This is a genomic window from Xenorhabdus sp. KJ12.1 (genome assembly GCF_963876495.1).
Taxonomy (GTDB): domain Bacteria; phylum Pseudomonadota; class Gammaproteobacteria; order Enterobacterales; family Enterobacteriaceae; genus Xenorhabdus; species Xenorhabdus stockiae.
Map to the genome: position 1 here is coordinate 1 of NZ_CAWNQH010000067.1, position 57671 is coordinate 57671.

A 57671-nucleotide genomic window follows, 5' to 3' on the forward strand; every position below is an offset into this window, starting at 1 on the left:
CGGCAATAGCGCGGTGGTCCCACCTGACCCCATGCCGAACTCAGCAGTGAAACGCCGTAGCGCCGATGGTAGTGTGGGGTCTCCCCATGTGAGAGTAGGGAACTGCCAGACAACAATTTATCAGTGTTGCCAGCCCAAAAGGCAGCATGAAACAGTATTCGGTGGTGCGGTAGTTCAGTTGGTTAGAATACCGGCCTGTCACGCCGGGGGTCGCGGGTTCGAGTCCCGTCCGCACCGCCACCGATTTAGAGAAACCCCTGAGAGAAATCTCAGGGGTTTTTTCTATTTCAGCCATTTTTATCAGTATCTTGATTCGATTCTCAATCAGCCCTTCTATATACTCGAGTATTGGAATACCGCCTCATCAATAACTTGCTACCAGATGCGTTACTTTTTTAATAAATGGAAAAGATTTCCTGTATAAAATCTATTCTGGCATTTACTCTTACAATTCATACTTTGTTTTTAGTACGTTTTTAGTACTAAGGATTGCAATCAATTATAGAGGTGTCATATTAATGAAGGCCGATGCATTAAGGTAGGTTGGGGTGCAATTTGATAAGAAATAGGTATGTAAGAAGAGCCCGTGAGAGAAAAAATCTGGCTCATAAAAATTATGCAGTAAGGTATATCGCAGGGCAGCCTGTAGAGAGGGTTTTTCCTACTTCCACGCGATTACTTGAAGAAGCACTCTTGCCATGTGGAGAGCCATTTTTTGCGGATAATAATGTGTTTTCTGTTGCTATTTGGAATATCCATAAACAGCAACGCCCACAGTGGCAAAGTGTTTTATCTTCCTTAATTGAAAAAAGTGATCTTATTTTACTGCAAGAAGCGCAAACAACACCTGACTTACTGAAATTCATCACAGCCAGTGGTTTGGTTGCAGATCAAGTACCTGCATTTGCTATTCCTCAGCATCCATCGGGTGTGATGACATTAGCCTCTTCTTCTCCTATCTATTGTTGTCCGTTAAGGGAAAAAGAACCTATATTAAGGCTTTCTAAATCATCTCTTATTACTATGTACCCTTTAGTCGATGAACAGCAGCTGATGGTGGTTAATGTACACGCTATTAATTTCAGCCTTGGCGTTGACGTTTATAGTCGGCAGTTGGATAACATTGGTATCTATATTAAGTTACATGATGGGCCAGTGATATTTGCCGGTGATTTTAATGCTTGGAGTCGTCGGCGATTCAGAGTGCTGGAGCGTTTTGCTCAACGTATGGGGTTAAAAGAAGTTTACTTTAACGACGATCATAGAACAATTGTATTTGGTAAACCCCTAGACTTTGTTTTTTATCGTGAACTAACTGTCCAGAGTGCAACCGTTTTAACAACGATTGCTTCTGATCACAATCCACTTCTTGTCCGATTTTCGCTATAAGTTACGAAGATCTTCAATTAAGTCAGCGTGGTGAAAGGTAAAAAAGAGCAAAACGCCGGAAATTGCTCCGGCGTTTTCAGAGACCAATTTTATTGGCTAGCACGGTGAGATGTGGCAAGCTTTTTCTTTATGCTGAAAAAATAGGCAATGGTCAGGATAATCACCCAGCCAGCGCCAATGTATAAAGCATCTCTCGTTTGCTCAAAATACCCGAGTAGCAGGATAATTACACTCATAAAAATAATCGTAATTATGGGAGCAATGGGCCACATTGGAACCGGAAATTTCAAGGTTCTGACCTCTTCTGCACTCATTTTGCGACGCATAGCCACATGAGAAAGCAGAATCATCAACCACACCCAGACAGTGGCAAATGTAGCGACGGATGCAATAAGAATAAAAATATTGCCGGGAAGCAGCCAATTTAGCATGACTCCGAGCAGCAGAACCACAATCATGACCAAAACAGTCATCCATGGAACCCCATTTCGGGTCAGCTTTTTAAATGCCTCAGGTGCTTGTCCTTCCTGAGCCATGCCATACATCATTCGTCCGGCACCAAAAATATCGCTATTGATGGCTGAAATGGCAGCAGTAATAACAACAACATTCAGAACATGCGCAGCCGCACTGATTTTCAGATCAGAAAAAATCTGTACAAATGGGCTTCCATTCTGACCAATCTGATCCCACGGATAGATACACATCAGGATACATAAAGTCAGGACATAGAAGATTAAGATACGGAAGGGAACAGCATTAATCGCTTTAGGAATTGTTTTTGCCGGATCTTTTGCTTCACTGGCAGTGATACCAATGACTTCTATTCCACCGAAAGCAAACATCACAATAGCCAATGAAGCAACCACTCCACTGATGCCATTCGGCATAAAACCGCCATGTTCCCATAAATTAGCGATCCCGGTGGCATGCTCTGTTGTCTGGCCAAAACCAAAGATCATAATTGCAAGGCCACCAATGATCATGGCAATAATGGCAGTGACCTTAACGATAGAAAGCCAGAACTCCATTTCACCGAAAATCTTCACATGACATAGATTCAGCGCACCAATAAAACAGATGATACTCAGAACCCAAATCCATTGATCAACATCGGGGAACCAAAATTTCATGTACAAGCCGAATGCAGTGATATCAGCGAGGCAAACAAACAGCATTTCAAGAACATAGAGCCAACCCGTCAGGAAACCGGCTAATGGGCCCAGATAATGGCTGGCATACTGCGAAAAAGAACCGGAAACAGGATGGTGAACGGCCATTTCGCCGAGTGCTCTCATCACCATAAATACGGCAGCACCGCCAATCAAATATGCCAGCAATACAGCCGGTCCTGCTTGTTGTATTGCCGCTGCTGAGCCATAAAACAGCCCTGTGCCTATTGCAGAGCCTAAAGCCATGAAGCGGATATGCCTCACACTCAGACCCTGTTTAAGCTGATTTTCATTGTCTTGCATTCATTAATCCCATCTATCTTTCATGCCAGAGAGTATTTTCAGGCATACAATGCTATTTCAGGCATATGCTATTTCAGGTATACAATGCCCTGTCTGGTGTCAGATACCAGCAAAAGCAACCTCGTACGATACCATAAAGATGGATGTCCGCGGGATAGATATCTGTAATAATAACGGGCAGTTTATTAAAACCAGAGTTTTTTTATGATTTACCCAATAAATGAGATGTTTCAGACTTTGCAGGGAGAAGGTGTGTTTACCGGTGTTCCTGCTGTTTTCATACGATTACAGGGATGTCCGGTAGGGTGTAGCTGGTGTGATACCAAGCATACTTGGGAAAAAGAAGCTGATAAGCAGCAGTCGATGGAGAACATACTGGTAAAATCGCAGGATAGCGATACTTGGGGCGCTGCCACACCAGAGCAAATCATTAATTTGTTCACTCGCCAGGGATATACCGCTCGTCATATCGTAATTACGGGTGGAGAGCCGTGTTTGTATGATTTACGTCCCCTGACGGAATCACTGGAAAATGCAGGCTATCAGTGTCAGATAGAAACGAGTGGTACACACGCGATCCACTGCACTGACAAAACTTGGGTAACCGTTTCACCGAAAGTGAAAATGCGTGGCGGATACAAAGTATTGCCTGAAGCGATGAATCGCGCAAATGAGATTAAGCACCCTGTCGGGCGTGAGCGCGATATTGAATCATTGGATGATCTATTGACTATGCTTGATGAAAATAACAGACCGGTTATTGCCTTACAGCCTATCAGTCAGAAAGAAGAAGCAACCCGCTTGTGTATTGAAACCTGCATTGCCCGTAACTGGCGTTTCTCGATGCAGACGCACAAATACTTAAATATCGCTTGATGTGCGTTTGGCGCTTATTTATTGTGCATTCAGCACCAAAATTTGGTGCTGAATGTCTTACTTTCCACGATAGATACAACCGGCACTACAGGTTTCTTTAACCATAACGGCGCTGAGCTGTGGCAAAGCAGGTTGTAACTCTCTCCAAATCCATTGAGCCAGCACTTCGCTGGTTGGGTTTTCCAGACCGGGGATCTCATTGAGATAATGGTGGTCCAGCCGCTCCCAAATTGGCTTGAAGATGGCTTTCACATCGGCAAAGTCCATGAGCCATCCGCTATGAGGATCAATCTCACCGGTGATTTCCAGACGAACCATAAATGAATGCCCATGCAAGCGACCACATTTATGTCCTTCAGGAACATGTGGCAGGCGATGCGCCGCTTCAAATTGAAAATCTTTAAAGATGGTAGTGCTCATAATACTTTTTCCTGAATTCAAAAGGCCGGCTATTCTACCTGAACTTTCGCGCCTAACGTGATTTTTCTGTAGAAATAAAATCCAGCGTTTAACAACTTTATCGATATATTAAATCTGTAAATAAAGTTAGGTAATTTAGTTATTAGATATTGCTAACCTTTCTTTAAGCCCGACGCCTGTTCTGGGATAACCTTATGATTACTCCATGTTTGTGACTGTTAATCATGGGTATTGGCTATAGCAAAGGGCACTGGATAATGACTGCAAAACCACCTTCAACTGCATTACTACCTGTATCTCAGGAACAATTGTCACGCCTGCAATCAGAGGTTAGTGATTTTTCTCCACATCAACTGGCTTGGTTATCAGGCTATTTTTGGGGAATGTTGAATTCTCAACCGCAAACCAACACGGTAGCGTCAGTGTCAGGAGTACCTGAACCTGAACAGGAAACCGTGACACTGATTTCGGCTTCTCAGACGGGTAATGCAAGGCGTCTGGCAGAACAGCTCAGAGACGCTTTATTGGCGCAGAATTTGAGTGTGAATTTAGTTAATGCTGGTGATTATAAATTCAAACAGATCGCAAAAGAGCGCGTATTGATCATTATTGCTTCAACGCAGGGTGAAGGTGAACCTGCTGAAGAAGCTGTAGCACTACATAAATATCTGCATTCCAAAAAAGCAGCTTCGATGAAAGAGACGGCTTACGCTGTATTTGGCTTAGGAGATACTTCCTATGAACATTTTTGCCAGTCCGGTAAAGATTTTGACCGCCGCCTGAGTGAATTAGGTGCTCAGCGATTACTGGATCGCGTTGATGCAGATGTGGAATATCAGGATATTTCTACACAATGGTGTCAACAACTAACCGATATTCTGAAGCAACGCTTACCATCTCCGGCAAATACAGCAATAGCCACAACAAAGACAGCAGTGGCCGCTGGTACTGTTCTTTCCAGCCCTTATACCAGCCCTTATAGCAAAGAAGCGCCATTGACTGCTTCTCTGCTGGTTAACCAGAAAATTACCGGACGCACATCGGATAAAGATGTCCGCCATATTGAAATTGATCTGGGGGATTCTGGTTTGCGTTATCAGCCCGGTGATTCATTGGGGGTTTGGTTTGAAAACGATCCGGGATTGGTTGATGAATTGATTGGCTTGCTTCATCTGGAAGGAACTGAAACTGTCACAGTACATGGAAAGTCACTTGCTTTGCGTGAGGCTTTGACCAGCCATCTTGAACTGACACAAAACACGGGTGTTATTGTCGAAAAATATGCTGCCCTGACGAAAGATGAAAATTTGCTTGCTTTGCTCTCCGAAAAATCAACGTTGCAACAATATGCGCAAAAAACGCCTATCGTGGATATGGTCAGGCAGGCAGCTCAGCAACCTGAAGCTCAGCAATTTATCGATATATTACGTCCATTAACTCCACGCCTATACTCCATTTCCTCTTCTCAGGATGAAGTCGAAAATGAAGTGCATATTACCGTTGGTGTTGTTCGTTATGACATAGACGGTCGCGCCCGTACCGGAGGAGCATCAGGTTATCTGGCTGATCGGTTACAGGAAGATGACAACATCCGTGTCTTTATTGAGCATAACGATAACTTCCGCTTACCCGCTGACCCACAAACCCCGGTGATCATGATTGGCCCCGGCACCGGAGTGGCTCCATTCCGGGCATTCCTGCAACAACGGGATAATCAGGGCGCTGAAGGTAAAAACTGGCTGTTCTTTGGTAACCCTCATTTTGTAGAAGATTTTCTGTATCAGGTGGAATTTCAGCGTTATGTCAAAGAGGGGTTACTTACCCGTATTGATTTGGCATGGTCGCGGGATCAACAGCATAAAGTGTATGTGCAGGATAAGCTGCGTGAGCAGGGCGAGGAAATCTGGCGCTGGATTAGTGAGGGAGCACATTTATACATCTGTGGAGATGCCAATCGTATGGCAAAAGATGTCGAGCAGGCATTGCTGGATATCATTTCACAACAGGGTGGTATGGATGTAGAGCAGGCGGATGAATTCCTAAGTGAACTGCGCCTTGAACGTCGTTATCAGAGAGATGTTTACTAGCAAAAATAACGAAAAACTATAAGCAATAAAAACCAACGGGCAATGAAAACGATCATGAAAACAATGAGCAATGAAAAACAAGGTCCTTTGATTGTTGAAGGTAAACTCGCTGACAGTGAACGTATGAAGTCAGAAAGCAACTACTTACGTGGGACGATCAGCGAAGATTTAAAAAATGGGCTGACAGGCGGGTTTGAGGGGGATAATTTTCTCCTCATCCGTTTTCACGGTATGTATCAACAGGATGATCGTGACATTAGAGCTGAGCGTGCGGAACAAAAACTGGAACCCCGCCATGCTATGATGCTGCGCTGTCGTCTGCCGGGAGGAATTATTACTCCGCGCCAATGGCTGGGCATTGATCAGTTTGCGACAGAGAGCACGCTGTATGGCAGCATCCGGCTGACTAACCGCCAGACATTCCAGTTTCACGGCATCCTGAAAAACAACGTCAAACCGGCGCATCAATTACTGGCTCAAATGGGATTGGATTCATTGGCAACTGCCAACGATGTTAACCGCAATGTACTGTGTACTTCTAATCCGGTACAGTCGGCTTTACATCAGCAGGCTTATGAGTGGGCGAAGAAAATATCCGAGCACCTCCTGCCTCGTACCAACGCTTATGCTGAGATTTGGCTGGATAAAGAAAAGATCGCTACAACTGACGAAGAACCGATCCTCGGTAAAACGTATTTACCGCGTAAATTCAAAACATCAGTTGTGATCCCTCCACAAAATGATGTTGATCTGCATGCCAATGATATGAACTTTGTTGCTATTGCAGAGAATGATCAGTTGATCGGCTTTAACGTGCTGGTGGGTGGCGGATTAGCCATGACTCATGGTGATAAAAACACCTTCCCACGTCTGGCGAGTGAATTTGGCTATATCCCACTGGAGCATACACTGGCAATTGCTGAGTCCATCGTGACAACACAGCGTGACTGGGGTAACCGAACTGAACGCAAAAACGCTAAAACCAAATATACCCTTGAGCGTGTTGGCGTTGAAACTTTCAGGCAGGAAGTTGAAAAACGTGCAGGTGTGAAATTTGAGCCAGTCCGTCCTTATGAATTTACCGGACGAGGCGATCAGATTGGCTGGTTGAAAGGTATTGATGATCAATGGCATTTGACCCTGTTTATTGAAAACGGCCGCTTGTTGGATTATCCAGATAAACCACTAAAAACCGGCGTGGCAGAAATTGCTCGAATTCACAAAGGTGATTTTCGTCTTACCGCCAATCAGAACCTGATAGTAGCGGGAGTGGCGGAAAGTGAAAAAGCGCGTATTGAATCTATTGCCCGTGCGCATGGTCTTATTGATGACGGCGTGACCTCACTGCGTCACCATTCTATGGCGTGTGTTTCGTTTCCGACTTGCCCTTTAGCGATGGCAGAAGCGGAACGTTTCCTGCCAACTTTTGTGGATCATGTCGATGCGTTAATGGAAAAACATGGCGTTAGCCATGAACATATTGTGTTGCGTGTTACAGGTTGCCCCAATGGATGTGGTCGGGCGATGTTGGCCGAAATCGGGCTGGTGGGCAAAGCGCCTGATCGCTATAACCTGCATCTTGGTGGAAATCGCAATGGTAGCCGAATTCCGCGTATGTATCAGGAAAATATCACCTCCGCTGAAATCCTGACTATTTTGGATGAACTTATCGGTCGTTGGGCTACAGAGCGTAATGAAAATGAAGATTTCGGAGATTTCCTGATCCGAACTGACATTATTAAACCTGTATTGAACTCAGCCATCGATTTTTACGACTGGCAGGAAGCAGTATGAGCCAGCCACATTTAGCTGAGTTACTGGTTTTGTCTCCTGAGCAGCGCACAGAAGCGCTCGCTGAGACAAACCAACAACTAGAGTTACTGGATGCCCGTCAACGCGTCCTATGGGCACTGGAACATCTGCCCGGTGAGTTCATCCTTTCATCCAGTTTTGGTATTCAGGCGGCAGTCTGCCTGCATCTGGTCACGCAGGAATACCCTGATATTCCGGTTATCCTGACGGATACTGGCTACTTGTTCCCAGAAACTTATCAGTTTATCGACAAACTGGCTGATAAACTAAACCTGAACCTGAAAATATTTCGTGCAGAACAAAGCCCGACTTGGCAGGAAGCGCGTTATGGCAAACTGTGGGAACAGGGCGTTGATGGGATTGAACGTTATAACCAGATTAATAAAGTTGAGCCGATGAACCGTGCGTTGAAAACATTGGATGCGCAGACATGGTTCGCAGGATTACGTCGCCAGCAATCGGAAAGCCGAGCTAGTTTACCAGTGTTGGCAGTGCAACGCGGTGTTTACAAGATACTGCCGATTATCGACTGGGACAATCGCAAGGTACATCAATACCTGACAGAGCATGGACTTGAATATCATCCTCTATGGGAGCAAGGCTACCTTTCTGTAGGGGATACCCATACGACGCAAAAATGGGAACCGGGTATGAGTGAAGAACAAACCCGCTTTTTTGGCCTGAAGCGGGAATGTGGCTTGCATGAAGGCTGAGTTCCTTTTGAACTTTTGGAATGGCCGTATTATTCGGCCATTCTCAAATTCAAATATTCAGTTATAGCTAAAATCAGTTATCACAATGCCCTTCTTTAGCCAGGCGCATACTCGTCTTGGATATCACTCTTTTACCTTCATCCTCTGTTGACACACTTAAACCAGCACCGCCAACAAAAACACCCATTTTTATGTACTGTCTTACGAAGTAATTTTTTCCGGATTCAGTAAAAAGATTTAAGTCGTTAGGGGAGGATTCTGATTCTGTTGAAATTTTATGGTTTTGATTACCAGCTACCTGTGTGTAGAAAAACGTCTTATCAACGGTTTCACCCAGACATTTATCATCAATATAAATGTCTTTTTTTAACGCTTTACCGGCAAAGCTATCACGATAGATATATAAACCAGCTTTATCTTTTTCTGGAACAGAGAAGCTCTTAGCTGTTGATGATTCTTGTTCAGTGGCAAGAGGTATGCTGGCACAACCACTGAGAACTAAAGTACCTAATAGAGAGATCGATAAAAGTAATTTTTTGGTATTCATAATAAAAATAAAACCTTTTGTGTAAAAGTAAAAATGTTTAACTACCTCAAGCTGAGGCATTATTATTTTATATTAGCTTTAATGCAGACAAGGTTACCAATATTCATGAATAAGAATAGCTGCTTATCTTCTATATTGCTAATTTTTATAATGATTTTGTGATGCGAAAAAATGCCCCATCTTTTACTATGATATAAATATTGAGACAAATTTAATATTAATATAATTTCCGTCTAAATAATATGCGGTAGAAATATTTCAGTCTATATGTAAATAGCAGCATATTTAATACGTGAGTTTTTATTATGGAGAAGTGGTAAATTTTTTAAAATAGCTACAATAATGTATTTTTTAATTATTATTTGTTTAAAATAAGATGTTCGGGAATAATTCAGATAAAGTATCTTTGTGAATTTTTTCTTTCCGTCGGTTTTTAATTTTAGGAATTGATTTGTAAAAGTAAAAGCTTAGCCAATAAGCACTGATGTAAGAAAAATATTCATGTTTGTTCTTTATTGAAAAGTGAATAATCGAATCAAGGGTTTTTATTATTTCTCCATTGTTTTGTGATTTATTGTGATTTTCTTTGATTAATCTCTTAAGATGTATATAAATTTTTTCAAACCGTTGAGATTTTAATTTATTTTCAGGTTCTTCATAATTAATAAAAAGAGCAGACTCAATATCAAAGATAAGAGTATCATCAATAATAGATGGTTTTTTATTTTTAATGGATTTTATATAATCCACTAATTTAGTGCTTTGTGTAGACTCTATTATAGGGAGAATAACAAAATTTTCAGTTAATATATTCAGATGATTATCTGAAACAGTGCTATAAACTTCAACGAGAAAGTCTTCATTATCAATATCCATAAGATGGATTACTGGCCAAAAAATACTATTAGGATAATTATACCACATATGAAACTCAAGAATTTTATCGCACTCATCTGCGATTTTTGAAATTATATTTTTTCTACTCATTGAGAGGTTTTTTCTAAAAAGTTATTTTTGTTATTATAATAGCAGTATATATAGTTATTTTATACATCATTTTTAAATATGATAAATTAGGGTTAATCATCTGAATAAACAGATATGGAGTGTGATAATAAACTGATTTTCGATTATTTTATTTTTAAAGTTAAAAGCTTCTTTCAAAGATCTTAAAACCTCAAAAAAGCTAAAAAATGTGATTTTTATCACAAAAATAACTTTGCCATAAACAAGTGGGTGAACAATAAAAGAGCAGCTATTTTTCCTGAGTACTTTGCATGTTGTGGTTTTATAACCCATTAAAAAACCGACCTTATACGATTCAGGAACTAATAATTACTTTTTGACATTTCATAACATTATCACAGCCACATATATTCATCCCTTATACACTTCGTCTTTCAAGTTGCCTCTTTGTTGGCTGCGCTCGCTCACCCCGGTCACCGCTCACCCCGGTCACATAGTTAGCTATGCTCACGGGGATTCACTCTCTTGCCGCCGCGACGCATCTTGAAATCCATTGTGTATCGATAATTATTAATAAATTAAATTCTGGATGGCCTGTCATTGTGGATTACTTACCCTTATTTGTTGAGCTGAAGTCGAGAGCTGTTTTGCTGGTGGGAGGTGGCGAAGTGGCTTCCCGCAAGGCCAGCCTGTTATTGCGGGCCGGTGCGGCATTAACAGTCGTTGCTCCTGAATTACACCCTGAATTGCAACAACGCCATCAAAAAGGGGAGATTGAGTGGCGACAGGGTACATTCCGTACGGATTATCTTGATGGTGTATTTCTGGTGCTTGCAGCGACTGACGATCATGATTTAAACCAGGCTATTTTTAGCGAAGCTAATCGCCGCGCCATTTTGGTTAATGTGGTAGATGATCAGTCACTATGCTCAGCTATTTTCCCCTCAATTATTGATCGTTCTCCGGTTATGGTGGCGATCTCATCTGCCGGAAAATCCCCGGTATTAACACGGTTACTGCGGGAAAAGCTGGAATCGTTGTTGCCTTTTCATCTTGGTGCGATGGCAGAAATTGCCGGTCGTTGGCGTGGGAAGGTAAAACAGAGCCTGAATTCTCTGCGCCAGCGTCGCTATTTCTGGGAAAAAGCCTTTAGCGGGCGCTTTACCACGCTAGTTGCTAATGGGCAGTTACAACAGGCTGAGGAGCAACTGGCTCAACAGATTGCCGATGAACAACAAAATCAAACCAGTAAACAAGGTGAGTTGGTATTAGTCGGAGCAGGTCCCGGTGATCCGGGTTTGTTGACGTTAAAAGGGTTACAGGTGATCCAGCAGGCTGATGTGGTGCTTTATGATCATCTGGTCAGCGATGAAATACTCGAATTAGTGCGCCGTGATGCTGACAAAATCTGTGTAGGCAAGAGAGCAGGCAGCCATTCTGTTGCGCAGGAAGAAACAAACGCTCTGATAGTCAAACTGGCACATCAGGGGAAAAAAGTGGTTCGCCTGAAAGGTGGTGATCCCTTTATTTTTGGTCGCGGCGGAGAGGAATTACAGGTTGCCGAATCCGCGGGTATTCCTTTTCAGGTTGTGCCCGGTATAACTGCCGCCGTTGGTGCTTCGGCTTATGCGGGTATTCCTCTGACACACAGGGAACACTCCCAAAGTGTCACGTTTATTACCGGGCATTGTCGCGAAAATGGCAATGAACTGGACTGGCCCGCACTGGCACGAGGTAACCAGACACTGGCAATTTATATGGGGATCATCAAGTCAGCCCTGATTAGCCAGAAACTCATTTCACATGGGCGGGATGCCAGTACACCGGTTGCTGTTATTGGCTGTGGAACCCGCGCTGAGCAACAGGTATTGACCGGAACCCTGTCCGAACTGGAGCAGTTGGCACAGGAAGCGCCATCACCAGCGTTGCTGGTAGTGGGAGAAGTTGCTCAGCTTCACCATCAATTAGCTTGGTTTGGGTTGAAATCGGTTGATCATCAAAATCCGGCAGAACATACAGAATCTACTGAGCCGGCAAATCGCCCTGCTGTTGTTGATTTAGCCTAATGAACTATTTATGGAAGAACTATTAATGGGGGAGCATTAATGGACAACAAAAGACTGACTCATTTGCAACAACTTGAAGCAGAAAGTATTCATATTATTCGTGAAGTTGCTGCCGAATTTACTAATCCGGTAATGCTTTATTCCATTGGTAAAGATTCTTCTGTGATGCTGCATCTTGCACGTAAAGCATTTTATCCGGGAAAGTTGCCTTTCCCGCTGCTGCATGTCGATACCGGTTGGAAATTCCGGGAAATGTATGAATTTCGCGATAAAACCGCAGAGAAATATGGTTTTGAATTGCTGGTCTATCGTAATCCGCAGGGTGAAGAATTGGGCATTAACCCCTTTATTCACGGTAGTACCAAACATACCGATGTCATGAAAACGGAAGGCCTGAAGCAGGCACTGGATAAATACGGATTCGATGCCGCATTTGGCGGTGCCCGGCGTGACGAGGAAAAATCCCGCGCTAAAGAGCGTATTTATTCTTTCCGTGATCGCTCTCATCGCTGGGATCCGAAAAATCAGCGTCCGGAACTCTGGCGTAACTATAACGGCCAGATTAATAAGGGGGAAAGTATCCGAGTATTCCCGTTATCTAACTGGACTGAGCTGGATATCTGGCAGTACATCTATTTAGAGCAGATAGATATTGTTCCCCTCTACTTTGCGAAACCCCGCCCGATCGTTCAGCGCGATAGCACGTTGATTATGGTTGATGACAATCGTATCGATTTGAAAGCGGGAGAAGTTATCAGCCAGCGTAAAGTTCGTTTCCGGACGCTCGGTTGTTGGCCTTTGACTGGTGCCGTGGAATCGGAAGCGGAAACCCTGCCGGAAATTATCGAAGAAATGCTGATATCGACAACCAGCGAGCGGCAGGGGAGGCTGATTGATAGTGATCAGTCCGGCTCAATGGAGCTGAAAAAACGTCAGGGTTATTTTTGAGGCACAGCGTTATTTTTTTGAGGGGAGCATAAAAATGCCGGCACTCGCACATAATGAAGTCATCGCCAATCAAATCAGAGAGCAGGGCGGTGTTGAATCCTATCTGAGAGCACAACAGGAAAAGGGGTTACTGCGTTTTCTGACCTGTGGCAGCGTTGACGATGGCAAAAGCACGTTGATCGGTCGCTTGTTACACGATACCCGTCAGATCTACGAAGATCAGCTGGCGACTTTGCAAAATGACAGTAAACGGTTGGGAACTCAGGGAGAAAAGCTGGATCTTGCGCTTTTGGTTGATGGCCTTGCGGCTGAGCGGGAGCAGGGTATCACTATAGATGTTGCCTATCGTTACTTCTCCACGGAAAAACGCAAATTTATCATCGCGGATACGCCGGGGCATGAGCAATATACCCGTAATATGGCAACAGGTGCATCAACCAGTGATCTCTCTATTCTTCTGATCGATGCACGTAAAGGTGTACAGGAACAAACTCGCCGCCATAGTTTTATCAGTACGTTATTGGGGATCCGCTATTTGGTGGTGGCGGTAAATAAAATGGATCTGGTGGAGTACCGGCAGGGTATTTTCGATCAGATCAAACAGGATTATCTGGATTTTGCCAGCCAGTTGCCCACTGATCTGCAAATTTATTTTGTTCCTATCTCGGCGCTGGAAGGGGACAATATCGTCAGTCACAGTGAGAAAATGCCGTGGCACAGTGGAGCAACTTTGCTGGATCTCCTTGAAACAGTAGATGTACAGAAAAATGTTTCAGAGCAGCCTCTGCGCTTTCCGGTGCAATACGTCAATCGCCCTGATCTTGATTTTCGTGGTTATAGCGGCACATTATCATCGGGAATTTTACGTCAGGGGCAAAAAATTAAAGTGATGCCATCAGGCCGGGTTTCTACGGTAGAGCGGATCGTAACTTTTGATGGTGATTTGCCTTTTGCTGTACCGGGGCAGGCGATCACTATCGTTTTGAAAGATGAAATTGATATCAGCCGTGGTGATCTGTTGGTTGCAGTTGAAAACCAAATGACTGTAGCGCGCCATGCTCTGGTAGACGTTGTCTGGATGTCAGAAAAACCGCTGATTCAGGGGCAAAGTCTGGATATCAAGGTAGCAGGTAAAAAGAGCCGGGCAAAAATTGATAATGTCCGGTATCAGGTTGATATCAACAATCTGACCCAGAAAGTCGCGGTTGAACTGCCGTTAAATGCTATTGGGCTGGTGGAGTTTTCATTTGATGAGCCGCTGTTGATTGATAGTTATCAGCAAAGTGCGGATACCGGTGGCATCATTTTGATCGACCGCCTGACTAACGTTACCGTTGGTGCGGGGCTGGTGCGGGAAATTCAGACTGATGTCTATCAGGAGCCGCATGAATACAGTGAGTTTGAACTGGAGTTCAACCGGTTGGTGCGCCGCCATTTCCCACACTGGGGAGCACGTGATTTATTGGGAGGGAAGTAATTGGTTCAGGTCAGGGATAATTCTCCCAATACTAATACTATTTCCCGCAATACGGTTTCCCACAACACGCTTTCACCTAATGTAGTCTGGCACTCACACTCTGTGGGCAGACAACAGCGGGAAGCAGTGAACGGGCATCCGGCTTTGGTTATCTGGTTTACCGGGTTATCCGGTTCAGGCAAATCAACACTTGCTGGGGTATTAGAACAGGCGCTGTTTTCGCAGGGGATCAAAACTTACTTATTGGATGGGGATAATCTGCGTCATGGGTTGTGCAGTGATTTAGGTTTTTCTGAAGCAGATAGGCAGGAGAATATCCGCCGTGTGGGAGAAGTTGCAAAACTGATGCTTGATGCAGGGCTGGTGGTATTAACGGCTTTTATTTCTCCTAATCGTGCTGAGCGACAAAAAATACGGCAATCCATGGAGCCAGAGCAATTCATTGAGGTATTTGTTGATACACCTCTGGAAATTTGCGAATCCCGTGATCCGAAAGGCCTATATAAGAAAGCACGAGCCGGAGAAATCCTGAATTTTACCGGCATTGATTCAGATTATGAGGCACCAGAACACCCCGATATTCATTTAGATGGTTCACAACCCATTGAGTTATTGATGGAAGAATTACTTATTTCGCTCAACGAAAGAAATATTCTGACTACCTGATATCCCATTTTTGTTTTCCATTCTCTGAACACATTTCCCGGACAAAGTAAAAACACATTATTGCGAGTCAGGTAATGTGTTCCTACACTCATGTCACTGCGTATTCTTTTGTGATCCATTTGTGATTCGTTTGTGATAGTGGCGTCATCCCCTGAGTTATGGGATGATTAGCGGGTTTTTCAGGGGGCGGAAATGGGTAAACTAACGCTACTATTACTGGTTTTACTTGGCTGGTTACAGTATTCGCTGTGGATCGGCAAAAATGGTATTCACGATTATATGCGGGTTAAGGATGAGGTTGCAAAACAAGAGAAAGACAACCTTTTTCTTAAGTCGCGTAATGACCAGCTATTTGCGGAAATTAAGGATTTGAAAGGCGGTCAGCAAGCAATTGAAGAACGTGCCCGTAATGAATTAGGTATGATTAAACCCGGTGAATCTTTTTATCGCATGGTACCGGATACAACGAAACAAAATGCACAACAGGCTTCAGGACAAAATAACGAGAAATAAAACAGTGAACAATAATTCAAATGAACTGCTCAACTCTTCACTCTCCTGCTGATATTTTTATAACTGAATTTTATGACTGAAATAGTTGCTTTAATCCCTGCTGCGGGTATCGGTAGCCGGATGAAATCGGAGTGTCCGAAACAATATCTCAGCATTGCCGAAAAAACGATTATTGAACATACACTCTCCGCACTGCTTGAACATCCCCGCATACAGCAGGCCATCGTTGTGTTACACCCTGCTGACAGACAATTTCACCAATTGCCTATCGCTTCTGATCCGCGTATTACAACAGTTATCGGTGGTGATGAACGCGCTGATTCAGTATTAGCCGGGCTGAATTATCTGGCCGGGTTGTCGCCGGAATGCCCGGATTGGGTTTTGGTTCATGATGCAGCTCGTCCCTGCTTGCATCGGAAGGACCTTAATAACTTACTGCAATTGCTGGATGAGAAATCGTTCTCTTCTGTGCTGAGTGGTGGGCCGTTTCATGACGAACGGTTTTGTGGGGGATTACTGGCCGCACCGGTCAGGGATACAATGAAACGCATGATGGTAGTTCCTTCGGGAAGAGTAGCTGAAACAGTACCACAGGCGGTCGATCACACCGTTGATCGCAGTGGTCTTTGGCATGCGTTGACTCCACAGCTATTTCCGTTGCAGTTATTACGCGATTGTCTGATGAAAGCCCTTGCCGAACAGGCCTGCATTACAGATGAATCTTCTGCGCTGGAATATTGTGGCTATCATCCAGCACTGGTCAGCGGTCGGGCGGACAATATAAAAGTAACTCAGCCGGAAGATCTGGCACTGGCTGAGTTTTACCTATCCCGAAAATCAAAGGAACGTATCTTATGAGAATTGGTCACGGTTTTGATGTACATAAATTTGGCGGAGAAGGGCCACTGATCATTGGTGGTGTCCGCATTCCTTATGAACAGGGGCTGATTGCACACTCAGATGGTGATGTTGCCTTACATGCTGCAACAGATGCTTTGTTAGGAGCGGCAGCATTGGGTGATATCGGCAAACTATTCCCGGATACTGACCCGGCTTTTAAGGGCGCAGATAGTCGTGAGCTGCTGAAAGAGGCTTATCGCCGCATTCGTGAAAAAGGTTATCGGATAGGTAATCTTGATATCACCATTATTGCTCAGGCACCTAAAATGTTACCTCATATTCCCCAGATGCGCGTCAATCTGGCAGAAGATCTTGAGTGCCATATGGATGATATTAACGTTAAAGCGACAACGACTGAAAAATTGGGATTTGTAGGCCGTAAAGAAGGTATTGCCTGTGAAGCGGTAGCTTTACTGGTGAAGGAATAAGCATGATATTGAGTGAATTACACTGGCTTTATGGGCGTCCGGAAGCCACTGGCGTTGTTAAATCGATCCCGGAAGATTTTATTGTACGGGAAGACTTAGGTTTTTCTCCTGATGGAGAAGGTGAGCACTTAATGGTGCATATCCGCAAGACAGGATGTAACACGCAGTTTGTTGCTGATAACCTTGCCCGTTTTGCCAAAATACCGGCACGTTCTGTCAGTTATGCGGGCTTAAAAGATCGTAATGCGGTGACAGAGCAGTGGTTCTGTTTACATCTGCCGGGAAAACAGGACCCTGATCTGTCTGCATTTCAGCTTGAAGGATGTGAAATACTGGCTACTGCTCGCCAGAAACGCAAACTGCGCATTGGTACGCTGAAAGGCAATGATTTTACACTGGTGTTGAGAGAAATTTCTGATCGTCAGGTAGTCGAAAAACGTTTAGAGCAGATAGCTCAGACAGGCGTCCCTAATTATTTTGGTGAACAGCGTTTTGGGCGTGATGGGCAGAATCTGGTTCAGGCGCAACGCTGGGCAACAAATGAAATACAGGTTAAGGAGCGTAATCGCCGTAGCTTTTACCTTTCTGCCAGCCGTAGCGCTATGTTTAACGCAATTACCAGTATACGTATCGGACGAGGCGAACATCGGCAAGTACAAAATGGCGACGCATTGCAGTTAACGGGGCGTGGCAGCTGGTTTGTGGCGGATGAATCTGAACTGGCTGTGTTACAGCAGCGGATTATGGACGGTGAATTACAGATTACGGCGTCATTACCGGGTGATAAGGCATTGGGAACGCTACATCAGGCTTTGGATTTCGAACAGCAATGTTTACAGGATTACGAATCTCTTTGGGGATTGGTGAAACGTGAACGTGTCGACAGTGCTCGCAGAGCGATGTTAGTAAAACCACTTAATCTGCACTGGGAATGGCTGGATGACCAAACGGTTACCCTTCATTTTTCTTTGCCATCGGGCAGCTTTGCCACCAGTGTTATCAGAGAGCTGATTAATCAGAAGCAAAACAATACGGCTGATATTTCTGAGTAATGGTTTTCGCCTGAGCATTACTCTAAATATTTCAAGTTGCAGCTTACTGACAAAGCTGCAACTTGAAAGTCGATGGAAGAGTACTACTGTGCGGTATATCCACCATCGACAAGTAATGTCGTGCCGGTAATAAATGAGGCATCATCACTTGCTAAGAATAATACGGCTTTCGCCACCTCTTCTGGTTTTCCTAAACGTCCCAGTGGATGAAGAGAAATAAGCTGCTCTTTTAGTTCTTCGGGGATCTTACTTAATAGCGGAGTGTTGATATAGCCGGGGCAAACTGTATTTACCCTGATATGGTTTTTGGCATAGTCAATCGCTAAAGTCTGGCTTAATAACTTTACGCCGCCTTTAGAGGCTGTATAAGCTGTAATGGCTTCGCGGCTGACAAAGCTGTGGATTGAACCACAGTTGACGATCACCCCGCCTGATTCTTGTTTAAGCATTTCATGGATAACAAACTTATCGCACAGAAAAACCCCGGTCAGATTTACATCGATAGTTTTCTGCCAGTTAGCAACCGTTAGTTTATCTGCACTGTTATCGGCGGCTATCCCTGCATTGGCAAATAAAACATCGATACGTTTAAATTTTTCAACTGTTTTCGAGACCATATACTTAATGCTCTCTTCGCTTGTGACGTCAGTTTTAATAAAGATACTTTCATTGCCTTTTGTATTAAGTTCCTCGGCAACTTTTTTCCCATGATCTGAGAAATCGGCAATCACAACATGAGCACCTTCGGCAGAAAATGCTTTTGCTGTTGCTTCACCAATTCCACTTGCTCCGCCCGTAATAATCACCACGCTATTTTGGAATCTCATATAAGCCTCTGTTATTACTATTGAATGCAGATAATAACTCTAAAGTGGTATTAACTATTCTAGGACAATATAATTACGTTAGTGAAAATTATTTTCGGAGATAATATAGATATTATTTTTACGAGAGGATTGTTTAAATTATCTGAAAAACTGATCTGGTTATTGCAGTTGAAGTTTTCTATATTAATTTTTGGAGTGTATTTTACATAATTAATTGGAATTTATGGGCTGTATTATTATTTCACACTCAACGGAATAAAGAAGATTGTGTCTAATTTAGTTAGTGTTGGCCTCAAATGAAAATGCTCTTGTGAGTTAATAACCTTTACACAATGGAAGGTAATTTAATGTATTCATCAAAAATATCCTCATCGGAAAATACTCTTTGCCAAGATAAATCTATTTCTCAGGAAAAAACGACGCAGCAGCAAAAAGCGGTTTTTCACATATTATGTGGAAAAATTGCTTCGGGAAAATCGACCCTCTCTGCAAAGTTATCTCAGCAACCAATGACAATTGTGATGAATGAAGATTATTGGCTATCAACACTTTATGGTAGTGAAATAAAAACAGTGGCCGATTATGTGTGTTATTCAGAAAAACTCAGAAATGCGATGGAGCCTCATTTAATCTCTTTATTGAATGCCGGGATTTCTGTCATTCTTGATTTTCCTGCTAACACGATTGAAAACCGGAAATGGATGAAAAAAATCATTGAGGCAACAGAGGTCGAGAGCTACCTTCATTTTCTTGATGTGCCTGATAGTGTTTGTCTGGCTCGCCTACATCTGCGAAATCAGTCTGGTGAGCACCAATTTTCGGTCACAGAAGAGCAATTTGCGGCCATCACCCGCGCTTTTGTCGCTCCTCAGGAAGAAGAAGGGTTTAATATTGTTCTACATGGTAATAAAGAGATAAATCTCTGAACAAAAGTGAGTGCAACCAACAAAGGTACAACTTAAAAGATGCAGAGTATAAGTATGCTCTTATTTAAGTAAACGGGATGCAAAGCGCTCTACAAAACTGCTTGCGTCATGCTAAGATCAAACGATTTTCTGGCAAACCCTGATGTTGTTTAAGCAGAGATCTTTAAGACGCGAGCAGATATAGCACATAGGGAAAGTTACTGTATTAATCTATGTTTTAACAAATACCATGTTTCAACATTTGCCATTTTTTAAGTAAATTTAATGAGATATTTTAATGCTTCGGATATTGCTGAGTAATGATGATGGTGTTACCGCCCCGGGTATTCAAACGTTAGCGGCCAAATTGCGGGAACAGTATCACGTGCAGGTTGTAGCACCTGATCGTAATCGTAGTGGTGCATCGAATGCTTTAACTCTGGATCGTCCTTTGCGTATCAGCAGGCTGAATAATGGTGATGTTGCAGTTCAGGAAGGTACTCCGACAGATTGTGTTTATCTGGGCGTCAATAAATTAGTCCGTCCACGGCCTGATATCGTCGTTTCAGGCATCAATTGTGGCCCTAATCTGGGGGATGATGTGATTTACTCCGGAACCGTGGCTGCTGCGATGGAAGGGCGTCATCTGGGGTTACCCGCTCTGGCTGTGTCACTGGATGGTGACAAACATTATGAAACAGCGGCGGAAGTCACTGTTCGCTTATTGAATATGTTACAGAAATCGCCATTGAGAGCCGGTAATATTCTGAATATTAATGTCCCTGATGTGCCTATCGAACAAATCAAAGGATTCAAGGTGACACGGTGTGGCTGTCGAAGTGCAGCGGAAGAAGTTTATTCTCTGGAAGACCCTAAAGGCAATATGCTCTACTGGATAGGGCCACCGGGAGAAAAACACGATGCTGGCCCGGAAACCGATTTTGCTGCGGTAGAAGAAGGGTTTGTTTCCATTACTCCTTTGCAGGTAGATTTGACAGCCTATAAAGCACAGGAACTGGTAACTGATTGGCTGTTGAAAGCCGGGGATGTCGGAGAATGTTAAGTCGGTTAATGAAAAACTTGCTGACACAGCTACACCAACAGGGGATTCATAATGAACACCTGCTGGACGTGATATCCAAAGTACCCAGAGAATGCTTTGTCGATGAAGCTCTGGCACATAAGGCATATGAGAATACAGCATTGCCCATCGGACACGGGCAGACTATATCTCAGCCATATATTGTTGCCCGCATGACTGAATTACTGGATTTAACGCCTGAATCTAATGTACTGGAGATTGGGACGGGGTCTGGTTATCAGACTGCGATACTTGCTCATTTAGCCGGACATGTTTTTTCTGTAGAACGGATTAAGGGATTACAGTGGCAGGCTAAACGCAGGTTAAAGCAACTCGATTTACATAATATCTCAACCCGCCATGGAGATGGCTGGAATGGGTGGCCGTCAAAGGGGCCATTTCATGCCATCATCGTCACAGCAGCACCTCCAGAAATACCACAGGCATTGTTACATCAGCTGGCAGATGGCGGCGTGATGGTATTGCCTGTTGGTGAAAGCTCTCAGTCGCTGAAAGTGGTACATCGCTATGGGAACGATTTTCATAGTGAAGTGATCGAATCTGTTCGTTTCGTGCCTCTTATCCAAGGCGAACTGGCATAATCTGCTGATTTATTTTTTTACCGCTATTTTTAAATTAGCAGCCATTTTTTTGAGATAAAAAAAAGTATTTTGCCTTAAATATTTTTATGAATCTTAATTTCTTTATAAATCATAATGCTTGTTGCTTATATTTGCCTTTATGGGGGAATAAGGTATGAAAGTAGGAAACTTAATGAAAAAAATACAGTGGATAATAATCTATACAATTGCAGGCACAATACTGGCTGGTTGTAGTAATACACCAAATCGTCCTGCCCCAATAGTGAGTGTGGATAATCAGGAAAAAAATAGAATAATATCCTCCCGCCCCTCATCGATTTCGACTCCAATGCCATCGTCTCCTCCGGTAATCTCCAAAAATAGCGAAATAGATAAATATTCCACAAATGGTAAATATTCGGCAAATAATGCTGGAAATAATAATTTACAGCATGGAAAAATCGTCTATAACCGAAATTATGGGAGCATTCCGAAAGGGAGCTATAACGGTAAAACTTACACAGTTAAACATGGAGATACTTTATTTTACATTGCCTGGATTACAGGTAAGGATTTTCGTGAACTATCTCACATAAATGGCATTTCAGAACCTTATGGCTTAAATGTCGGCCAAGTCCTGAGAATTGGCAATGTAAACTCCAGGAACGGTGTATTAATAGCATCAAATAGCACACAATCTAAAATTGAGCAGGTTGATTTTCAAAAAGGTAATGCGTATCCTGCAAATAATGACAGGAATAATTCGCAAAAAATGTTGCCAAGGGAAACGATTTCTGATAGTGACGGTGCCCCTTCGAAAGTATCGTCTGCAACAGATTTAAATGCGAGTAAGGCTAGCACGAGTAAGACTATCAATAGTTGGAGATGGCCTGCTGAAGGAAAAGTTCTTGAAGGTTTTTCAGATTCTCAGGGTGGGAATAAGGGCATTGACATTGCGGGTAATCGTGGCCAACCCGTCTTTGCAACCGCCAGTGGGAAAGTTGTTTACGCCGGAAATGCATTACGTGGATATGGAAATCTAATAATAATAAAACATGATGATGACTATCTGAGTGCTTATGCTCATAACGATACTATGCTGGTGCGAGAGCAGCAGGATGTACAGGCAGGGCAGAAAATAGCAACTATGGGTAGCACCGGAACCAGTTCAGTAAGATTGCATTTTGAGATTCGTTACAAGGGAAAATCCGTAAACCCGCTGCGTTATCTTCCGCAGCGATAAACCAGGGCAGGAATCTGAACTCCTGTCCGCATTATCATGGGTAGGAGCAGCTGATGAGCCAAAGTACGCTTAAAGTTAATGAGTTGTATGAAGAGGCGGATTTAGACGAAAATGGCACGGAAGCCGATGACTTTGATGAAGCGTTGCTGAAAGACGAGGATGATTTAACCAGTTTTGATGAAGACTTGGAATTGTTGCAAGGAGTTAACCAACGGGTTCTTGATGCAACCCAACTTTATCTCGGAGAAATTGGTTTTTCTCCTTTGCTGACAGCAGAGGAAGAAGTTCTTTTCGCTAGACGGGCATTGCGGGGAGATATTGCTGCGCGCCAACGCATGATTGAAAGCAACTTGCGGCTGGTAGTCAAAATATCCCGAAGATATAGCAACCGAGGATTGGCGCTTTTGGATTTAATTGAAGAAGGCAACCTTGGTCTTATTCGAGCAGTAGAAAAATTCGATCCTGAAAGAGGTTTTAGATTTTCTACTTATGCCACCTGGTGGATCCGTCAGACAATTGAACGGGCGATTATGAATCAAACTCGTACGATCCGTTTGCCCATTCATATCGTTAAAGAGCTGAATGTTTATTTACGTACTGCAAGAGAGTTAGCTCATAAATTAGATCATGAGCCAAGTGTCGAAGAAATTGCTGAAAAACTGGATAAGCCAGTTGATGATGTAAGCCGTATGATGCGGCTTAATGAACGCATTACTTCAGTCGACACTCCGATTAGCGGGGATTCAGATAAAGCGCTGTTAGATATTTTATCTGATGAAAACGATTCTGGGCCAGAAACAACCATCCAAGATGATGATATGAAGCAAAGTATTGTCAAATGGTTGTTTGAACTCAACGCAAAACAACGTGAAGTTCTGGCTCGTCGTTTTGGCTTGCTTGGTTATGAAGCGGAAACTTTAGAGGATGTAGGACGAGAAATTGGATTAACTAGGGAAAGAGTTCGCCAGATTCAAGTTGAAGGGTTGCGCCGTCTCAGAGACATTCTGCATACCCAAGGATTGAATATCGAATCCTTATTCCGTACTTAGAATTTTACACCTGAGATAAAGGGATAATTAAATTAAAAGGTGGGATAATAAAGCCCACCTTTCTTAATTTATCGGCATACTTTTAATTTACAGGTATACCACTATGGAATTTAAAATCAGAATCGGGTGACTGAATAAGTTCAGCTTCTATTTGACCAAAGTATTTCACTCTTTCTGTAATATCATTTTTAGATATAGATTGAGCCAGTGTTAAATAATCCTGATAATGGCGAGCTTCTGAACGCAGCAGGGAAATATAAAATTTACCCAATTCCTCGTCCAGATGAGGCGCTAATTTAGCAAAACGTTCACAAGAACGCGCCTCAATATATGCCCCAATAATTAATTTATCCACCAGAGTATAAGGCTCATGATTCGTAATATGCTGAAATAGCGATCGAGCATAACGGCTCGCACTGATGCTGTCATAGCTTATTCCTCTGGATTCCATAATCTCCAGCACCTGATAAAAATGATGTAGTTCTTCTTTTATCAGCAACACCATTTTATCAATTAACGACTGGCTGTAAGGGGACTTTTCCCGTGCAGTAATTTGTTTCGTAATTTGGCTTTTGCCCTTTAACGAATGGATGCTGCCGATTTTTTTATAGGCAAAATCCTCATAGGGCTGAAACCATGCCAGCAGCGCATCCGCGCTCGCCGGATCAACAGCATATTTACGGATCAGAAACATTGCGCTCTGCGCTGCTTTTAGTTCACATAAAAGATGATCACGTAGCAAAACCGGAAGGTTCTCCGGCTGCCGTGCTTTCTCAACCCATTGATTCGGGGTTTCACACTGTAAAAATTGATAAATGGGTTCTAACAAGCTGGTATCACCTTTTATGGACAAACCTGCTGTTTTACGCCCTGTCATTTGTAAATCCGTCATGCTTTACACCATGTCTTTTAAACGGTAAATCCATTCCAGTGCCTGACGTGGCGTCAGGGAGTCCGGATTCAGGTTTTCCAGTGCTTCTACTGCCGGGGAGGTTTCTTCCGCCAGTAGTGTCAGCTGTGGTGTATCGACATGACCTGCTGTTGCATTGTTGGAGAGTGACTCCAGCTCTTTTAGTTTCTGGCGTGCCCGTTTGATGACATCACGGGGAACACCGGCCAGTGAGGCAACAGCTAGCCCGTAGCTCTTGCTGGCTGCTCCATCCTGCACATTATGCATAAAGGCGATGGTATCGCCGTGTTCAACCGCATCCAGATGGATATTGACCACTCCTTCCAATTTTTCAGGCAATGTCGTCAATTCAAAATAGTGGGTGGCGAATAACGTCATCGCTTTAATGCGGTTAGCCAGATTTTCAGCACAGGCCCACGCGAGAGAAAGGCCATCGTAAGTTGATGTGCCACGACCGATTTCGTCCATCAACACCAGACTGTGTTCTGTCGCATTATGCAGAATATTAGCCGTTTCAGTCATTTCTACCATGAAGGTCGAACGCCCGGATGCCAAATCATCGGATGCACCCACGCGGGTAAAAATACGGTCTACAGGCCCAATCACCGCTTTTTCTGCCGGGACAAAACTACCAATATATGCCAGCAAAGTAATTAAAGCGGCCTGACGCATATAAGTACTTTTCCCGCCCATATTCGGCCCAGTAATAATTAACAGGCGACGTTGTGAAGAGAGGGTTAACGGGTTAGAGATAAAAGGTTCGCTGAGAACCTGTTCAACAACCGGATGACGGCCTCCCGTGATTTGGATGCCGGTTCTGTCTGTTAATGTCGGACAGGTATAGTTCAGTGTTTCAGCTCGTTCGGCCAGATTTGCCAGCACATCCAGTTCTGAAAGTGCTTCAGCGCTGGTTTGTAGAGCTGCCAGATGAGGGAGTAACAAGTCGAACAGCTCTTCATACAGAGCTTTCTCAATGGCGAGAGCCTTGCCTTTGGAAGTCAGAACCTTATCTTCATACTCTTTTAATTCAGGAATAATATAGCGCTCTGCATTTTTCAGAGTCTGGCGGCGGACATAGTGAATTGGCACAAGGTGACTTTGTCCACGACTGACCTGAATATAGTAACCATGCACTGCATTGAAGCCGACTTTCAGGGTATCAATACCGAGTTTTTCACGTTCACGGATTTCCAGTTTGTCGAGATAATCACTGGCACCATCAGCCAATGCCCGCCATTCATCCAGTTCAGCATTATAACCGGGTGCTATGACACCGCCATCACGCACCAGAACAGGCGGGGTTTCGACTACCGCGTTTTCCAGCAGTTGCTGTAACTCGTCAAAACGACCAATACGTTGTTGTAATGCCTGAATATACGGAGAGTCAGAAGAATCCATGATCTGATGGATATCTGGCAATTGCTGGAAAGCGTGGCGCATTCTTGCCAAATCACGAGGGCGGGCAGAGCGGAGAGCAAGACGGGCCAGCACACGTTCTAAATCGCCAACCTGACGCAAGAACGGTTGTAGCTCAAAGCCTATCTCCTGAAGCGCAGAAATAGCCTGCTGGCGATTTTCCAGTATATCACGATTGCGGATTGGAGTATGGAGCCAGCGTTTCAACATACGGCTGCCCATAGGCGTCACACACTGATCGAGCACAGAGGCAAGGGTGTTTTCAGTGCTTCCAGACAGGTTCTGAGTCAATTCAAGATTACGGCGGGTAGCGGCATCCATGATGACCGTCTCTTGCTGGCTTTCCATTGTGATATTGCGGATATGAGGCAGAGCCGTGCGCTGAGTGTCTTTGACATATTGCAGCAGACAGCCTGCCGCCCGCAGTGCCTGTGGAGCCTTTTCGACCCCAAAGCCGATAAGATCACGGGTACCAAATTGCAGATTTAGCTGCTGCTTTGCCGTATCCAGTTCAAATTCCCACATAGGGCGACGACGCAGGCCGTGATAGCGTTCGATCAACCCCATGTGCTCAAAGGCTTCAGGATAGAGTAATTCAGCCGGACGGGTGCGCTGGAGTTCAGCAGCAATTGTATCTTCATCAGCCATTTCAGAAACACGGAAACGACCGGAAGTGATATCCAGAGTAGCGTAGCCAAACCCCTGACTGTCATGCCAGATAGCCGCCAGAAGGTTATCCTGACGTTCTTGCAGCAATGCTTCATCAGTGACCGTCCCCGGAGTCACAATACGTACAACTTTACGCTCAACAGGGCCTTTGCTGGTGGCAGGATCGCCAACCTGTTCACAGATTGCCGCAGATTCACCCAGTTGAACCAGTTTTGCCAGATAGTTTTCAATTGCATGATAAGGAACTCCAGCCATTGGGATTGGCTGGCCTGCGGACTGCCCACGTTTGGTCAGAGAAATATCCAGTAACTTTGCTGCCTTTTTCGCATCGTCATAGAACAACTCATAAAAATCTCCCATGCGATAAAGCAGCAAAATATCAGGGTGTTGCGCTTTCAGGCGCAGATACTGCTGCATCATGGGAGTGTGGGTGCTTACATCCTTTGCTGGAGATTCTTTCATGTTGATTTGATTCAATTTTATTGTTCCTGTTGACTCGGTTGGGCTATCGACACTCAGTCAACCCATCTAAATGACAAAACCTAAATATAATCAGCTAAGGATAGAACGCTAGTGAACCTCTGCTGGGCGAAAACACTATCTTATCACTGATAATCTGTGCGATTCATCTGTGGATTCGATGGCTGATATTAAGAGGAAGAGTCATACGGTAGGTTATCAGGATTGCAATCGGGAATGTATCGGATTTTTTGACTATTAAATGGGATTGCGAAGCGGCTCGATTTAAATATTTTCCCTGATGTATCGATGTTGGTCATTTTTGATTCAGTGGTGCTGGAAAGATAAATTATCCAGTAATGATAATTGTTATTGTTTGCATTTGTTTTTGGTATTAATTATCATTACTGTCCTTATAAGAACGATACAAATATACCAGCAGCACACAACAAATGAGTATACCTATTATTTTTCGACCTAATCCTCCGCGTTTGGGCGGCTTTTCATTATTATTTTTGGTTGGATCGTTTTTACTCATTGGTTGTCTATATTTCGCTGATTCTGGTGCTCATCAGTTACTTCCTACCCCAATTAAATTCAAATTGAATTAATTATCACACTGAACTAATAGCCATAACATGGAAGCATTAAAAGTGGAATCATCAACAAACTCGTTCAGCTCCCCACTGAACCTGAGAACAGGGATTTTATTAGCACTACTGGGAAACACAGTTTTTCCATCTTACGCAGCAGACACTGATAAAACATCGAAAACCGCGCCAGAAAATCCTCATAAGCCAGAAACCGTGGTACTTAAAGAGCTTAAAGTTTCCGGATTCAGTGAAGCACAGCTAAACGCTGATTTACCTTATATGACCCCCGGTTCCAGTACTCATATTTCAGCGGAGCAGGTAGAACAGCGCCGTGGTACATCCGTGGGTGATTTTCTGAAGGGAACGCCGGGTGTACTGAATAGTGAGAACCGTAACTCTGGTGCGCTGGATGTCAATATCCGTGGGATGCAGGGACAGGGAAGAACACCGGTTATTGTTGATGGAGCCATGCAGGAGACAACGATTTACCGTGGTTATTCAGGAGTTGCCGGACGCACATATATAGATCCGGATTTGATTAGTTCGGTAGATATTGAGAAAGGCCCGAGTACAGGGGCTGACGCTAATGGAGCCATTGGCGGAGTGGTCAGGGTAAGTACGCTTAATGTGAATGATGTTGTTTTACACGGCCAGACATTCGGTGTGAGAATGACTGGTGGGTTTAATAATAACAGTACAAGGCCTCCGGAAGTGGGTACGGTTGGTGGTTATCCGAGAACCCCTAATTATTTTACTAGAAAGCTTTATGAAACCTATGATGAATCTGACGGGATGGATCGGCATGGCGGACTCCGGCCAACGGGGGGAAATGGTAGTATTGCATTAGGGTTTAAAAGTGAATATCTGGATATGGTTGCTGCTTTTGCTCGCCGACAAAATGGTAACTATTATGCGGGTAAAAGAGGTAAAAATGCGCCTCAACCCTATTTTTCCTCATCCGAAAGACTTACTCCTTACAGAATGAGTGAGGAAGTACTGAATACCTCAATGGATAATATTTCTCATCTGTTGAAAGGAAAGCTGAAGTTTGGTGAAGGTCAAGCCCTTGAACTGGCTAGAAACGAATATATCAGCCGCTATGGTGAAATAATGCCATCATCAATAGTGCGTTTCGGTGCGCCTTATGAAGGTTTTATGAATAAAATTAATGTTACTTCATATACGGCACAATATCGTTTTAAGCCAGAAGGTAATTATCTGGTCGATTTAAAAGCTAATGCATTTTATAACCAAGCTGTGAGCCATATTAATAGCTCAAGCCCTTTATCAGGAATAACAGTAGACCGTACTTATAGTCAGACAGATAAATGGGGAGTAGGTATTAATAATACATCAGAGATCCTGTTTCCTTATGGGGATCTTTCGTTTACCTATGGCGCATCTTACACGTATGAAACTACTGGTTATCCGAAGAATGAGACCTATGACGTGCTTAAGAGCGGTTCTTTTAGGGAAGGATGGCGTAATGATTATAATATTTTTGCTAATGCCGAATGGAAGCCTCTCGATTGGCTGACCCTTGATGGTGGTTTGCGTTATTCATATTTCAAATCCCATGATAATAATCCTATATTCCCAAAATTCGATTATGTGGATGGGAAAATGATCCCCCTATCTCACAAGGTTACCTACGGAGAGGGATTAGAACGTACTGCCGGTGGTTGGTCTCCGATTATCAATATGACCCTTGAGCCTTTAGAAGGTCTTCAATTCTATGGCAAGTATGGCTCTGCTATCCGGTTACCAAGCCTGTTTGAAACAACTAAAGGCTGGTCTCAGACTCCGAATACAAACCTCCTGTTATCACCTGAACGTTCCCTGTCATGGGAAGTCGGGATCAATGTATTGAAGAATGATCTGTTGATGGATGGCGATAAATTCCGTACTAAACTGAGCTATTTTGATACACAAGTTAAAGATTATCTGACCAGAATAAACAACGCAAAACGTGGTCAGTATGAGACTCAGCTTACAATGATCAATGTTGATAGAGCGGAGTGGCGTGGTTTAGAGCTTTCATCAAGTTATGATGTGGGTTTTGCTTACGCTGAATTAGGCTGGTCATATTACACACACACGCTATTTTGTTTAACACCAGAACAGGCAAGCATTAATCCTAAAATGCGCTGTAATCCGGGGGGGATTCCGGACAGTTACGTTGTGAACCATATCCAGCCGAAGAATAGTTATACAGTGACATTAGGCGGACGTGCTTTTGATCAGGATTTGGATATGGGAGCTACGCTAAGTTACTTTGGTAGCCGACCTAGTGTAGGGCTGAGTGATGTTAAAGGGCAGCGTTCAAGTGTGTTGGTTCACGTTGAATGGGAACCTTACACAACCGTTGACCTGTTTGTGAAATATAAAGTTAATAAAAACATCCGGATTCAGGCAGGTATTGATAACGTGACTGATGTCTATTACCTCGATCCGTTAGCAATGGGATTAATGCCGGGACCGGGACGTACTTTCAGAACGAATGTGACTGTTAAGTTTTAATTACAATCGTTGTGAACACCTGACTGAAATGCCTATTCTTGGACGGAGTAGGCATTTTCTTTTCTGTATTATTTTCATTTCGGTTGTGAAGGCGGGTAAGAATGTGACAACGGGGTTAATTCTTCTGATTCATGATTATCAAAATTTCCCAGAATTAATCCAATCGTCGGGCCATCATCAATCGCACCTAATGAACTACCACAATGATTACAAAATGCCCGGCTGGAATAATCAGAGGATCGATATAAAGAAGGAAAGCCACCCTTTCCAATCCATCGCACTGAATCTTTCGGAAATTCAACCCAGCAGAGTGTCAATGCTCCGGAATGTTTCTGACACATCGTACATGAACAGGTATGGGGATTATTAGGCGTTCCTGCCGCAATGAATCGAATATTGCCGCATAAACATCCACCACGATATTCAGATATATCCATAATCCTTTCCCATAAAAAATAAATAGCTTCATACACAATTAATAAAAGACGCTTGCTATTTTATTCACCGGGATAAATAGCAAAGGCCCTTTATATACACTTCGTCTTTCAAGCTGCCTCTTTGTTGGCTGCGCTCGCTCACCCCAGTCACATAGTTATCTATGCTCCCGGGGATTCTCTCTCTTGTCGCCGCGATGCATTTTGAAATCCATTGTGTATAAGTAATTCACCCGAACAAAGACAGATAACGATCTCTCGACCAGCGATAATATAAGGCCAGCATATTATTGACTTCCTCGGGATAAAATTTTTCAGGTAAAAATGCTTCACCGGGGGAAATTTCAGTTTCACCATGTATCCATTCAAACATTTCCTGATATTCTTCATGGGCTGGATCTTTAAGAATATTAAGTAGATCCCTATAACCATAGACTCCGCCACAATCTTCCGGAGGGCAGGCTTGTTCTCCTTCGAGGCAGAATATCGGCATGGGTAATTCTTCCGGTGAATAGTTACTGTTTTCCAACAAGATTTCATGTTCCCATGAGTCACCAAAATCATAAAGATAAATGAATTTACTTCCTTTGCGTTTGATGAGTGAATCCAGTTTGAATTTCCCTTCCTCATGACCTTCTTCTGGTGCTTCAGGCCTTTCGGTAAAACGTTTAGAATCCAAAATAAATTCATGTAAATGACTATCTTCCCAGCCCATTACAACTTGAATGACATCATGTAATCTATCCAATGAAATATTGGATGGAACAATGAAGCGACGCCATATAGCGGGTTTTGTTTCTGTAAGTGTAATTTTTAACTGATAGAACTTTTTCATTTATTACCCTTAATGACTTGAATAATTGACAAAGAAATATGTTGAGTTCAATAAGGCTTCATTACAGTATGAATTTCCTATAGTGATAATGCGAACAAATTTTAATAAATAGCTTGAGTTATTCACTTATGCAAGGGCATGATTAATAGAAGCCCCTATTTACTGAAAAAATAAGAGAAAATTAATGGCAGATAGTACTGGCGTATTGATTAAAAATTCAGAAGAAATAAAACGAATGGAAATTGCGGGACATATGACAGGGCAGGTTCTTGAAGCTGTTCGTCAGATTATTGTCCCCGGAGTGACGACATTAGAAATAGATGCGTTTTGTCATAATTATATCGTTAATACACTGAGAGCTATTCCTGGTAGTCTGGGGCAATATGGTTTTCCCCATACAGTTAATACATCAGTTAATCATGTCGTTTGTCATGGCTGGCCATCCGATAAGAAATTAAAAAATGGTGATATTGTTAATGTGGATGTGACAGTAAAAAAAGAGGGATACTATGGCGATAGCAGCGTCACGTTTTGTGTCGGAGAAGTTCCCTCACATGCCAGACGGCTGGTGGATATCACACAAGAGTGTCTGTATAAGGCGATCAGGATTGTAAAGCCGGGTATCACATTAGGTGATATCGGGCAGACAATACAGCAGCATGCTGAGGCGAATAATTATAGTGTTGTCCGTGAATACTGTGGTCATGGTATCGGAAGTAGTATGCATGAAGAACCTCAGGTTCTGCATTACGGGAGAGCGGGTGAAGGAATTGTACTGGAAGAAGGCATGACATTCACGATTGAGCCAATGATCAATCAGGGGAAAAAAGAGGTTAAGCTGCATAAAGATGGCTGGACTGTTACAACGAAAGATCGCCGCTTATCAGCTCAGTTTGAGCATACTATTCTGGTTACGCATGATGGTTTCAGGGTTCTGACCTTACGGGATGAGGAACGGGAGATGTTTGAGCGCAGCTAGCTTCCCGGTTTTGTACTCAATTGATAGATACAGTTCGTCTTTCAAGTTGCTTCTTTGTTGGCTACGCTCGCTCACTTCAGTTATATAGCTATCTCTGCTCCTGGGGGGGAGTTCCCTTGCTGCCGCGATGTATCTTGAAATTCACTGTGTATAGTTATCTTTTTTTGTGATTTTAAGCAGGCTGTTTTTTGTTTTCTAATAGTCTGCTATGACGTAGTATTATCAGAAATTAAAGTCTATTGTTTAGTATAGCCATCATTTTTCTGGGTTTATAAACAATAAAGGAACTGACTTACAGCAATATTTATGGTTATAAGGAATACCGATAATATTATGTCCTCACTTTATAAAAATAAAAATATTTTTTATTTAATCTCTCTTTTTCTACTGGTATTACTGATTCATAATTGCTTGGGATATCAGCTAAAATTAATATATGTTTTTAGTGCTTTCGCATTCTTTTTATTTCTTGCTTCCAGTAATAAATGTTTATATGTCGTACTGATCTCTTTGTTTTCCATTGTCGGAATATTATACGCACCGCTTGGTCTCAACTACGGTTTTCCGGATATTAACGCTGTCGGTTCAGTGCTTTATACCAACCGGAATGAAACACTGGAATATATCAGTGGGTTTCCTGTATCAACTTATTTGACTGTGTTTGCTATTTTTATTCTGATGTTGTGCTCGGTAAAATTAAATGCCGCTTTTTCAGCAAAAGGTAAGAAGTGGTTATTGGCACTGTTTTTTATTTCTGCGTTTTGGTCACCTGTTAAGGGATATGTGAAGTCGGGTTTTGTGGATAGTTATGGACTTCTGAATACCAGTTTACCTGAAATTCGCTTTTTTAAAGACGCCTACCAAAGTTATGTGAAGGTTATGTCTGAAAATAACCGGTTTGCCAGCGTTATCAAATATCAGGATGACTGGCAGCCTACAGTTACAGAAGATAAGTACGATACCTATATTATGGTTATTGGCGAGAGCGTCCGTCGGGATTTTTTAGGGGGATATGGATTCCCTGATAACAATACGCCCTGGTTGGATAAAACGAATGGAACAATATTCACTAACTATATTTCTGCTGCACCATCCACTCAGCTTTCATTGACGAACTCACTGGCAATTCGTCAGGAAAATCAGATCAAGCTGAATAACAGTATCATGACACTGGCAAATAAGGCTGGTTTTGAAACTCACTGGATTTCCAATCAAGGTATGAAAGGCGGGTTTGATTCCCCTTCTGCAATGATAGGCCAGCAGGCCATGCACTCTATTTTTCTGAAAGAGGGAAGTTCAGATGATAGGAGCTACATGCCGGATGAAAATTTATTACCCCATATCCGTAATGCCCTGAAACAGGGTCACAAAAAGAGATTGATTGCCATTCATTTGATGGGCTCACATCCACAGGCTTGTGCCAGAACTAATAATAAATACAGCCACTATCTTCACTCCAAAGATATCTCCTGTTATGTACAAAGCATCCATAATACGGACAGTTTATTGGCTGAAATTGAGAATATCGCCAGACACAACCAGCTGAACTGGACGATGCTCTATTTTGCTGACCATGGTTTGTCTTTTGTGCGCAAAGGAACGGATAAAGAGAATCTGAACCATAGTGATGCCAATAAACAGAATTATCAGGTGCCTTTCGTCATTACTGGCTATGACTACAACGTTAAAACCAGAATCGATGCTTACCGCAGCGGATTTCATCTTTTACCTATGCTATCCACGTGGCTGGGGATTGAAGAACCTCGGTTATCTTCTGAATGTGACTGGTTCTCTGAGCAGCAATGCGGCGATCAACACACTGTCATGTCATTTGATGGTAAGTATGCTGACTTTAACAGCCTGAAAGATGATGCCATTGATTTTGGTTTGTAGACGATAAGTATATTCACGAAGCATTTACTTTAAAGTCACTGTAAAACCACTGATAGAAGGATTCTGACCGCTTAATGTGTTATTTCACCGTTAGCGCAGATCCTTCCCATCCCGGCGGAAGAAGTTTCGTATCATAGTACAGTGTGGCGAGTAGTATCGCTTCCTGCGGTAGTCGGATAACTGGCGTACAGAAGCGGAGAAATGAAAGGGTAACTTGCTGTTCGTCTTACCTTAAAAAGGGTGTTTTATGAACAATAATAAATTTTTAAAACATATCCCCTGGATGATACTGGGGATAATTGGGGCATTTTGCCTCGGAGTTGTTGCACTACGTCGGGGAGAACATGTTAGTGCTTTATGGATAGTTGTTGCTTCGGTGGCAGTTTATCTGGTTGCTTATCGCTATTACAGCCTTTATATCGCCACTAAGGTGATGAAGCTGGATGCAACACGGGCAACACCGGCGGTTGTTAATAATGATGGCCTCAATTATGTGCCAACCAACAAAAATGTCCTGTTTGGTCACCACTTTGCTGCTATTGCGGGAGCCGGGCCGTTAGTCGGGCCAGTGCTGGCGGCACAGGTTGGCTATCTGCCGGGAACTTTGTGGCTGCTGGCGGGGGGCGTTCTTGCCGGTGCCGTACAGGACTTTATGGTTCTGTTCATGTCTTCCCGCCGTAATGGAACATCACTGGGAGAGATCGTTAAAGAAGAGCTGGGGCGGGTTCCGGGAACAATCGCCCTGTTCGGTTGCTTCCTGATTATGATCATTATCCTGGCAGTACTGGCACTGATAGTGGTGAAAGCACTGGCAGAAAGTCCGTGGGGAGTATTTACCGTTTGTTCCACCGTTCCCATTGCTCTGTTCATGGGCATTTATATGCGGTATATCCGCCCGGGACGAGTGGGGGAAGTTTCCGTTATTGGTATTCTGCTGCTGATTGCTGCGATATGGTTTGGTGGTGTTGTCGCTGCTGATCCTTATTGGGGACCGGCTTTAACTTTCAAAGATACCACCATTACTTATGCATTGATTGGCTATGCCTTTATCTCTGCCTTGCTGCCTGTTTGGCTGATTTTGGCACCACGCGATTATCTGGCAACTTTCCTGAAAATCGGTGTGATTGTTGGTCTGGCGGTTGGTATTGTGATCCTCAACCCTGACCTGAAAATGCCGGCTGTAACACAATTTGTTGATGGTACAGGCCCTGTCTGGAAAGGCACGTTATTCCCATTCTTATTTATTACGATCGCCTGTGGTGCTGTATCTGGTTTTCATGCCCTGATTTCTTCTGGTACGACGCCTAAGTTACTGGCAAACGAAAAGGATGCCCGATTCATTGGTTATGGTGCAATGCTGATGGAATCATTTGTTGCGATCATGGCTTTAGTTGCTGCATCCATCATCGAGCCGGGGCTTTATTTCGCCATGAATACGCCGCCGTCTGCACTGGGTATTACCATGCCGGATTTGCATAATCTGGGAACATCTGAAGCGCCTGTGATTATGGCAGCTTTGCAGGATGTCACCACTCAGGCAGCCGCCACGGTAAGTTCATGGGGATTTGTGATTTCACCTGACCAAATCCTGCAAACGGCAAAAGACATAGGTGAACCTTCGGTTCTGAACCGAGCCGGTGGTGCACCGACTCTGGCGGTAGGTATTGCTCATGTATTCCATCAGATCATTCCGGCCGCAGATATGGGCTTCTGGTATCACTTTGGTATTTTGTTTGAAGCGTTGTTCATTCTGACTGCTCTGGACGCAGGGACACGTTCCGGCCGTTTTATGTTGCAGGACTTATTGGGCAATTTCGTTCCATCGCTGAAAAAAACGGATTCCCTGATTGCCAGTATAATTGGTACAGCGGGCTGTGTGGGAATGTGGGGCTACCTGTTGTATCAAGGCGTTGTCGATCCGCTGGGCGGTGTTAAGAGCCTGTGGCCACTCTTTGGCATTTCGAACCAGATGCTGGCAGCTGTTGCACTCGTGTTGGGTACTGTTGTACTGATCAAAATGAAACGTACTAAGTACATTTGGGTAACGGTTGTACCGGCTATTTGGTTGTTGATTTGTACTACATGGGCGTTGGGGCTGAAATTATTCAGTGATAACCCTAAACTGGAAGGCTTCTTATTTCTGGCGAAGGAATATAAGCAACGTATTGCGGAAGGCGGAGCAGATCTGACCGCTCAGCAGATCAATGATATGAGCCATATTGTTGTGAACAACTATACGAATGCTGGCCTGAGCATTTTGTTCCTTATTGTGGTCTATAGCATCATTATTTATGGTATCAAAACTGCGATAAACGCGAATAAAAACCCAGAACGTACAGATAAAGAAACGCCTTATGTTCCTGTTCCGGAAGGTGGAGTAAAAGTTTCTTCTACGCACTGATGCTAATACTTAAGCCATAGAGTGGCTTTGGCAATCACAATACCCCACATGATAGGTTTTGTATTATGTGGGGTATTTCTTTAAGGTATAGTTTTAAGGTATAGCATTAAGGAAATCACTTTTGAGAACAGTTATGGGAGAGTGTTATGTTTGGTAATCTTGGCCGTGCCGGAAAATATTTAGGGCAGGCAGCCCGGATGCTGGTGGGAGTGCCTGACTATGATACTTATGTACAGCATATGAAGGATAACCATCCTGACCAACCTTATATGACTTATGAAGAATTCTTCCGTGAACGCCAGAATGCACGTTATGGTGGTGATGGGAAAGGGGGAATGCGTTGTTGTTAGCGAGTGTAGATGGTACAAACCTGAGGCGCGTCGTCACCTTATTTTTATCAAAAAGTGTTGATTGCGCCTCAGGCTAAGTCAGGTAAACCTGGCAGCTAAGCTGGCTTAATAATATTTTTCCTGTCTATCCTGAATGGATAGATATTAAAAGAAGTACTTCCTTTTAATGCAAGATCGGCGCAGGCTTTGCCAAATAATGGGGCAAATTTAAATGACCAGCCACCTAATGATAAGATAATATTTTTGTATTGGTCATATTGTTGAGGTATAAAATCCAGGACGGCTGTATTATCAGGTAAATCAGCATGCAATGCTCTAGCCATATCAATGGGGGTTGTATCTACTCCTCTCATATATTTGTTGGCAAAATCCCGGGTTATATCAATATCTAATTCCTTTGGTGCAAAACACCTATCTTCCACATGATCATAAGTATACGAAGCCCAATCTACCGCCAGACGGATAAAGCCTTTTCTTGCAAAGTCATAACTAGGAAAGCCATAGAACAGGTTGCTGTAACCATTTTTAGGATTCTCAAATTGAAAAAACATTGGATAGTTTTTTTCTGGAATTTCTCCGGTGAGTTTATAATATGAAAAGCACATATCCCAAATAATATAATTTATTCTTATTCCTACTGAGTCAGGTAATATTTGATTGGTGAAAGCATTAGAAGTCATCACTACTTTATCAGATTTATAGCTGCCATTGTTTGTTATAATCGAAACGCCATCTTGGCGGCTGGTTATTTTACAGACTTTTGTTTCCTCAGTAACGGTAACATTATTTGACTCTTTCAAGTATTGACCAAGTTTTTTGATAATATTTTTGACATCAATGGTTGCATTATCAGGGCTATATAAACCCATATAATTATCTGGCAGATTTTTGAAAGGATACTTACTTTCCAGTTCATCTTTGGTAATTATTTCATATTTTTTATTGAGTTCTTTTAATACTCTTACTGGCCCGAATAGAGTGCCTTGTGGTGTATCACCTGTGGCGATACCAAAATTGAGTAACCCATTCATATACATGAATTTAGAATCCAGCTCTTTTTCTAAATCATGATACATTTCTCCGGCTTTGAAAGATAATTTAGCATGTTCAAGATCATCATACACGGTTCTCCACATTCTGACATGTCCTGCTGAGCTTGAGTCTTGTGTTCCGATAGTATTCCTTTCTATCAGCAGTATATTCTTACCAGACTTAGCGGCATAATAAGCCGTGCACAATCCAATAATTCCTCCACCGACTACACAGATATCATATTTTTTATTATGAATGTATTTATTTTCATGATCTGATAATGGTGATTCCATTTTAATAACGTCATATCGATTCATCTATATTCTCCAATTTTATTTATTGTTAAAATTTAATTTTATTAACTATAAAACCAGACACAGATTGCACGCCAAACACGATTGAGACTAAATAGTGTTCTATATTGAAATTCATTGCATATAGATAATTATCGCCCTAAATAATATTCTTTATCTAACCACTCAGGCCAATTAAGACGAAATATTTCTTGTAATAATTTTTCCGTGACACAAAATGCTCCTTCAGTCCAGCCTTGATCCCCTGAATAAGCTTCTCCGATAATATGCACTGATTCATTTTTTATTGGATGCCTCATAAAAGGCATGACTTCGTCAACTGATACTCCGACTTTCCATGCATGATATCCACCACCATATGGATCCTTAGACCAGTCTTGAATTCGGGCAATATAAGGAGGAGGAATATCAATACCATGTAGCTCTTTAACCTGATTCATTGCTTCTTCGACCAGGTGTTTAGATACAGGCTCTCCGGGTAAAGGCGATTCTTTCAATTTTTCTTTTGATACTATACGAGTTTCACAAGGTTCATAGATAGAGTCTTTATCTTTTATTTGTATCAGTGCTTTCCAAAATGTTACAGCCCGCATATCGTTATAGCTTGATAGGAATAATGAATGTGAATTTTTATCGTCTGTGCCGAAATAGTAGCATTGGCGAATAGCTAAATCAGTAATTGATGCACCGGATTTGGTGTTAAATTGTTTATTCCACCACGGGTATTCAAATCCCATCAATAATTTTAATGATGGTTCAGGAATGACCGTATCAATATTCTTATTTAATTTTGGTTGTGAATGTTTATCAAAGAAAAAATTGTACTGATCCAGAAGATTAAGGGATTGTTTTGGCATTGCCAGAATAATAGTGTCAGTGTGTACTGTCCAATAAGTCTGGCTATTTTCATTTCTGAATTTTAATGAATAACGACGATTTCCGCCATTATTATGTTGAAAAGTTATTAAAGTGTTTTTTAACCATAGCTTAGCACCATTTTGGTCTGTATAGGCTTTTGCTAAAGCATAAGCTAATTGATCATATCCATTTTTAATAGTTCTATATTCTATATCAGTTTGTGTAAAATCACCTACCATATAAGACATTGATTCAGCAGCATTCCAGTTTATGGTGTTTGAGTAATATCCTCCTGCATCAGATAAGAAATTATATCCTTCCTGACCGACTTGATCTTTAATTAAATTCCAGAATCCGATGTCTTTGACTTTCATTTGATCATAGGGGCTTCCTTTTTTAATATAAGTTATATTCTTTTTGATGATATCCCACTGCCGTAGACTGATTTTAAATTTGTAATCATATTTACTTGTTTTTTCAACAAGATTACCATAGTTCTTCTTAAACCAAGGGTCTGCAACTAAAACGTCATATATAATCTTATTAAATAGCTGTGATGCACTATATCCTTGAATATCATCATTAAGAAAGTATCGTATTTTAAATTTTTTATCATTTTTCTGCATCTTAGACCATATATCCGCCCTGAATCGCTGACCTCGTAAATAGAAAAAATTATTTGGTGAGTCACTTTCTGGAAAGGGAGCGTGATCTAATTTAAAAATATTTTCAATCAATGAAGTGGTGATTTTTTGTGATGTTAAATAACGCATTCCTCCTAACTCACCAATAATATCCATTCCGGGTAAGTTAACAGAGAGTAACCTTCCTCCTATCGTATGATTTAAATCAAAAATATGTACATTTGTAGGAGAATAGGTGTTGTCAGAATAATCTCCACTTAACAAACGATATCCTGTATATAAACCAGATACACCCGCACCAACAATAGCAATATCAATTGATAGTTCTTCCTGAGTCCCGGTACTATGAGGAATTTGATCCATCTCAATTCTTTTGTTTATTTTCATGGTCCATCTCCATTAATATAAATAGTATTCTGCTGGAGTTGTTTTTTAATACAAGTCTGGGAAGAGAAGTGATTTTTATCAGTATGGTATTATTTTTCTAGAATTGGAGTAACTGGATTAATCTGATTGTTCAAATCGTGTATTATTATTGATCTCAGATTTGAATTTTTTTAAAACAAACAATTTTTATAGTAATGCAGGAAAAAATGAAACCTATATCAGTGACCATCCTTACAGGATTTTTAGGATCAGGGAAAACGACATTATTACAGCATATTCTCAATGCTGAACATGGTTATAAAATTGCTGTCATAGAAAATGAATTTGGTGAAGTACCTATTGATAATGAACTTATCGGAGATAGAGCAACACAAATTAAAACACTAAGCAATGGTTGTATCTGTTGTAGTCGCTCGAATGAGCTGGAAGATACTTTACTTGATTTATTAGATGGTATTGATAACGGGCAGTTTGTTTTTGATCGCCTGATTATTGAGTGTACAGGGATGGCAGATCCCGGCCCAATCACTCAGACTTTCTTTTCTCACGAGGTTTTGTGTCAGCGTTTTTTACTGGATGGCATTATTACACTGGTGGATGCGGTTCATGCAGAGCAGCAGCTTGATGATTTTTCCATTGCACAATCACAAGTAGGATATGCTGATAGGCTTTTGTTGACGAAAACGGATGTTGCTCCTGAGAATGACGCATTAATCGGGCGATTGCAGAAGATCAATGCCAGAGCACCGATCCATAAGATCGTACATGGTGAGGCTGACTTAGGTCTGCTTTTTGATCTGGAAGGCTTTATTCTGAATGATCAACTGACTATTACACAGCCTGTTTTTCGTTTTATCCCTCAGCACCAAAATAGTGTTCAGTCGATAGTTGTTACTCTGAACCATTCAGTGGAATTAACGAAAGTTTCAAATTTGATGGAAGAATTGTTACTGAGTTTTGCTGATAATTTACTGCGTTATAAAGGTATTCTTGCCATTCAGGAAGAATCGCGCAGGTTATTGTTTCAGGGAGTACAGCGTTTGTACAGTGCAGACTGGGATCGTGAATGGCGTGATGATGAACAGCGTCAAAGTGTGTTGGTTTTTATTGGAGTAGATCTGCCAGAGCAGAAAATCAGGGAAAAATTTGCACAACTATAGTTAGTCATTTTTTAATAACAAGATATCTGTTTCACTGAACTTGAAAAATGAAGGGAATATTCCCTTCATTTTTTAAGCTGCCTCTTTACTGATGAAATCACTTCATTGCAGTAAGATGCTGGGTAATGCATTTTTCTATATCTACCTTTCAGTTGCTGTATTACTGGCTGCAACCTGAAATTCATAATGTATATTATTAAGAATAGGTAGAAATTTTTTGCCACATATTTAAATAGAAATTTATATTATAAATTCTAACCTGGAGTTTAAGTTTTATAAAAACAGTAAGTACTGATTTAACAAATAAAAAACAATAAAGACAAATATTATACATAAATCAGATTTATCATACGTTAAGGTTCATATTTGTATTATGATGAATTCACCTGTTTTTTTATCTGCAATCTCCACAGAAGAAGTAGTGGAGATCGTCGCAATAACAGATCATGTTATACACTTCGTCTTTCAAGTTGCCTCTTTGTTGGCCGCGCTCGCTCACCCCTGTCACATAGTTATCTATGCTCCTAGGGGTGAACTCCCTTGCCGCTGCGATGCATCTTGAATTCCATTGTGTATAGTGAATACAGGGAAAATAGATGGAAATTCACTTAGAGTGTGTTTCCCAAATGTTAGAAAAGCGTTTTACATTACTGGCTGTGTAAATCACTGTATGTGAAATATTACGGTGCCCCAGATAATCCTGAATTAAACGTGTATCACGGCCGAGATCGGCAAGTGCGTAACCACAGGCATGTCTTAGCATATGAGGGTGTGGAGAAACACTGACCGCAGCCTGCTTGCCATAACGCTTCAGTAACCCATAAACTTGTTGCCGTGAAACCGCTCCCGATTTTTGGGAGAGGAAAACCCATGGAGAATCCGCTTCTCGCCATTTTTGGCGTACATCCAACCATTTTTTTAGTGCTTCAATTTCTTCCGGGATTAGTGGATGTGTTGTTGACAGACCACCTTTTAATCGTCTGATATGAATAATAGCTGAATTTAAATCGAGATCGGATAAACATAAATTACACAGCTCACTGACCCTGAAGCCATGAATAAAACACATCAATAACATGCAATAATCTCGTTCTGCATGACGTCCTTGTTTTGTTTCTGCCAAAATTGCATCTATTTCGTATCGGGTTAAAAATTTACGTTGCTTCATGAAATTATCATTCCTATTACATCAGTTCGATCAGCTATAAATAACGGGGATATTTAAACTAATCGAATACAACAAGCTATTGGAGCTTTTCCACATGATTGGATAAATACCAGGTTAATATAATTAGAAAACAGACAATGAAGAAATTTGCTGCTTCTATTTATCTTTTTTTAATGAAAATATTTATTGAGAAAGTGTAAATATTTGTTATGTAACCCTCGTGAATAGAATGGGCTAATTATAAAGATAATTCTACTAAGAATGTTGTTTGGCTAAATTTTGCAACTAAACATTTTACTGAGTTTTATTTTTAGTTTTTTATTCTTATATTGTTCCTTTAGGGTGTAGTGGTTTCGTCTTTTTACTGCATTTAGTGGAAAAAGTAAATGATTTATCTAATTAGATCAAAATATACACTTATTTTGTGTGCTAATTATCTACAAAAAGACTCCATATGATATTTTATGGATTAATATTTTATGTTTTTTGAATATACGATATTTTGTTTTGATGTTTAATATTTAATGATGATAGTAGGCATTTTAATGCCAATAATGGAAGGATTGTCGAGTGTTAAATGATCAATGGATATGTATTGGAGAACTATTATTTATAGTTACTATTTTTGTAAGTGATTATTTCATTAATAACTAAATGGCTTTATTTTTCCTATTAAGGCAGGATAAATTATTAAATAAATATAAATTATAATTAATTAAAAATGACGATTATCATTGCAATAATAGTTTATTAGAGGTATTTGATAACACAAATGACTTATAGATTTCAAGATACATTGTGGTAGTTAAGGAATGAATTTATCCGGCATAAAATATGCATTCCAGATGAGAGATTGTGATCTTTATAAAAAGGGTAATAGAGGTAGATGCGTAAAGATAATAGAAAAGCTAATTGAAATATGTCTGATAAAGACCTTCCGTAGCGGAAGGCCGTTATTTGTAAATAAACTTTAATCATAAAACAGTCAGTGACTGTTTTTATCACATCAAGAAAAGGCCAGGAAAGGAGAGATACACAGTAAGAGCCCTGTGAAGATAATTAAAACCAGTGAGACTCCTTTGTAGTGATGAAGGCTGGGGACTTTATAAACCAGATAGGCTGGAATTAGGCAGCCGACAATCCCAAATATCGGGCTACAGATAGAGGTGAAACTTAAAACAGGGGCATTAAGAATGATAGCTCCCCACGCCAATAAAATAGCAAATACCATAATGCCTTTTTGGACCCACTTTTCATTGATTTTTGCAGCAGGCATTAACCGTCCTAGCAGGTTCATGGCTATTCCCTGACTGGCTTCGCGGAATCCGAGGTAAACACCAAAAAAAGCGGTCATGACAGCGAAGACATTAAGCATGACACTGACAAAAATGACCCAGCCACCAGGGAAAAATTGGGCGGCAATCGCAAGTGCAGAAATATTCTGCTCATAAGCTTTGATTGCTTCATCGTGCCCTAGTGCCAGCGTGAAAGAGACGGCATAGAAAAATACGGTACAAAACAGGATAGCAAAGGCAATATTCATCGCTCGTAGTGCCTTATAGCGGGCAACTTCGCGGTTGCTTTCATGACTTCGATAAGAGATAACCATTGGGCTGAGTGTCTGAATAAACAAAATGGAAGTCAGTGTGAAAGGTAGCGTGATAATGGCTTTTTTGATTAACATGGAAAAAGGAGGAAGCGCACCGATATTGTATAAGTGCCACATACCAATCATGGAAAGCCCCAGTGCTGCAACAACAACTAATTTTACCGTTACCATCAGGCTGGAAACTTTAAATAGTAATTGCTCACTACGGGAAGAAATCATCACTAAAATACAGATTAAGGCCAGACCATAAAAAGGATTTTCGGAGAGTAAGTTATCGGTCACTCCGAAGGTTTGTAGGTATGAGGCGCTATCATTGGTAATTGCAGTGGAGTAAACAAACATCCAAATTACCAGCATAATAAAGTAGAGCACACCTAATAAAATCCCCCAGTTTTTACCAAGATAACCCCCGATTATGCTGGGATAGTCTTTACATTCGGGGGATTCGGCAAGTGTATTAATGAACAACCGCTGAAAAAGATACATAGCCGGATAGCCGATAACTGAAGAGAGCAGGAAAACCCATAGTCCCATCAGACCAACCTGAACAGGAAGGAAAACAATACCTGCTCCTATGGCCATGCCAATACTCATGATCACCCAACCCATGTCAGTACCATTGAACTTTATGGCTTGTTTCCATTCAGCTTCTGTCATATTGGCTCGTTTTGCTGCCGAAGAAACATGAGACATGGGCTGATTACCTTTTATTGCTGTTTTCATAATAGTTCTCGCTTACATTTTTGGTGTTGGAGTCGGGTTTAGCTAAGTGCAGGGAGACATACCATATAAACACCAAAGAATTGTTTGCTCAGAAAATGAATTGTTGTGTGTTGATATTAAAGAATTTTATGAAGAAAATGTTTTCCGGATGACTCTGGCTTAATACGTTTTTGGGAAGAGTCATTTTTATGCCTAAATGGGTGCGGTTTATCATTTTCTTTTTATATCAGGAGGTTGTAATTGTTTGTAATATTGAAAATTTAAACAACCAGAGAGAAAACGATGTGTTTTATCACATCCGAACTTGCTCAAAACATCCTGTTAGTATTAAATCCTTTTTATTATTTTAATTATGATATAATTTAGAATATTAATCTAGTTTTTTCTTATTAGCGATAAAAAATGGATAAAAATCCATCTGTCCTGATGTGGGTAATTTTATTTATTTATTTTTATATTTTATTTAATCTGAATCAATTTATGGTCAGAATATTGTATTAATTTATCGCTTTAAATAAAAATAACGGAACGGAATAGATGCTTATCAAATATTATTTAATGATTAATTAAACCATCTGATATTTATATGATTTTAAAATGGCATGTATGTGTTTTTGTTTTGTTTATTTTTTAAAATTATATTTGTTTTGTTTTTCCGTTTTTTTAGCAAGTTATTTCTATTTTTAGATAGGAATTAGTGATTTTATCGTAGTTGTGATATTCAAAACTCATCAGGTATAGTGACACAGGCGAGGCCTAGTGTGAGAAGCTTTGGAAGAGATGTTAATTATCATTTAAGTCAGGGTTTATATAATTATTCCTATTTTTAGCGGGTTGTTTGGAAATAATATTCCGCAATAGATGATATTTCTATAATGATATTTTAAGGTTTAATATCTTCAGTTTTGTTTAACTATAGTGACCGAGCATTGTTGATTATATCATGTTTTATTTCATGGACTTTTCCTATGATAAAACCTATTATTTAGCCGTTTTATCTTGGTCATATCTGCCGTTATATAGTTAATTTCGCTTAAATAGAAACCAGCAAGATAATATAAAGGTATAACTGACCTGACAGGCTGTTAATCAAAAAATTCGCAGGAAGAAAATAATGAAAAGTAAACTGACTTTAGCTTCTGTTTGTCTGGCTTCACTCATGCTAGCCGGCTGTGCAACAGAATCCTCATCAACTCTTCAGGTTCAAAAAGTTTCCTCTTATAACACAACCTACAAAGGTATTCGCAGCCCTATTGCTGTGGGTAAGTTTGAAAACCGTTCAAGCTACCAGAATGGTATTTTCTCTGATGGTATTGATCGTTTGGGTAACCAGTCAAAAACTATTCTGGTGACAGACTTACAGCAAACCGGTCGTTTTAATGTGCTGGAGCGCACGAATATGGCCGAATTGCAAACAGAAGCCGGATTACAAGGTAAAGCACAGAAGTTAAAAGGGGCAAGTTATGTCATTACTGGTGCAGTGACTGAATTTGGCCGTAAAGAAGTAGGTGATCACCAGTTATGGGGAATTTTAGGTCGTGGTAAATCACAGATCGCTTATGCAAAAGTGATGCTGAATGTGGTGAATGTGGAAACGTCTGAAGTCGTTTTCTCTTCAGCGGGAGCCGGGGAGTACAAGCTATCCAACCGTGAAATTATTGGATTTGGCGGCACTTCGGGTTATGACTCCACTCTGAATGGCAAGGTTTTGGATTTGGCAATTCGTGAAGCCGTGAATGATTTAGTGTCAGGTATTGAAAGTGGTGCTTGGAAGCCAACGAATTAATAATAAATATTATATAGGAAAGATCATTTAATGTTTTTGATGAAAAAGACGGGGATGTTACTGGGCACGCTAGTGTTAGTCGGATGTGTACAGGCACCTAAAACTATTTATGAATGGGGTGATTACCAGTCAACGCTTTACCAGTATTACCAACAAGATAAAACTGGGCCACTGGAGCAGATACAGGCTCTGGAAAAAGTGATTGAACAAGCAAAAGCCAAAGATAAACCGGTTCCTCCCGGCCTGCATGCACAAATGGGGCTACTTTACAGCAAAACAGGCAATATTGAGGATGCCTTTCAGCAGTTTGAAATAGAGAAAAGATTATTTCCTGAATCTGCACCTTATATGGATTTTCTGCTGAATAAAAATAAGGGAGTGAAATAATGAACCGGATTTTGGGCGCGATTGGTGCTTTATTTTTGCTGATACTGACGGGGTGTGCCAAACAGGCACCGCATGATTATTCTGCCTTAAGGGCAAGCGATCCTAAATCAATACTGGTTCTGCCAGCAGTGAATAAGTCTGTAGATGTGAAAGCCGCTGGCAGTGTGATTTCTCAGGTTACTTATCCATTGGCTGAGTCAGGATATTATGTTTTTCCTGTTGCGGTAGTAGAAGAAACCTTCCGACAGAATGGTGTGTCTGAGGCTCAGGATATTAGCAATATCAGTTATAAGAAATTGCATGATATTTTTGGTGCAGATGCAGCGCTTTACTTGGATATCACGCAATACGGTACACAATATCAGATCATCAGTAGTGATACTCGTGTGACTGCTGAGGCTCGTTTGGTTGATTTGCGTACAGGTGAAAAAATCTGGGGTGGTATAGCAACAGCATCCAGCGCAGAGAATCGTAACAATGGTGGTGGCGGAATTATTGGTATGTTAGTGTCTGCGGCCATTGAACAAATTGTGAATACTGTCGCTGATAGAGGACACGAAATTGCGGGTATTACCTGCAACCGTTTGTTAAGTGCCGGGCAATACTGGAATGGCCACCTGCTGTATGGCCCACGTTCAGCGTTTTATCGTAAAGAAAAAACAGAATAATTACTCCTGTTACCTTTCCGATTATTTTATTACAAATGCCGCAGATAATTACTGCGGCATTTTTACTAACGTTCTTTAATCTGATTAAACATCCAATCGCTTAGTTTGCCATTTTTTGGATTTCCAGCGCCACGCGTTTACCAGACCACGTACCCACTCATCACAGAAAAATCCAATCCAGATCCCCAGAATGCCCATTCCCATGGTAATTCCCAGAAAATAACCAACGGGGATAGAGATACCCCACATGAAAATCAGGGCAGTATAAAGCGGGAACCGGGCATCGCCTGATGCTCGCAGTGCGTTGACCATAACGATATTAAAAGTACGTCCCGGTTCAAGAAACACTGATAACAGGAAGAGTGGCAGCAACAGCTCAATGATTTTTTGGTCTTCTGTCATCAGGCCGAGAAGTGGTTGCCGGAAAGCCCAGAAAGATAAGACCACTCCAATTGTGACGATAACACCGATTTTCAGGCTTTTTATACCGCGGATATAGGCCTCTTCAAAGCGTTTTGCCCCGACAAGATGACCAACCATAATTTCGTTACCAATACTGGTGGCAATCCCAAAAAGCATAATGAACAGCGATAGCTGGAAATACAGCGTCTGTGCTGCCAGAGATGTTTCGCCCATCAAACCGATAAACGCCTGTGCCGTCATATACTGCAATATCCATACGAGGTTTTCACCGGCCGCAGGCAAACCGATATGCAGGATTTTTCCAAGCATATTCTTTGACCAGCATATGAGTAATTTGGGTACCAGCTTTATTTTCAGGCCATAAAATAGCAAGCCACAAAGGAGAATAACTGCAACAGTACGACCAAATACTGTAGACCATGCCACACCTTCGAGGCCATATTTAGGTAGCCCGAAGAACCCGTACAGAACAATCATATTGCCGACAATTGTCAGTAGATTGGCAATCAGGGTGACATACATGGCTGATTTGGATTTGCCATATACTCGCAAGCAGGCTGCCAGAATAATTGAAATGGCTTCTGGTATCAGACAGATACCTAAAATATGCAGATAAGCAAATCCATCATCCATCAGGTTTTCTGGCAGATTCATGATATGCAGGATTTTGTAGCCGAAGAAAATAGTTACCAATGCACAGCCAAAACCCAACACAAAATTAAAGGCGATGGAAATGTGGATCGCCTGACTGGCTTTATCCCGCCTTCCTGAACCGAGATATTGGGCGATGACAACGCTACAACCAACGCTGATGAAATTAAAGATAGTAATGAACAGATCAAAAACATGATTCCCAACGCCCATCGCAGCCAGATAAGCGGAAGAAATATGGCTAACCATATAGGTATTGATTAACAGCGTTGCCATATGAAGAAAAATATCAATGAAGATCGGCCAGCTCAGGGAAAAAAGCGAACGATCAACAACATCAGATTGATGCATTATAAAAAACCTATTGTTTGAATTGAAATGAGTGGTCTTTTTGTGGTGTGACATATACTCAGAATACAATCGTAATTTTACTTGGTTTATTGGTTGATTGATAGGCAAAACACACGATTTGCTGATAGATAACAGGTAATAAAATTTATGGCTATGACTTGATTCTTATCCCCGATTCACTGGATAATCTTCTGCCTCAAATTATCTCACCATTTTTTTATCTCAAAAGCCAAACGATTGCGTATGAGAAATGGCTGAATTGATAGCTTCAGCATTTTTAGCGTTATTAAGTGACGTAATCGTTTTCGTCGGGAAGGGAGTAAAGAAATGATGAGAAAAATAATGATCGATATTTAACACACTGGCAGGGGATAAATATGTCTGGCACGCAGGCACCAACTCAATGCAAACTCGATAGGTATTTTAAGATAACTGAACGTGGAAGCTCGGTACGTCAGGAGATTCTCGCTGGGTTAACAATATTTCTGGCTATGGTGTATTCCGTTATTGTTGTACCGGGTATGCTCGGACAAGCCGGATTTCCTCATACCGCAGTATTTATTTCTGTCTGTCTGGTGACCGGAATTGGCTCATTGCTGATGGGGTTATGGGTTAATTTGCCGATGGCGATTGGCTGTGCCATCTCACTGACTGCCTTTACTGCTTTTAGTCTGGTATTAGGGCAGCAAGTTAGCATCCCTGTTGCTCTGGGCGCTGTTTTTCTGATGGGATGTATATTCACCTTTATTTCTGTTACCGGTATTCGAGCCTGGTTATTGCGCAATATTCCAATGGGAATTGCACATGGGGCAGGAATTGGTATCGGATTATTTCTGTTGCTTATTGCGGCAAACGGCGTCGGTCTGGTAATTAAAAATCCGAAGGAAGGATTACCGGTTGCCTTTGGTACACTGACTGCCTTTCCTGTCTTTATGACTCTGTTTGGTCTGGCTGCGATTATCGGTCTGGAAAAGAAAAAAGTCCCCGGTAGCATTTTGCTGGTTATCATTGCTATTTCAATCATTGGCCTGATTTTCGATCCTGCGGTGAAATATCAGGGTTTTTTTAAAGTGCCCACATTAGGAGAAGACGGCCTTTCCCTGATGTTCAGTATGGATATCATGGGGGCGTTACAGCCTGCTGTCCTGCCAAGCCTTCTTGCACTGGTGATGACCGCAGTATTTGATGCCACAGGGACTATCAGAGCTGTGGCCGGGCAGGCCAACCTGTTGGATAAGCGTGGGCAGATTATTAGTGGTAGTAAGGCGTTAACCGCTGATTCTGTCAGTAGTATTTTTGCCGGAGCGATAGGCTCTTCGCCTGCTGGCGTTTATATCGAATCTGCCGCAGGGAGTGCTGTAGGCGGAAAAACAGGGTTAACTGCGACCATTGTCGGTATTTTGTTTCTGCTAATCTTATTCCTTTCCCCATTGTCATATCTGGTTCCTGCGTATGCCACTGCACCGGCTTTAATGTATGTCGGTCTGCTGATGCTGAGCAATGTGAGAAAATTGAATTTCGATGATTCTGTTGATGCTGTGTCGGGGCTGTTGTGCGCCGTATTCATCGTTCTGACCTGTAATATCGTGACAGGAATTATGTTAGGTTTCAGCACGTTGGTTGTCGGACGTATTTTTGCCGGTGAGTGGCGTAAGCTGAATATCAGTACGGTAGTCATCGCCATTGCACTGGTGGTATTCTATGCTAGCAGTTGGGCCATTTAGCCAGAACTAGCCTGAAAGTTATGCGTAAGCGGTTAACGTTTGCGCATATATTTCCCTGCCTGATAATTTTTAAAACCTGTCAAATTTTCGACAAAATCCCTCAGATAAGTATAAAATAAGAAAATGGCTTGCGGGTCATTGATTCACAATGTGATTGTTTTTTGATTTTCCAGAATAACTTCAATTTTTGTGGTTATTAGCGCTGTTATTAGAAAGAAAAAACAGTCACAATCTCCTCACCGACGGATTTTTGGCAATTTGTAAGGGTAACATGGAAATATTCTTTACTATCTTGATCTTGATTTTGGTGGTGTCAGTTTCTGGTGTTCTTACTAAGGTGATCCCGTTCCGTGTCCCTTTGCCGATAGTGCAAATAGCAATGGGGGCGTTGCTGGCTTGGCCTCATTTTGGTTTACACGTTACTTTCGACCCTGAATTATTCCTCGTTTTACTTATCCCTCCTTTGTTATTTGTTGATGGCTGGAAAACACCGACTAGAGAATTTTTTCACCATGGGCGTGAAATCGTTATTCTGGTTTTAGTGCTGGTTTTAGTAACAGTTGTCGGTATTGGTTATTTGATTTACTGGTTATTGCCGAGTATTCCGCTTATTGCGGCTTTTGCTCTGGCCGCCGTGTTGTCACCAACCGATGCCGTTGCCTTATCCTCAATCGTCGGGAAAGGGCGCATTCCTAAAAATATGATGAGTGTGCTGGAAGGTGAAGCGTTGATGAACGATGCTTCGGGTCTGGTCGCTCTGAAATTTGCTGTGGCAATTGCCATGGGAACAATGGCATTTACGGTAACCGGTGCAACATTCGAATTCTTTAAAGTTGCAATTGGTGGTCTGGCATCAGGCGTTGCTGTTACCTGGTTGTACAGTAAATCACTGCGATTGATGAGCCGCTGGAGTGGCGATGATCCCGCGACTCAAATCATGTTTATGATGCTGTTGCCATTTGCTTCTTACATGATTGCTGAACATATTGGTGTTTCTGGCATTCTGGCTGCTGTTGCGGCGGGTATGACTATCAGTACGGCTGGCGTGATCCGTAATGCACCGCTGGATATGCGTTTGCGAGCGGATAATGTTTGGGGAATGCTGGCATTCGTATTTAACGGGCTGGTATTCATCATGCTGGGGCTACAGTTGCCGGGAATTTGGGAGACTTCTGTTGCTCAGGCGGATCTCGACCCGCATGTAGAAACCTGGATGCTGTTTGCTGCTGTAGGCATCATTTATGGCGCACTGGTATTGCTGCGGTTCTGCTGGTTATGGCTGATGAAAAATACCAGTAAAATCCTGATGAAGAAGAAACCACTGGAATTCTCAACCTACACTACGCGTGAATTGTTGCTGGCTTCGTTTGCGGGAGTCCGTGGTGCCATTACTCTGGCTGGTGCTCTGTCAGTACCGCTCTTCCTGCCGGATGGCGATCCGTTTCCTGCCCGTTATCAGTTGATCTTTATTTCTGCAGGTGTGATTCTGGTTTCACTTTTTGTTGGCGTCATTGCCCTGCCACTCTTGCTGAGAGGTATGAAAGTGGGAGACAAACAGGCTGATCTTGATGAAATCAGAATGGCGAAAGCAGCGATGGCTGAAGTTGCGATTGTCAGTATGAATAAAATGGAAGAACGCCTGTCTGCCAGCACAGAAGAAAAATTAGATGCTGAAGTGATTAGCGAAGTTGCTTCCCGGGTTACCGGTTACTTACGGCGCCGTACTGCGGGCACGGACGAGGGTGAACACAGCTTGGAGGTTGAAGAGCTGGAGCGTCGTTTCCGTCTGACTGCATTACGGGCTGAAAGAGGGGAACTGTATCACTTGCGTGCAACCCGTAAAGTTAGTAATGAAACATTACAGACGCTTCTGCATGATCTTGATCTGCTGGAAGCACTGTTAGTGGATAAATCTCAATAAATATGTGGCTATTAACAATCACAACATTCTTGTGGGCCGCTTCATTCAGCCTGATCGGTGCTTATCTTGCCGGTCAGGTTGATAGCTGGTTTTCTGTACTCATCAGAGTAGCACTCGCTGCTCTGGTATTTCTGCCATTCCTGCGCTGGCGTGGGTTATCGCTGAAAGTGATTTCGCTGTATATGGCAGTGGGCGCTTGCCAACTGGGTGTGATGTACTTGTTTGTATTTCATGCGTACCACTATCTGACAGTGGCAGAGTTTCTGCTTTTTACTGTTATGACACCGCTGTATGTCACACTGATCTACGATTTACTGAAACGTCAGAGGCTGCGTTGGGGATATGCACTCAGTTCGCTGCTGGCTGTTGCCGGAGCTGCGATTATCCGTTATGACCGGCTAAGTGAATCTTTTTGGATTGGCTTGATTTTGGTGCAACTGGCGAATATTTTCTTTGCTATTGGTCAGGTTGGTTATAAGCGTTTGATGGAGAAGCATCCGATCCCACAACGAGTGGCGATTTCATGGTTCTATTTAGGTGCCTGTGTTGTTGCAATTATCGGATGGTTAATCTTTGGTAACCCACAGAAGCTGCCGACAACGCAATTACAGTGGTGGGTTCTGATCTGGTTAGGCGCAGGGGCATCCGGTATTGGCTATTTTATGTGGAACTATGGCGCAACTCAGGTTGATGCCGGAACACTCGCAATTATGAATAATATGCTGGTTCCGGCTGGGCTACTGGTTAACTTTGTCATTTGGCAGCAGCATCCGGATTGGCTGAGCTTTAGCATTGGAGGCAGCCTGATTGTTGCATCGCTTTGGGTGCATCACCGCTGGATATTGAAACCCGTTTTACAAAAGGCAGACTATCCACCGCGTGCTGGCGCGCAGAACGAATAAATGTATCAATAGCCGGTTGGTGTTGCTCTCCTTTACGGCAGGCAGCGTACAACCGGCTCCATAATCCCTCTCCCAGCGTTTGCGTGACAACTAAACCCTGTCTTTCAAATGTTTCCACGGCCCAGTGAGGTAATGCTGCAATACCTAAGCGGGCTGCCACCATTTGGATCAGTAATAAAGTGTTATCAACGGTTTTCAGGGTGGGAGTTACTTCGGCTGGCTGGAGAAAACGTCTCCAAATATCAAAACGTTGTCGCTGAACAGGATAAATCAGTAACGTCTCAGGTGCGAGATCTTGTGGCTGAATATCCCGCTGATTGGCTAATGGATGATCCGGGGCCACCACCAACTTTACCTCATAATCAAACAGCGGTGTATAGTGGAGATCGCTGTCGGAAATAATATCGGATGTCAGTACAATATCCAGCTCCTTTTGTTGCAGGGACGGTTGTGGATCAAATGTCACCCCGGATTTGAAATCCACATTAACCAGCGGCCAGCTTTCCCGGAAAAGCTTTAATGCAGGCGTGAGCCACTGAATACAGCTATGACATTCAATCGCAATGCGTAGGTTAGTTTCTTCCGGTTCATTACACTCACTCAGAGATGCTTTGATCATCGGTAAAATCTGCTCAGCCAGCTTCAGTAGAACTTCTCCCTGATGTGTAAGTTGCAGCGGCTGACTTTTACGAATGAAAAGTTTGTATCCCAGACGATGCTCTAATTCACTGAATTGATGTGAAAGAGCAGATTGAGTTTGATGCAAGTGATTCGCAGCAGCTGCCAATGAGCCACAGAGATTTAGTGCTTGCAATGTTTTTAAGTGTTTAATTTCGATCATGAAAAACCTTCAAGTTGATGATGAATAATTTGCGCTTGTGGTTTATACATTACCTGTTGATTATAGAAGTGTAAACATCTAGACGGCTAAAATTTGCGGGTGACGACATGACAGTTTTAAATCATACATTAGGTTTTCCACGTATCGGATTGAAAAGAGAGCTAAAAAAAGCACAAGAAAGCTATTGGGCAGGTAAAATTTCTCAACAAGAATTGCTAGAAACAGGCCGTGAATTACGTGCACGTCACTGGCAACAGCAAAAAGAAGCAGGAGTAGATTTAATTCCTGTCGGTGATTTCGCTTGGTATGACCAAGTATTGACGACCAGTCTGCTGCTGGGGAACGTTCCTCCTCGCCATCAAAATGAAGATGGAAACATTGATTTAGATACACTATTCCGCATTGCCCGTGGTCGGGCACCGACCGGTACTCCGGCTGCTGCGTCAGAAATGACCAAGTGGTTTAACACTAATTATCATTATATTGTTCCTGAGTTTCAGGAAGGGCAAGAATTTAAATTAGGATGGACTCAACTGCTGGATGAAGTCGATGAAGCATTAGCATTGGGACATAACGTAAAACCTGTTTTACTGGGGCCGGTGACTTATTTATGGCTTGGAAAAGTAAAAGGCAAGGCCTTTGAACGCCTCTCTTTATTGGCGGATATTCTGCCTGTATATCAACAGGTGCTGGGTGAACTGGCAAAACGTGGCATCGAATGGGTACAGATAGATGAGCCTGCATTGGTGCTGGAACTGCCAGAAGAGTGGTTGGCAGCATTTCAGCCTGCTTATCAGGCACTTCAGGGTCAGGTTAAGTTATTGCTGACAACCTACTTTGATAGTATCAGTCATAATCTGACGACCATTAAATCACTGCCGGTACAGGGTTTACATGTTGATTTAGTTGCAGGGCAGGACTCACTGGATGAACTGCATAAATCTTTACCTGAGACATTATTGTTATCGTTAGGGGTTGTTAACGGACGTAACGTCTGGCGGGCAGATTTGAGCGCAAAATATGAACTTGTCGCGCCTTTACTGGGTAAACGAGATATTTGGATCGGTAGTTCTTGCTCATTATTACATAGCCCGATTGATCTGAATGATGAAACAGGACTGGATGAAGAAGTTAGGAGTTGGTTTGCCTTTGCACTACAGAAATGTGCGGAACTTTCTCTGCTATCTCAGGCATTGAATGCTCCACAAGGCAGCAGACAGCCCGAGCTGGATGATTATAGCGCGCCAATTCGTGCCCGCCGTAGCTCCGTCCGGGTGAATAATCCGGCTGTAGCTGAGCGCCTTAACAAGATCCGTCCGCAGGACAGCGAACGTAATCAAGTTTATGAAGAGCGCGCCAGACTCCAACGTCAACGTTATAAACTGCCTTTGTGGCCGACAACAACGATAGGTTCTTTCCCTCAGACAACAGAGATCCGTGGCTTACGCCTGGATTTCAAGAAAGGTCGCGTTGATGGCAATCATTATCGCACTAATATCAGTGAACATATTAAACAGGCGATCACTGAGCAGGAACGGCTGGGATTAGATGTGCTGGTACATGGTGAAGCCGAACGTAATGACATGGTGGAATATTTCGGTGAACATTTTGACGGTTATGTCTTTACGCAAAACGGCTGGGTACAAAGTTATGGTTCCCGCTGTGTTAAACCACCGGTCATTATCGGAGATATCAGCCGTCCAGAAGCGATTACCGTTGATTGGGCAACCTATGCTCAATCCCTGACAGATAAGCCAGTAAAAGGCATGTTAACCGGGCCGGTAACGATTCTTTGCTGGTCATTCCCAAGGGAAGATATCAGCCGGGAAACTATTGCTAAGCAGATTGCACTGGCTCTGCGTGATGAAGTGGATGATTTGCAGAAAGCGGGTATTGGCATTATCCAGATTGATGAACCAGCATTGCGCGAAGGCTTGCCGCTGCGCCGCGAAGAGTGGCAGGCATATCTGGATTGGGCAGTGGATGCCTTTAAACTAAGTGCAGCCATTGCGGAAGACGAGACTCAGATCCATACCCATATGTGTTATTGTGAGTTCAATGACATCATGCCTTCCATTGCAGCACTGGATGCGGATGTTATCACCATTGAAACGTCTCGCTCAGATATGGAACTGCTGGATTCGTTTGAAGACTTTTCATATCCAAATGAAATTGGGCCAGGCGTGTATGACATTCACTCACCGAATGTGCCGAGTGTTGAGTGGATTGAAGCCTTGTTGCGCAAAGCGGCTGAACGTATTCCGGTTGAACGTTTATGGGTTAACCCCGACTGTGGCCTGAAAACCCGGGGCTGGGCAGAAACCCGCCAGTCATTGGCGAATATGGTTGAAGCCGCAAAACGTCTGCGTGATTCAGTTAATAGCTAAGTAAATTTAAGTAAGACTTTAACCTGCCCACCATAGGAAAATATAAATATGGCGGGCAGGTTAATTTATTTAGTCAGTAATTTATCTTTCAATAAATTCATCCCTACTGATTTTAGATCCAGATTTTCAGGTACTTCACCATTTGGTGTAACCTTATCAATAAGATTAGGCAGATGTTGTGAAATGAGTGATGAGGCTTCACTGGGGTCGATATCCATTTTTTCTGCTAATGTCTGGATTGTGGAGGAGCCAAAA

The 57671-nt window shown here is 42.3% G+C and carries 47 protein-coding genes, 1 tRNA gene and 1 rRNA gene (1 of these 49 running past the window's edge); 33 read left to right on the forward strand and 16 right to left on the reverse strand.

Going from position 1 to position 57671, the window contains the following annotated elements; genetic code table 11:
• From rrf to AACS92_RS09945, 3 genes are all read left to right on the forward strand, one after another.
• Window positions 1-111, forward strand: a 5S ribosomal RNA gene (rrf, locus tag AACS92_RS09935); the annotation flags it as partial.
• Between the two features lie 52 nt (window positions 112-163).
• Window positions 164-240, forward strand: a tRNA-Asp gene (locus AACS92_RS09940).
• Window positions 241-600: 360 nt separating this feature from the next.
• Entirely contained in the window at window positions 601-1389 is a 789-nt protein-coding gene (locus tag AACS92_RS09945; RefSeq protein ID WP_099111111.1) for an endonuclease/exonuclease/phosphatase family protein, read from the forward strand.
• Between the two features lie 89 nt (window positions 1390-1478).
• On the opposite strand, the gene AACS92_RS09950 is transcribed toward AACS92_RS09945, so the two are convergent.
• Window positions 1479-2864, reverse strand: coding sequence for an amino acid permease (locus tag AACS92_RS09950; protein WP_099111060.1), 1386 nt, complete (start codon window positions 2862-2864; stop codon window positions 1479-1481).
• A 204-nt stretch (window positions 2865-3068) separates the two neighbouring features.
• Here AACS92_RS09950 and queE point away from each other — a divergent pair, with 204 nt between their 5' ends.
• Window positions 3069-3740: a 7-carboxy-7-deazaguanine synthase QueE gene (gene queE, locus AACS92_RS09955; protein ID WP_099111061.1), complete on the forward strand. Its 672-nt coding sequence runs from the start codon at window positions 3069-3071 to the stop codon at window positions 3738-3740.
• A 57-nt stretch (window positions 3741-3797) separates the two neighbouring features.
• On the opposite strand, the gene queD is transcribed toward queE, so the two are convergent.
• Window positions 3798-4160, reverse strand: coding sequence for a 6-carboxytetrahydropterin synthase QueD (gene queD / locus AACS92_RS09960; protein ID WP_099111062.1), 363 nt, complete (start codon window positions 4158-4160; stop codon window positions 3798-3800).
• Window positions 4161-4417: 257 nt separating this feature from the next.
• Here queD and cysJ point away from each other — a divergent pair, with 257 nt between their 5' ends.
• The 3 genes from cysJ (at window position 4418) to AACS92_RS09975 (ending at window position 8772) form a co-directional block, all read left to right on the forward strand.
• Window positions 4418-6247, forward strand: coding sequence for an NADPH-dependent assimilatory sulfite reductase flavoprotein subunit (gene cysJ / locus AACS92_RS09965; RefSeq protein ID WP_099111063.1), 1830 nt, complete (start codon window positions 4418-4420; stop codon window positions 6245-6247).
• Between the two features lie 63 nt (window positions 6248-6310).
• Window positions 6311-8041: an assimilatory sulfite reductase (NADPH) hemoprotein subunit gene (gene cysI, locus AACS92_RS09970; protein WP_099111112.1), complete on the forward strand. Its 1731-nt coding sequence runs from the start codon at window positions 6311-6313 to the stop codon at window positions 8039-8041.
• Entirely contained in the window at window positions 8038-8772 is a 735-nt protein-coding gene (locus AACS92_RS09975; protein WP_099111064.1) for a phosphoadenylyl-sulfate reductase, read from the forward strand. The genes cysI and AACS92_RS09975 overlap by 4 nt, the downstream gene beginning before the upstream one ends.
• A 73-nt stretch (window positions 8773-8845) precedes the next feature.
• Here AACS92_RS09975 and AACS92_RS09980 read toward each other — a convergent pair whose 3' ends face one another.
• Window positions 8846-9319: a DUF2846 domain-containing protein gene (locus AACS92_RS09980; RefSeq protein ID WP_099111113.1), complete on the reverse strand. Its 474-nt coding sequence runs from the start codon at window positions 9317-9319 to the stop codon at window positions 8846-8848.
• A 366-nt stretch (window positions 9320-9685) separates the two neighbouring features.
• Entirely contained in the window at window positions 9686-10306 is a 621-nt protein-coding gene (locus AACS92_RS09985) for a hypothetical protein (protein ID WP_153044779.1), read from the reverse strand.
• A 581-nt stretch (window positions 10307-10887) separates the two neighbouring features.
• On the opposite strand from AACS92_RS09985, the gene cysG reads away from it, so the two are divergent.
• The 8 genes from cysG to truD all read left to right on the forward strand — a co-directional run bounded on the left by cysG (window position 10888) and on the right by truD (window position 18335).
• Window positions 10888-12351, forward strand: a complete 1464-nt coding sequence (gene cysG, locus AACS92_RS09990; protein ID WP_099111067.1) for a siroheme synthase CysG — start codon at window positions 10888-10890, stop codon at window positions 12349-12351.
• Between the two features lie 21 nt (window positions 12352-12372).
• Complete coding sequence (gene cysD / locus AACS92_RS09995) at window positions 12373-13299, forward strand: sulfate adenylyltransferase subunit CysD (RefSeq protein ID WP_255398522.1); 927 nt, start codon at window positions 12373-12375, stop codon at window positions 13297-13299.
• 34 nt (window positions 13300-13333) lie between these two features.
• A complete protein-coding gene (cysN, locus tag AACS92_RS10000) occupies window positions 13334-14776 on the forward strand; it encodes a sulfate adenylyltransferase subunit CysN (protein ID WP_099111069.1) in 1443 nt (480 codons plus the stop codon).
• Window positions 14777-14815: 39 nt separating this feature from the next.
• A complete protein-coding gene (gene cysC / locus AACS92_RS10005) occupies window positions 14816-15442 on the forward strand; it encodes an adenylyl-sulfate kinase (RefSeq protein WP_099111114.1) in 627 nt (208 codons plus the stop codon).
• A 192-nt stretch (window positions 15443-15634) separates the two neighbouring features.
• Window positions 15635-15955: a cell division protein FtsB gene (gene ftsB / locus AACS92_RS10010; protein WP_099111070.1), complete on the forward strand. Its 321-nt coding sequence runs from the start codon at window positions 15635-15637 to the stop codon at window positions 15953-15955.
• Window positions 15956-16027: 72 nt separating this feature from the next.
• Entirely contained in the window at window positions 16028-16813 is a 786-nt protein-coding gene (gene ispD, locus AACS92_RS10015; protein WP_099111071.1) for a 2-C-methyl-D-erythritol 4-phosphate cytidylyltransferase, read from the forward strand.
• On the forward strand, window positions 16810-17283 hold the full coding sequence (gene ispF / locus AACS92_RS10020; protein ID WP_086955344.1) for a 2-C-methyl-D-erythritol 2,4-cyclodiphosphate synthase: 474 nt from the start codon (window positions 16810-16812) through the stop codon (window positions 17281-17283). The genes ispD and ispF overlap by 4 nt, the downstream gene beginning before the upstream one ends.
• A gap of 2 nt (window positions 17284-17285) precedes the next feature.
• Window positions 17286-18335, forward strand: a complete 1050-nt coding sequence (gene truD, locus AACS92_RS10025; RefSeq protein WP_099111072.1) for a tRNA pseudouridine(13) synthase TruD — start codon at window positions 17286-17288, stop codon at window positions 18333-18335.
• Window positions 18336-18418: 83 nt separating this feature from the next.
• On the opposite strand, the gene AACS92_RS10030 is transcribed toward truD, so the two are convergent.
• On the reverse strand, window positions 18419-19162 hold the full coding sequence (locus AACS92_RS10030) for an SDR family NAD(P)-dependent oxidoreductase (protein ID WP_099111073.1): 744 nt from the start codon (window positions 19160-19162) through the stop codon (window positions 18419-18421).
• A 347-nt stretch (window positions 19163-19509) separates the two neighbouring features.
• Between AACS92_RS10030 and AACS92_RS10035 the strand changes: the two genes are divergently transcribed.
• The 5 genes from AACS92_RS10035 (at window position 19510) to rpoS (ending at window position 24021) form a co-directional block, all read left to right on the forward strand.
• Window positions 19510-20088: an AAA family ATPase gene (locus AACS92_RS10035; RefSeq protein WP_099111074.1), complete on the forward strand. Its 579-nt coding sequence runs from the start codon at window positions 19510-19512 to the stop codon at window positions 20086-20088.
• Between the two features lie 277 nt (window positions 20089-20365).
• Window positions 20366-21130 carry a 5'/3'-nucleotidase SurE gene (gene surE / locus AACS92_RS10040; RefSeq protein WP_099111075.1) on the forward strand — a complete coding sequence of 255 codons (765 nt, stop codon included), beginning with the start codon at window positions 20366-20368 and terminating at the stop codon, window positions 21128-21130.
• Window positions 21124-21750, forward strand: a complete 627-nt coding sequence (locus AACS92_RS10045) for a protein-L-isoaspartate(D-aspartate) O-methyltransferase (RefSeq protein WP_099111076.1) — start codon at window positions 21124-21126, stop codon at window positions 21748-21750. Before surE ends, AACS92_RS10045 begins: the two co-directional genes overlap by 7 nt.
• Before the next feature lie 154 nt (window positions 21751-21904).
• A complete protein-coding gene (nlpD, locus tag AACS92_RS10050) occupies window positions 21905-22972 on the forward strand; it encodes a murein hydrolase activator NlpD (protein ID WP_099111077.1) in 1068 nt (355 codons plus the stop codon).
• A gap of 53 nt (window positions 22973-23025) precedes the next feature.
• On the forward strand, window positions 23026-24021 hold the full coding sequence (rpoS, locus tag AACS92_RS10055; RefSeq protein ID WP_099111078.1) for an RNA polymerase sigma factor RpoS: 996 nt from the start codon (window positions 23026-23028) through the stop codon (window positions 24019-24021).
• An 82-nt stretch (window positions 24022-24103) separates the two neighbouring features.
• Here rpoS and miaE read toward each other — a convergent pair whose 3' ends face one another.
• Together miaE and mutS are read right to left on the reverse strand one after the other, a co-directional pair.
• Window positions 24104-24898, reverse strand: coding sequence for a tRNA isopentenyl-2-thiomethyl-A-37 hydroxylase MiaE (gene miaE, locus AACS92_RS10060; protein ID WP_099111115.1), 795 nt, complete (start codon window positions 24896-24898; stop codon window positions 24104-24106).
• A gap of 18 nt (window positions 24899-24916) precedes the next feature.
• Window positions 24917-27478, reverse strand: a complete 2562-nt coding sequence (gene mutS, locus AACS92_RS10065) for a DNA mismatch repair protein MutS (RefSeq protein WP_099111079.1) — start codon at window positions 27476-27478, stop codon at window positions 24917-24919.
• Between the two features lie 650 nt (window positions 27479-28128).
• Between mutS and AACS92_RS10070 the strand changes: the two genes are divergently transcribed.
• Window positions 28129-30588, forward strand: coding sequence for a TonB-dependent receptor domain-containing protein (locus AACS92_RS10070; RefSeq protein ID WP_193756968.1), 2460 nt, complete (start codon window positions 28129-28131; stop codon window positions 30586-30588).
• A 74-nt stretch (window positions 30589-30662) separates the two neighbouring features.
• Here AACS92_RS10070 and AACS92_RS10075 read toward each other — a convergent pair whose 3' ends face one another.
• Entirely contained in the window at window positions 30663-31025 is a 363-nt protein-coding gene (locus AACS92_RS10075) for a GFA family protein (RefSeq protein ID WP_099111081.1), read from the reverse strand.
• 226 nt (window positions 31026-31251) lie between these two features.
• Window positions 31252-31857 carry a plasmid pRiA4b ORF-3 family protein gene (locus AACS92_RS10080; protein WP_099111082.1) on the reverse strand — a complete coding sequence of 202 codons (606 nt, stop codon included), beginning with the start codon at window positions 31855-31857 and terminating at the stop codon, window positions 31252-31254.
• 184 nt (window positions 31858-32041) lie between these two features.
• Here AACS92_RS10080 and map point away from each other — a divergent pair, with 184 nt between their 5' ends.
• From map to AACS92_RS10100, 4 genes are all read left to right on the forward strand, one after another.
• Window positions 32042-32836, forward strand: coding sequence for a type I methionyl aminopeptidase (gene map / locus AACS92_RS10085; RefSeq protein ID WP_099111083.1), 795 nt, complete (start codon window positions 32042-32044; stop codon window positions 32834-32836).
• A 333-nt stretch (window positions 32837-33169) separates the two neighbouring features.
• Entirely contained in the window at window positions 33170-34729 is a 1560-nt protein-coding gene (locus AACS92_RS10090) for a phosphoethanolamine transferase (RefSeq protein WP_193756969.1), read from the forward strand.
• Window positions 34730-34976: 247 nt separating this feature from the next.
• Window positions 34977-37130: a carbon starvation CstA family protein gene (locus AACS92_RS10095; RefSeq protein ID WP_099111085.1), complete on the forward strand. Its 2154-nt coding sequence runs from the start codon at window positions 34977-34979 to the stop codon at window positions 37128-37130.
• Window positions 37131-37276: 146 nt separating this feature from the next.
• Window positions 37277-37480 carry a YbdD/YjiX family protein gene (locus AACS92_RS10100; protein ID WP_047678653.1) on the forward strand — a complete coding sequence of 68 codons (204 nt, stop codon included), beginning with the start codon at window positions 37277-37279 and terminating at the stop codon, window positions 37478-37480.
• Between the two features lie 95 nt (window positions 37481-37575).
• Here the strand turns inward: AACS92_RS10100 and AACS92_RS10105 are convergent, their stop codons facing one another.
• Window positions 37576-38829 (reverse strand): NAD(P)/FAD-dependent oxidoreductase, encoded by a 1254-nt coding sequence (locus AACS92_RS10105; protein ID WP_099111086.1) that lies wholly within the window; start codon window positions 38827-38829, stop codon window positions 37576-37578.
• 128 nt (window positions 38830-38957) lie between these two features.
• Complete coding sequence (locus AACS92_RS10110; RefSeq protein WP_206602255.1) at window positions 38958-40715, reverse strand: flavin monoamine oxidase family protein; 1758 nt, start codon at window positions 40713-40715, stop codon at window positions 38958-38960.
• A gap of 206 nt (window positions 40716-40921) precedes the next feature.
• Here AACS92_RS10110 and yjiA point away from each other — a divergent pair, with 206 nt between their 5' ends.
• Window positions 40922-41875: a GTPase gene (gene yjiA / locus AACS92_RS10115; protein WP_099111087.1), complete on the forward strand. Its 954-nt coding sequence runs from the start codon at window positions 40922-40924 to the stop codon at window positions 41873-41875.
• A gap of 604 nt (window positions 41876-42479) precedes the next feature.
• On the opposite strand, the gene AACS92_RS10120 is transcribed toward yjiA, so the two are convergent.
• Both AACS92_RS10120 and AACS92_RS10125 read right to left on the reverse strand, forming a co-directional pair.
• Entirely contained in the window at window positions 42480-43043 is a 564-nt protein-coding gene (locus AACS92_RS10120) for a tyrosine-type DNA invertase (protein WP_086955361.1), read from the reverse strand.
• A gap of 1006 nt (window positions 43044-44049) precedes the next feature.
• The gene (locus tag AACS92_RS10125) at window positions 44050-45375 is read right to left on the reverse strand and encodes an amino acid permease (RefSeq protein WP_099111089.1); all 1326 of its coding nucleotides are present in this window, start codon (window positions 45373-45375) and stop codon (window positions 44050-44052) included.
• 1114 nt (window positions 45376-46489) lie between these two features.
• Between AACS92_RS10125 and AACS92_RS10130 the strand changes: the two genes are divergently transcribed.
• The 3 genes from AACS92_RS10130 to AACS92_RS10140 are packed head-to-tail and all read left to right on the forward strand — an operon-like array spanning window position 46490 to window position 48216.
• On the forward strand, window positions 46490-47161 hold the full coding sequence (locus AACS92_RS10130) for a CsgG/HfaB family protein (RefSeq protein ID WP_099111090.1): 672 nt from the start codon (window positions 46490-46492) through the stop codon (window positions 47159-47161).
• Between the two features lie 30 nt (window positions 47162-47191).
• The gene (locus tag AACS92_RS10135) at window positions 47192-47548 is read left to right on the forward strand and encodes a DUF4810 domain-containing protein (protein WP_099111091.1); all 357 of its coding nucleotides are present in this window, start codon (window positions 47192-47194) and stop codon (window positions 47546-47548) included.
• Window positions 47548-48216, forward strand: coding sequence for a DUF799 domain-containing protein (locus tag AACS92_RS10140; protein ID WP_099111092.1), 669 nt, complete (start codon window positions 47548-47550; stop codon window positions 48214-48216). The genes AACS92_RS10135 and AACS92_RS10140 overlap by 1 nt, the downstream gene beginning before the upstream one ends.
• Window positions 48217-48300: 84 nt before the next feature.
• On the opposite strand, the gene AACS92_RS10145 is transcribed toward AACS92_RS10140, so the two are convergent.
• Window positions 48301-49641, reverse strand: a complete 1341-nt coding sequence (locus AACS92_RS10145; RefSeq protein ID WP_099111093.1) for an MATE family efflux transporter — start codon at window positions 49639-49641, stop codon at window positions 48301-48303.
• Window positions 49642-50018: 377 nt separating this feature from the next.
• On the opposite strand from AACS92_RS10145, the gene AACS92_RS10150 reads away from it, so the two are divergent.
• The 3 genes from AACS92_RS10150 (at window position 50019) to AACS92_RS10160 (ending at window position 54188) form a co-directional block, all read left to right on the forward strand.
• Window positions 50019-51365: an NCS2 family permease gene (locus AACS92_RS10150; protein WP_099111094.1), complete on the forward strand. Its 1347-nt coding sequence runs from the start codon at window positions 50019-50021 to the stop codon at window positions 51363-51365.
• Window positions 51366-51636: 271 nt separating this feature from the next.
• The gene (locus AACS92_RS10155; RefSeq protein WP_099111095.1) at window positions 51637-53286 is read left to right on the forward strand and encodes a Na+/H+ antiporter; all 1650 of its coding nucleotides are present in this window, start codon (window positions 51637-51639) and stop codon (window positions 53284-53286) included.
• Between the two features lie 2 nt (window positions 53287-53288).
• On the forward strand, window positions 53289-54188 hold the full coding sequence (locus AACS92_RS10160; RefSeq protein ID WP_099111096.1) for a carboxylate/amino acid/amine transporter: 900 nt from the start codon (window positions 53289-53291) through the stop codon (window positions 54186-54188).
• On the opposite strand, the gene metR is transcribed toward AACS92_RS10160, so the two are convergent.
• Complete coding sequence (metR, locus tag AACS92_RS10165; RefSeq protein WP_141554483.1) at window positions 54073-55029, reverse strand: HTH-type transcriptional regulator MetR; 957 nt, start codon at window positions 55027-55029, stop codon at window positions 54073-54075. The two genes, AACS92_RS10160 and metR, sit on opposite strands and share 116 nt — an antisense overlap.
• Before the next feature lie 107 nt (window positions 55030-55136).
• Between metR and metE the strand changes: the two genes are divergently transcribed.
• Window positions 55137-57416, forward strand: coding sequence for a 5-methyltetrahydropteroyltriglutamate--homocysteine S-methyltransferase (metE, locus tag AACS92_RS10170; RefSeq protein ID WP_099111097.1), 2280 nt, complete (start codon window positions 55137-55139; stop codon window positions 57414-57416).
• Window positions 57417-57481: 65 nt separating this feature from the next.
• On the opposite strand, the gene AACS92_RS10175 is transcribed toward metE, so the two are convergent.
• Window positions 57482-57671: the 3' end of a YidB family protein gene (locus tag AACS92_RS10175; protein WP_099111098.1), read on the reverse strand. 203 nt of this gene lie beyond the right edge of the window; only the last 190 of its 393 coding nucleotides appear in the window; the start codon falls outside the window, past its right edge — the gene reads right to left on this strand; it ends in the stop codon at window positions 57482-57484.

Bases quoted from the DNA above. Each gene is read 5' to 3' on its own strand.
- AACS92_RS09950 (WP_099111060.1), bottom strand. From the start codon at position 2,864: ATGCAAGACAATGAAAATCAGCTTAAACAGGGTCTGAGTGTGAGGCAT.
- queE (WP_099111061.1), top strand. From the start codon at position 3,069: ATGATTTACCCAATAAATGAGATGTTTCAGACTTTGCAGGGAGAAGGT.
- queD (WP_099111062.1), bottom strand. From the start codon at position 4,160: ATGAGCACTACCATCTTTAAAGATTTTCAATTTGAAGCGGCGCATCGC.
- cysJ (WP_099111063.1), top strand. From the start codon at position 4,418: ATGACTGCAAAACCACCTTCAACTGCATTACTACCTGTATCTCAGGAA.
- cysI (WP_099111112.1), top strand. From the start codon at position 6,311: ATGAGCAATGAAAAACAAGGTCCTTTGATTGTTGAAGGTAAACTCGCT.
- AACS92_RS09975 (WP_099111064.1), top strand. From the start codon at position 8,038: ATGAGCCAGCCACATTTAGCTGAGTTACTGGTTTTGTCTCCTGAGCAG.
- AACS92_RS09980 (WP_099111113.1), bottom strand. From the start codon at position 9,319: ATGAATACCAAAAAATTACTTTTATCGATCTCTCTATTAGGTACTTTA.
- AACS92_RS09985 (WP_153044779.1), bottom strand. From the start codon at position 10,306: ATGAGTAGAAAAAATATAATTTCAAAAATCGCAGATGAGTGCGATAAA.
- cysN (WP_099111069.1), top strand. From the start codon at position 13,334: ATGCCGGCACTCGCACATAATGAAGTCATCGCCAATCAAATCAGAGAG.
- ftsB (WP_099111070.1), top strand. From the start codon at position 15,635: ATGGGTAAACTAACGCTACTATTACTGGTTTTACTTGGCTGGTTACAG.
- ispD (WP_099111071.1), top strand. From the start codon at position 16,028: ATGACTGAAATAGTTGCTTTAATCCCTGCTGCGGGTATCGGTAGCCGG.
- ispF (WP_086955344.1), top strand. From the start codon at position 16,810: ATGAGAATTGGTCACGGTTTTGATGTACATAAATTTGGCGGAGAAGGG.
- truD (WP_099111072.1), top strand. From the start codon at position 17,286: ATGATATTGAGTGAATTACACTGGCTTTATGGGCGTCCGGAAGCCACT.
- AACS92_RS10030 (WP_099111073.1), bottom strand. From the start codon at position 19,162: ATGAGATTCCAAAATAGCGTGGTGATTATTACGGGCGGAGCAAGTGGA.
- AACS92_RS10035 (WP_099111074.1), top strand. From the start codon at position 19,510: ATGTATTCATCAAAAATATCCTCATCGGAAAATACTCTTTGCCAAGAT.
- surE (WP_099111075.1), top strand. From the start codon at position 20,366: ATGCTTCGGATATTGCTGAGTAATGATGATGGTGTTACCGCCCCGGGT.
- AACS92_RS10045 (WP_099111076.1), top strand. From the start codon at position 21,124: ATGTTAAGTCGGTTAATGAAAAACTTGCTGACACAGCTACACCAACAG.
- nlpD (WP_099111077.1), top strand. From the start codon at position 21,905: ATGAAAGTAGGAAACTTAATGAAAAAAATACAGTGGATAATAATCTAT.
- rpoS (WP_099111078.1), top strand. From the start codon at position 23,026: ATGAGCCAAAGTACGCTTAAAGTTAATGAGTTGTATGAAGAGGCGGAT.
- miaE (WP_099111115.1), bottom strand. From the start codon at position 24,898: ATGACAGGGCGTAAAACAGCAGGTTTGTCCATAAAAGGTGATACCAGC.
- mutS (WP_099111079.1), bottom strand. From the start codon at position 27,478: ATGAAAGAATCTCCAGCAAAGGATGTAAGCACCCACACTCCCATGATG.
- AACS92_RS10075 (WP_099111081.1), bottom strand. From the start codon at position 31,025: ATGGATATATCTGAATATCGTGGTGGATGTTTATGCGGCAATATTCGA.
- AACS92_RS10080 (WP_099111082.1), bottom strand. From the start codon at position 31,857: ATGAAAAAGTTCTATCAGTTAAAAATTACACTTACAGAAACAAAACCC.
- map (WP_099111083.1), top strand. From the start codon at position 32,042: ATGGCAGATAGTACTGGCGTATTGATTAAAAATTCAGAAGAAATAAAA.
- AACS92_RS10090 (WP_193756969.1), top strand. From the start codon at position 33,170: ATGTCCTCACTTTATAAAAATAAAAATATTTTTTATTTAATCTCTCTT.
- AACS92_RS10095 (WP_099111085.1), top strand. From the start codon at position 34,977: ATGAACAATAATAAATTTTTAAAACATATCCCCTGGATGATACTGGGG.
- AACS92_RS10100 (WP_047678653.1), top strand. From the start codon at position 37,277: ATGTTTGGTAATCTTGGCCGTGCCGGAAAATATTTAGGGCAGGCAGCC.
- AACS92_RS10105 (WP_099111086.1), bottom strand. From the start codon at position 38,829: ATGAATCGATATGACGTTATTAAAATGGAATCACCATTATCAGATCAT.
- AACS92_RS10110 (WP_206602255.1), bottom strand. From the start codon at position 40,715: ATGAAAATAAACAAAAGAATTGAGATGGATCAAATTCCTCATAGTACC.
- yjiA (WP_099111087.1), top strand. From the start codon at position 40,922: ATGAAACCTATATCAGTGACCATCCTTACAGGATTTTTAGGATCAGGG.
- AACS92_RS10120 (WP_086955361.1), bottom strand. From the start codon at position 43,043: ATGAAGCAACGTAAATTTTTAACCCGATACGAAATAGATGCAATTTTG.
- AACS92_RS10125 (WP_099111089.1), bottom strand. From the start codon at position 45,375: ATGAAAACAGCAATAAAAGGTAATCAGCCCATGTCTCATGTTTCTTCG.
- AACS92_RS10130 (WP_099111090.1), top strand. From the start codon at position 46,490: ATGAAAAGTAAACTGACTTTAGCTTCTGTTTGTCTGGCTTCACTCATG.
- AACS92_RS10135 (WP_099111091.1), top strand. From the start codon at position 47,192: ATGTTTTTGATGAAAAAGACGGGGATGTTACTGGGCACGCTAGTGTTA.
- AACS92_RS10140 (WP_099111092.1), top strand. From the start codon at position 47,548: ATGAACCGGATTTTGGGCGCGATTGGTGCTTTATTTTTGCTGATACTG.
- AACS92_RS10145 (WP_099111093.1), bottom strand. From the start codon at position 49,641: ATGCATCAATCTGATGTTGTTGATCGTTCGCTTTTTTCCCTGAGCTGG.
- AACS92_RS10150 (WP_099111094.1), top strand. From the start codon at position 50,019: ATGTCTGGCACGCAGGCACCAACTCAATGCAAACTCGATAGGTATTTT.
- AACS92_RS10155 (WP_099111095.1), top strand. From the start codon at position 51,637: ATGGAAATATTCTTTACTATCTTGATCTTGATTTTGGTGGTGTCAGTT.
- AACS92_RS10160 (WP_099111096.1), top strand. From the start codon at position 53,289: ATGTGGCTATTAACAATCACAACATTCTTGTGGGCCGCTTCATTCAGC.
- metR (WP_141554483.1), bottom strand. From the start codon at position 55,029: ATGATCGAAATTAAACACTTAAAAACATTGCAAGCACTAAATCTCTGT.
- metE (WP_099111097.1), top strand. From the start codon at position 55,137: ATGACAGTTTTAAATCATACATTAGGTTTTCCACGTATCGGATTGAAA.